The sequence below is a fragment of the Acinetobacter sp. YH12255 genome (assembly GCF_013417355.1).
GTDB classification, from domain to species: Bacteria; Pseudomonadota; Gammaproteobacteria; order Pseudomonadales; family Moraxellaceae; genus Acinetobacter; species Acinetobacter pseudolwoffii.
Window position 1 is genome coordinate 1 of sequence record NZ_VPEC01000003.1, and the last position, 57,671, is coordinate 57,671.

The 57,671-nt window shown below is 42.9% G+C and carries 46 protein-coding genes, 2 tRNA genes and 1 other RNA gene (1 of these 49 running past the window's edge); 21 read left to right on the top strand and 28 right to left on the bottom strand.

What is annotated here, in order from left to right:
* Positions 1-310 precede the first annotated feature (310 nt).
* Together FTV30_RS01870 and FTV30_RS01875 are read left to right on the top strand one after the other, a co-directional pair.
* Positions 311-1,390, top strand: coding sequence for a hypothetical protein (locus FTV30_RS01870; RefSeq protein ID WP_005096049.1), 1,080 nt, complete (start codon positions 311-313; stop codon positions 1,388-1,390).
* On the top strand, positions 1,390-1,722 hold the full coding sequence (locus FTV30_RS01875) for an RnfH family protein (RefSeq protein WP_005096050.1): 333 nt from the start codon (positions 1,390-1,392) through the stop codon (positions 1,720-1,722). The genes FTV30_RS01870 and FTV30_RS01875 overlap by 1 nt, the downstream gene beginning before the upstream one ends.
* 100 nt (positions 1,723-1,822) lie before the next feature.
* Here the strand turns inward: FTV30_RS01875 and FTV30_RS01880 are convergent, their stop codons facing one another.
* Complete coding sequence (locus FTV30_RS01880) at positions 1,823-2,221, bottom strand: outer membrane protein assembly factor BamE (RefSeq protein ID WP_004279275.1); 399 nt, start codon at positions 2,219-2,221, stop codon at positions 1,823-1,825.
* Positions 2,222-2,333: 112 nt separating this feature from the next.
* Between FTV30_RS01880 and fur the strand changes: the two genes are divergently transcribed.
* Positions 2,334-2,771, top strand: coding sequence for a ferric iron uptake transcriptional regulator (gene fur / locus FTV30_RS01885; RefSeq protein ID WP_005096051.1), 438 nt, complete (start codon positions 2,334-2,336; stop codon positions 2,769-2,771).
* A gap of 66 nt (positions 2,772-2,837) precedes the next feature.
* Here fur and FTV30_RS01890 read toward each other — a convergent pair whose 3' ends face one another.
* Both FTV30_RS01890 and FTV30_RS01895 read right to left on the bottom strand, forming a co-directional pair.
* Complete coding sequence (locus FTV30_RS01890; RefSeq protein ID WP_180000911.1) at positions 2,838-3,959, bottom strand: PilT/PilU family type 4a pilus ATPase; 1,122 nt, start codon at positions 3,957-3,959, stop codon at positions 2,838-2,840.
* A 30-nt stretch (positions 3,960-3,989) separates the two neighbouring features.
* Positions 3,990-5,027 (bottom strand): type IV pilus twitching motility protein PilT, encoded by a 1,038-nt coding sequence (locus FTV30_RS01895; RefSeq protein WP_004279279.1) that lies wholly within the window; start codon positions 5,025-5,027, stop codon positions 3,990-3,992.
* A gap of 205 nt (positions 5,028-5,232) precedes the next feature.
* On the opposite strand from FTV30_RS01895, the gene FTV30_RS01900 reads away from it, so the two are divergent.
* Positions 5,233-6,462 (top strand): transposase, encoded by a 1,230-nt coding sequence (locus tag FTV30_RS01900; RefSeq protein WP_180000912.1) that lies wholly within the window; start codon positions 5,233-5,235, stop codon positions 6,460-6,462.
* A 67-nt stretch (positions 6,463-6,529) separates the two neighbouring features.
* Positions 6,530-7,216, top strand: a complete 687-nt coding sequence (locus FTV30_RS01905) for a YggS family pyridoxal phosphate-dependent enzyme (protein ID WP_005172317.1) — start codon at positions 6,530-6,532, stop codon at positions 7,214-7,216.
* Positions 7,217-7,249: 33 nt separating this feature from the next.
* Here the strand turns inward: FTV30_RS01905 and FTV30_RS01910 are convergent, their stop codons facing one another.
* From FTV30_RS01910 to FTV30_RS01920, 3 genes are read right to left on the bottom strand one after another with little or no spacing between them, the layout of a single operon-like run.
* Positions 7,250-8,353 (bottom strand): acyltransferase, encoded by a 1,104-nt coding sequence (locus FTV30_RS01910; RefSeq protein WP_100354981.1) that lies wholly within the window; start codon positions 8,351-8,353, stop codon positions 7,250-7,252.
* A gap of 5 nt (positions 8,354-8,358) precedes the next feature.
* The gene (locus FTV30_RS01915) at positions 8,359-11,970 is read right to left on the bottom strand and encodes an SbcC/MukB-like Walker B domain-containing protein (RefSeq protein WP_180000913.1); all 3,612 of its coding nucleotides are present in this window, start codon (positions 11,968-11,970) and stop codon (positions 8,359-8,361) included.
* Between the two features lie 8 nt (positions 11,971-11,978).
* Positions 11,979-13,232 (bottom strand): exonuclease SbcCD subunit D C-terminal domain-containing protein, encoded by a 1,254-nt coding sequence (locus FTV30_RS01920; RefSeq protein ID WP_180000914.1) that lies wholly within the window; start codon positions 13,230-13,232, stop codon positions 11,979-11,981.
* 468 nt (positions 13,233-13,700) lie between these two features.
* Between FTV30_RS01920 and FTV30_RS01925 the strand changes: the two genes are divergently transcribed.
* Together FTV30_RS01925 and FTV30_RS01930 are read left to right on the top strand one after the other, a co-directional pair.
* Positions 13,701-14,162 carry an ABZJ_00895 family protein gene (locus tag FTV30_RS01925; RefSeq protein WP_180000915.1) on the top strand — a complete coding sequence of 154 codons (462 nt, stop codon included), beginning with the start codon at positions 13,701-13,703 and terminating at the stop codon, positions 14,160-14,162.
* Between the two features lie 152 nt (positions 14,163-14,314).
* Complete coding sequence (locus tag FTV30_RS01930; protein ID WP_180000916.1) at positions 14,315-15,220, top strand: TIGR01777 family oxidoreductase; 906 nt, start codon at positions 14,315-14,317, stop codon at positions 15,218-15,220.
* Between the two features lie 52 nt (positions 15,221-15,272).
* On the opposite strand, the gene thiO is transcribed toward FTV30_RS01930, so the two are convergent.
* A complete protein-coding gene (thiO, locus tag FTV30_RS01935) occupies positions 15,273-16,400 on the bottom strand; it encodes a glycine oxidase ThiO (protein ID WP_180000917.1) in 1,128 nt (375 codons plus the stop codon).
* A gap of 15 nt (positions 16,401-16,415) precedes the next feature.
* Positions 16,416-17,429, bottom strand: coding sequence for a porphobilinogen synthase (gene hemB / locus FTV30_RS01940; RefSeq protein ID WP_005172298.1), 1,014 nt, complete (start codon positions 17,427-17,429; stop codon positions 16,416-16,418).
* A gap of 105 nt (positions 17,430-17,534) precedes the next feature.
* Between hemB and FTV30_RS01945 the strand changes: the two genes are divergently transcribed.
* Positions 17,535-18,032, top strand: coding sequence for a thioesterase family protein (locus tag FTV30_RS01945; protein WP_180000918.1), 498 nt, complete (start codon positions 17,535-17,537; stop codon positions 18,030-18,032).
* 73 nt (positions 18,033-18,105) lie between these two features.
* On the opposite strand, the gene glpK is transcribed toward FTV30_RS01945, so the two are convergent.
* Entirely contained in the window at positions 18,106-19,590 is a 1,485-nt protein-coding gene (gene glpK / locus FTV30_RS01950; protein ID WP_180000919.1) for a glycerol kinase GlpK, read from the bottom strand.
* A gap of 130 nt (positions 19,591-19,720) precedes the next feature.
* On the opposite strand from glpK, the gene ssrA reads away from it, so the two are divergent.
* Both ssrA and FTV30_RS01960 read left to right on the top strand, forming a co-directional pair.
* Positions 19,721-20,079, top strand: a transfer-messenger RNA (tmRNA) gene (ssrA, locus tag FTV30_RS01955).
* 181 nt (positions 20,080-20,260) lie between these two features.
* Positions 20,261-21,613 (top strand): tyrosine-type recombinase/integrase, encoded by a 1,353-nt coding sequence (locus FTV30_RS01960; RefSeq protein ID WP_002047807.1) that lies wholly within the window; start codon positions 20,261-20,263, stop codon positions 21,611-21,613.
* Between the two features lie 192 nt (positions 21,614-21,805).
* Here the strand turns inward: FTV30_RS01960 and FTV30_RS01965 are convergent, their stop codons facing one another.
* The 9 genes from FTV30_RS01965 to FTV30_RS02005 form a co-directional block, all read right to left on the bottom strand.
* Positions 21,806-23,170 carry a DUF3987 domain-containing protein gene (locus tag FTV30_RS01965; RefSeq protein ID WP_180000920.1) on the bottom strand — a complete coding sequence of 455 codons (1,365 nt, stop codon included), beginning with the start codon at positions 23,168-23,170 and terminating at the stop codon, positions 21,806-21,808.
* 1 nt (position 23,171) lies between these two features.
* On the bottom strand, positions 23,172-23,366 hold the full coding sequence (locus tag FTV30_RS01970; RefSeq protein WP_002047799.1) for an AlpA family transcriptional regulator: 195 nt from the start codon (positions 23,364-23,366) through the stop codon (positions 23,172-23,174).
* A 127-nt stretch (positions 23,367-23,493) separates the two neighbouring features.
* Positions 23,494-24,417 (bottom strand): hypothetical protein, encoded by a 924-nt coding sequence (locus FTV30_RS01975; protein ID WP_180000921.1) that lies wholly within the window; start codon positions 24,415-24,417, stop codon positions 23,494-23,496.
* 67 nt (positions 24,418-24,484) lie between these two features.
* Positions 24,485-24,997 carry a hypothetical protein gene (locus tag FTV30_RS01980; RefSeq protein WP_180000922.1) on the bottom strand — a complete coding sequence of 171 codons (513 nt, stop codon included), beginning with the start codon at positions 24,995-24,997 and terminating at the stop codon, positions 24,485-24,487.
* Positions 24,998-25,077: 80 nt separating this feature from the next.
* The gene (locus tag FTV30_RS01985) at positions 25,078-27,957 is read right to left on the bottom strand and encodes a type I restriction endonuclease subunit R (RefSeq protein ID WP_180000923.1); all 2,880 of its coding nucleotides are present in this window, start codon (positions 27,955-27,957) and stop codon (positions 25,078-25,080) included.
* Positions 27,954-28,451, bottom strand: a complete 498-nt coding sequence (locus tag FTV30_RS01990; protein ID WP_180000924.1) for a hypothetical protein — start codon at positions 28,449-28,451, stop codon at positions 27,954-27,956. The genes FTV30_RS01985 and FTV30_RS01990 overlap by 4 nt, the downstream gene beginning before the upstream one ends.
* Positions 28,415-29,617, bottom strand: a complete 1,203-nt coding sequence (locus FTV30_RS01995; protein WP_180000925.1) for a restriction endonuclease subunit S — start codon at positions 29,615-29,617, stop codon at positions 28,415-28,417. Before FTV30_RS01995 ends, FTV30_RS01990 begins: the two co-directional genes overlap by 37 nt.
* A complete protein-coding gene (locus tag FTV30_RS02000; RefSeq protein ID WP_180000926.1) occupies positions 29,617-31,185 on the bottom strand; it encodes a type I restriction-modification system subunit M in 1,569 nt (522 codons plus the stop codon). Before FTV30_RS02000 ends, FTV30_RS01995 begins: the two co-directional genes overlap by 1 nt.
* A 252-nt stretch (positions 31,186-31,437) precedes the next feature.
* A complete protein-coding gene (locus tag FTV30_RS02005) occupies positions 31,438-32,442 on the bottom strand; it encodes a hypothetical protein (RefSeq protein WP_180000927.1) in 1,005 nt (334 codons plus the stop codon).
* 1,861 nt (positions 32,443-34,303) lie between these two features.
* Between FTV30_RS02005 and FTV30_RS02010 the strand changes: the two genes are divergently transcribed.
* The 3 genes from FTV30_RS02010 (at position 34,304) to ponA (ending at position 39,047) form a co-directional block, all read left to right on the top strand.
* Positions 34,304-35,026, top strand: a complete 723-nt coding sequence (locus FTV30_RS02010; RefSeq protein ID WP_026444370.1) for a toll/interleukin-1 receptor domain-containing protein — start codon at positions 34,304-34,306, stop codon at positions 35,024-35,026.
* Between the two features lie 358 nt (positions 35,027-35,384).
* Entirely contained in the window at positions 35,385-36,317 is a 933-nt protein-coding gene (locus FTV30_RS02015; protein ID WP_180000928.1) for an IS5 family transposase, read from the top strand.
* A 201-nt stretch (positions 36,318-36,518) separates the two neighbouring features.
* The gene (gene ponA, locus FTV30_RS02020) at positions 36,519-39,047 is read left to right on the top strand and encodes a penicillin-binding protein PBP1a (protein ID WP_100357756.1); all 2,529 of its coding nucleotides are present in this window, start codon (positions 36,519-36,521) and stop codon (positions 39,045-39,047) included.
* Positions 39,048-39,110: 63 nt separating this feature from the next.
* On the opposite strand, the gene FTV30_RS02025 is transcribed toward ponA, so the two are convergent.
* From FTV30_RS02025 to FTV30_RS02065, 9 genes are all read right to left on the bottom strand, one after another.
* Positions 39,111-39,914: a putative RNA methyltransferase gene (locus tag FTV30_RS02025; RefSeq protein WP_100357757.1), complete on the bottom strand. Its 804-nt coding sequence runs from the start codon at positions 39,912-39,914 to the stop codon at positions 39,111-39,113.
* Between the two features lie 54 nt (positions 39,915-39,968).
* Positions 39,969-41,087 carry a phospho-N-acetylmuramoyl-pentapeptide-transferase gene (mraY, locus tag FTV30_RS02030; protein ID WP_005094334.1) on the bottom strand — a complete coding sequence of 373 codons (1,119 nt, stop codon included), beginning with the start codon at positions 41,085-41,087 and terminating at the stop codon, positions 39,969-39,971.
* Entirely contained in the window at positions 41,088-42,491 is a 1,404-nt protein-coding gene (gene murF, locus FTV30_RS02035) for a UDP-N-acetylmuramoyl-tripeptide--D-alanyl-D-alanine ligase (RefSeq protein ID WP_180000929.1), read from the bottom strand.
* Positions 42,492-42,500: 9 nt separating this feature from the next.
* Positions 42,501-43,997, bottom strand: coding sequence for a UDP-N-acetylmuramoyl-L-alanyl-D-glutamate--2,6-diaminopimelate ligase (locus FTV30_RS02040; RefSeq protein ID WP_180000930.1), 1,497 nt, complete (start codon positions 43,995-43,997; stop codon positions 42,501-42,503).
* An 11-nt stretch (positions 43,998-44,008) separates the two neighbouring features.
* On the bottom strand, positions 44,009-45,832 hold the full coding sequence (gene ftsI / locus FTV30_RS02045) for a penicillin-binding protein PBP3 (RefSeq protein ID WP_074383637.1): 1,824 nt from the start codon (positions 45,830-45,832) through the stop codon (positions 44,009-44,011).
* A 15-nt stretch (positions 45,833-45,847) separates the two neighbouring features.
* Positions 45,848-46,180 carry a cell division protein FtsL gene (gene ftsL / locus FTV30_RS02050; RefSeq protein WP_005094344.1) on the bottom strand — a complete coding sequence of 111 codons (333 nt, stop codon included), beginning with the start codon at positions 46,178-46,180 and terminating at the stop codon, positions 45,848-45,850.
* Between the two features lie 10 nt (positions 46,181-46,190).
* A complete protein-coding gene (gene rsmH, locus FTV30_RS02055) occupies positions 46,191-47,102 on the bottom strand; it encodes a 16S rRNA (cytosine(1402)-N(4))-methyltransferase RsmH (RefSeq protein ID WP_005094346.1) in 912 nt (303 codons plus the stop codon).
* A 188-nt stretch (positions 47,103-47,290) separates the two neighbouring features.
* Positions 47,291-48,310, bottom strand: coding sequence for a sulfate ABC transporter substrate-binding protein (locus FTV30_RS02060; protein ID WP_180000931.1), 1,020 nt, complete (start codon positions 48,308-48,310; stop codon positions 47,291-47,293).
* A gap of 244 nt (positions 48,311-48,554) precedes the next feature.
* Positions 48,555-49,556 (bottom strand): sulfate ABC transporter substrate-binding protein, encoded by a 1,002-nt coding sequence (locus FTV30_RS02065; RefSeq protein WP_180000932.1) that lies wholly within the window; start codon positions 49,554-49,556, stop codon positions 48,555-48,557.
* A gap of 392 nt (positions 49,557-49,948) precedes the next feature.
* On the opposite strand from FTV30_RS02065, the gene FTV30_RS02070 reads away from it, so the two are divergent.
* The 5 genes from FTV30_RS02070 to FTV30_RS02090 all read left to right on the top strand — a co-directional run bounded on the left by FTV30_RS02070 (position 49,949) and on the right by FTV30_RS02090 (position 52,624).
* Positions 49,949-50,251, top strand: coding sequence for a hypothetical protein (locus tag FTV30_RS02070; RefSeq protein WP_180000933.1), 303 nt, complete (start codon positions 49,949-49,951; stop codon positions 50,249-50,251).
* A gap of 127 nt (positions 50,252-50,378) precedes the next feature.
* Entirely contained in the window at positions 50,379-51,887 is a 1,509-nt protein-coding gene (gene gltX / locus FTV30_RS02075; RefSeq protein ID WP_005168912.1) for a glutamate--tRNA ligase, read from the top strand.
* A 57-nt stretch (positions 51,888-51,944) separates the two neighbouring features.
* A tRNA-Ala gene (locus FTV30_RS02080) sits at positions 51,945-52,020 on the top strand.
* A 36-nt stretch (positions 52,021-52,056) separates the two neighbouring features.
* A tRNA-Glu gene (locus FTV30_RS02085) sits at positions 52,057-52,132 on the top strand.
* A 150-nt stretch (positions 52,133-52,282) separates the two neighbouring features.
* Positions 52,283-52,624, top strand: a complete 342-nt coding sequence (locus tag FTV30_RS02090) for a hypothetical protein (protein ID WP_074383638.1) — start codon at positions 52,283-52,285, stop codon at positions 52,622-52,624.
* Positions 52,625-52,693: 69 nt separating this feature from the next.
* Here FTV30_RS02090 and ettA read toward each other — a convergent pair whose 3' ends face one another.
* Positions 52,694-54,355, bottom strand: coding sequence for an energy-dependent translational throttle protein EttA (gene ettA, locus FTV30_RS02095; RefSeq protein WP_005168915.1), 1,662 nt, complete (start codon positions 54,353-54,355; stop codon positions 52,694-52,696).
* A 310-nt stretch (positions 54,356-54,665) separates the two neighbouring features.
* Between ettA and FTV30_RS02100 the strand changes: the two genes are divergently transcribed.
* The 3 genes from FTV30_RS02100 to hisIE form a co-directional block, all read left to right on the top strand.
* Positions 54,666-55,943 (top strand): O-acetylhomoserine aminocarboxypropyltransferase/cysteine synthase family protein, encoded by a 1,278-nt coding sequence (locus FTV30_RS02100; protein WP_074383639.1) that lies wholly within the window; start codon positions 54,666-54,668, stop codon positions 55,941-55,943.
* 291 nt (positions 55,944-56,234) lie between these two features.
* Entirely contained in the window at positions 56,235-57,122 is an 888-nt protein-coding gene (locus FTV30_RS02105; RefSeq protein ID WP_044108999.1) for an SDR family NAD(P)-dependent oxidoreductase, read from the top strand.
* 226 nt (positions 57,123-57,348) lie between these two features.
* Positions 57,349-57,671 carry the beginning of a bifunctional phosphoribosyl-AMP cyclohydrolase/phosphoribosyl-ATP diphosphatase HisIE gene (gene hisIE / locus FTV30_RS02110; protein WP_179999320.1) on the top strand. The gene runs 460 nt beyond the window's last position, so 323 of the gene's 783 nt are visible here — the first part of the coding sequence; the start codon lies at positions 57,349-57,351; its stop codon lies beyond the right edge, outside the window.

The following is a 57,671-nucleotide window of genomic DNA, read 5'->3' on the forward strand; positions in this document are numbered from 1 at the left end:
GAGATCCATGCACGCATGGCAGTCTTGAATAAATTCACAGAATTAGGTCGCCCTCATACCCAAGTTGTCTCTTAAATTTGAGTAGCTTAAGGGAACTCAGCCTTTCAAACCTTTATGCAACAAAGCCGAAAAAAGGTAAAAACTGGTTCGCTCGTTTCTTCTCATAATAAAAGACGTAACGAGATAACAAGAATTACAATTTAATAATAAATTTTGCGCAGCAAATCACTGTCATGGTGGTTTGCTTTTTGTTTTTGATTTTCACCGCTTCACAAGGCAAAATAGCGCTAGATTTTTATAGGAATGCATCATGCAGGACAATGCTATGTCAAAATGGTTATCACCGCTGATGGCTTTCTGTTTATCGTTTATTATCATCGCGACGCTCGCACCGATAACGGGTATACAGATTGATCGTCAGCTGGATTTCTGGATGCTCTGGTTAGCCACTATGCTGATTCTGGCGCTTCCCATCTGCTACTTGGAAATTGCTTTGGCCAAGCGCTCTAAAACAACGGCATTACAGGCACTGTCAACGCTGACCCGTGAAGCAGATGCCTCACAAAAATGGCGTATAGTCGGCTGGCTCAGTGTGATCTTTATTCCTTTTCTGGCCGGTGCCATGCTGAACAATGCCAGCAATGTTCTGGCGCTTGCTGCTCTTGATCTTGCACCGAATCTTTTGTTTATAGGTCTGGTAATTGCCGCTCTGGTCTTGTCACTGCTGCCGCGTCAAATTTTGTTAGTCATTACGGCGATTGGCGTACTGGCATCTCTGATCTTGGCAAATGTGATGGGAACTGCGCTACCTGCATGGCAAGTCACGCCAGTTGAATTCTCGGAATGGGGCAATGCCACCGTATTGGCACTGGTTGCAAGTGGCCTAGGCATGGGCTTGTACTGGCAGTCTAGCCTGAGTGCTGTACAACAGCAGGATGTCGCCAGCAAGACGGTCTTGCCGATCTGGATCGCACAATTGCTTGCTGTGATTGTATTTGCCTTCTTTGCTGTACAAGCACAAATCCCTGCATTTACGTTGGTGGCCGCGATTGTAGCGACTGCTGCATTCATCCTGCAGATGGCACGAGAGCAGTTACAGCAACGTCAGCTTCACCCTGCGATTCAATGGGCGATTATGGCTGTCGTCACCCTGATCTGGGCCATTCCAAATGTGACACCAATGTTCAACGTAGTCTTACTGCTTTGGGGCTTATTGATTTGTTTGATTTACGCGCTCTTTGCGGGCTGGATCATGAAGATCAGCCATTTACGTAAATCAATGAATTTTAGCTCTGAAGGGTTCTATAACCTGTGGCGTATTGCTGTCCGTGTGGTATTGCCTGTTTCGATTATCGTGGCGATGGTCGCTGTTCTAGGACAACTGTTCTGATGAATAATGCACTGATCTGGGTGGCCTATGCGACTCCGGAGCAACAGTTTCATCTGGCTGTACCATTTCAGCCCGGCATGACAGCATTGGATGCCATCCAGCAAAGTGGCATAGTAGAGCAGGTTACCCTACCTGAACCTTTGTCTTTGGGTATCTTCGGTGTACGCTTGCAAGATCATCAGCAGCCACTGGCAGCAGGTGATCGAGTCGAAATTTACCGAGCACTGACTATCAATCCTAAAGATATCCGACGTAAACGTGCCGAGAAAAATCCGGTGGGTCGTTATGCCAGAGGCAATCTTTTAAGAAAGCTGAAACCATCTTCCGAATAGAAAGCGGCTTGAATGAGCATTAGTTTCAATGATCTGCTCAATCAATCGACTTAATCAAAAAAGCCCCTGATGATTCAGGGGCTTTTTCATGAGAAAGCGACTATAGTGGAGGCGCATTTAAAATTGCTTCTTTTGAACCTGGTAAGCCGGGTTGAGATTCTGGAATGGTTTCCAGACCTTCAACACGTTCCACGATACCAGACTGGTTAAAGTAAATTTTCAAATGCTGGCCTTGGGCTGCCGGGATCTTGGCTTTTTTAGCGTAGGTTCCTGGGGTATAGTTATAGATGTAGTCCCAGCGTAAAGGATTCAGCGGATCGCTTACCGTTGGACTGCCCAGTAAGAAACGCACCTGTTGATGACTCATTCCCACTTGAATTTTAGCGGCTTGAGCTTGGGTTAAAGGGGTTCCTTGTGGAATATCTACTTTATAAACACCTAATGTCGAACAGCCGACGAGCAAGGAAGTGACGAATAACGTCAACATGATTTTTTGCATTTTGCTAAACTATCCCAAATTAATTATGATGCATTTGATCCAAGGATAGATCATACTGCATCTAAAGTTTGTTGCATATTCCAACTTTGATTTTGTTGAGAGACCTTTTTACATGACTATTTCAAACCAAGATTTACGAAAAGCTGGACTGAAAGTTACCCTTCCACGAATTAAAATATTAGAATTACTAGAAAATTCAAGACAACATCATTTAAGTGCGGAAGATATTTACAAGACTTTACTCGATCAGGGTGAAGATGTAGGTTTAGCAACTGTGTATCGTGTGTTAACACAGTTTGAAGCCGCGGGTATTATTGAGCGTCATAATTTTGAAAACAATCATTCCGTTTTCGAGATCATGCAGGAAGATCACCACGATCACCTGGTCTGTTTGAATTGCAGCAAAGTCGTTGAATTCATCAATGATACGATTGAAAAAGAGCAGCATGATGTTGCTGAAAAATTTGGTTTTGAATTAACCGGTCACTCTCTGAATCTGTATGGCTACTGCGATGCGCCGGCCTGTCAGGAAGTGTTTCGTAAAAAATAATTTGCACTCCGGTTGAAACAAAAAAACAGGCTTCTTGAAGCCTGTTTTTTTATGTGCTCAATCTGATCAGGACTGGCCATCAAAGGTGATATTGGAATGTGCACGTAATAAATGACTGCCGCCTTCTTCTGCCAGTTTGATTTGCAGACGTAAGTCATTGGGTGAATCCGCATGTTTCAGCGCATCTTTATAGCTGATCTGCTTGGCCTTATACAGGTCATACAGTGCCTGATCGAAGGTTTGCATGCCCAGTTCACGGGAACGCTTCATCAGGTCCTTGATCTCATGCACATCACCTTTACGGATCAGGTCAGCAATCAGGGGGGAGTTAATCAGAATCTCAATCGCGGCACGACGACCATTGCCATCGATGGTTGGGATCAGTTGCTGTGCCACAATGGCTTTCATGTTCAGCGACAAATCCATGAACAGCTGGTTATGCCGGTCTGCTTCAAAGAAATGAATGATCCGGTCAATGGCCTGGCTGGCGTTGTTGGCATGCAGGGTCGCAAAGACCAGATGGCCGGTTTCGGCAAAGGCAATCGCATAATCCATGGTTTCACGCGAACGAATCTCACCAATCAGAATCACGTCCGGCGCCTGACGTAAGGTGTTTTTCAGGGCAGTTTCAAAGGAATCGGTATCAATCCCGACTTCACGCTGGGTGATGATACAGCCTTTATGCTGGTGAACGAATTCGATCGGATCTTCAATAGTAATGATATGACCTTTGGAATTTTCATTGCGATAACCGACCAGCGAGGCCAGCGAGGTTGATTTACCGGTACCGGTTGCCCCGACAAAAATAATGATGCCGCGTTTGGTCATCGCCAGTTCTTTTAGAATCGGCGGTAATTTGAGTTCATCCATGGTCGGAATCACGGTTTCAATCCGACGCAACACCATACCCGGCTGATCACGCTGCTGAAAGGCACTGACACGGAAGCGGGCACTTTTGTCCGGTGTGCTGATGGCGAAGTTACATTCACGCGTGTCTGCAAATTCTTTACGCTGCTTGTCGCTCATGATGGAATGGAGCAGTTGTCCTACTGCCGCGCCGGGTAATTTTATCGAACCAATCGGTAAAATCTGCCCGTTAATCTTGATTGAAGGTTCGACATCGGCTGTAATGAACAGATCCGATGCTTTTTTCTCCACCATATAATCGAGTAAGCCGTTAAAATCCATGTATAAAAACCCCAATACAATTAATTTTTCTTATAAGAATGCTTCTGGCTGTTTGGCTGCAGTACGTGCCACTTGCGGGCTGATGAGACCTTTAGATACCAGCGTTTTCAGAGTCTGATCCAGTGTGGTCATGCCATAGTTGGCACCGGTCTGAATCGCAGAATACATTTGTGCGACTTTATTTTCACGAATCAGGTTACGGATTGCAGGAATACCAATCATGATTTCATGCGCTGCAACACGTCCGCCGCCATTTTTCTTTAATAGGGCCTGTGAAACCACAGCCTGCAATGATTCCGATAACATGGCACGAACCATATCTTTTTCTTCGGCAGGGAATACGTCAATCACACGGTCAATGGTTTTGGCCGCAGAGGTGGTATGCAGGGTGCCAAACACCAGGTGACCAGTTTCTGCCGCAGTTAAGGCCAGACGGATGGTTTCAAGGTCACGCATCTCACCGACCAGAATAATATCAGGGTCTTCACGCAGTGCCGAACGCAGGGCTTCATTAAAGCCATGCGTATCACGATGCACTTCACGCTGGTTGATCAGGCATTTCTTGGATTGATGCACAAATTCGATTGGATCTTCGACGGTCAGAATATGGTCATAACGGTTGTCGTTAATATAATCCAGCATCGCCGCCAAGGTGGTTGATTTACCCGACCCGGTTGGCCCTGTGACCAGTACCAGACCACGCGGATATTCACAGATGTCTTTAAAAATCTGTCCCATGCCCAGATCTTCAAGGGTCAGAACTTTGGATGGAATGGTACGGAATACTGCACCGGCACCACGGTTCTGGTTAAATGCGTTGACACGGAAACGGGCCACACCGGGTACTTCAAAAGAAAAGTCAGTTTCCAGATTTTCTTCAAAATCACGGCGCTGTTTATCGTTCATGATGTCATAAACAAGTTTATGTACTTCTTTATGTTCTAATGCTGGCAGGTTGATACGACGAACTTCCCCATCGACACGAATCATTGGCGGTAAGCCTGCAGACAAGTGTAAATCCGACGCACCATTTTTAGCAGAAAATGCCAACAATTCTGTGATATCCATAAGGTCCCCAAGTTCATTAAAATGTTAATTATTTTGATAGAATAATAAGGCTTTCCCACAGCTTAACCAACCCTTAGTTTATGGGCATAGGTATCTACACAAATCCCAAGTTTTGGGTTAAATTGAAGAGCATGCTCTTCAATTTAATATCTCCCATCTTGATACACGTCTCGTCAGACGATACAACGCCCTCGTAAAGCTTAATATGAATCCTCTTGCTTCACTTGCCCCTGCAATTAAGGAAATGGCCTCTGCCCAGAAGTCCAGTTTTGCAACCACCCAGGCAGTTTGGCGATTTCTCAATAATGAAAAAGTCTCTTTCAAGCAATTGAATGAGCCAATACAGCGACTTGCATTTGAACAGATTGATCAATCCTCTCACCCTTATGCGCTGATTATTCATGATTGGTCTCAACTGCAATATGTGAAACATAACAATAAAACTCAGCGTCTTCAAAGAACCCATCAATATGATTCAGGCTATGAACTGCAAAGCAGTCTACTGGTTGATGCGGCATCGGGGCTTCCCATTGCACCATTGGCTCAAACGCTATCTGACGCATCAGGCTGTTATTCCACATTCAGTGAACAATACAGCGAGCGAAAAACCCATTTGGATTCACTCGCAGAACAAATCAAAACGATCGAACAGTATCCGGTTGAGAAAACAAAAGTTCATATCATTGATCGTGAAGGTGACTCAATTGCCCATCTAAGAGCGATGAGCAAGAATCGCTTCAAATGGCTGATTCGGGCCAAAGAAGGTCATCGAGTTGAGTATCACGGTCAGACATACAAAGTTGGCGAGATTGCAGAAAAGATAGAAACGCATTCAATCAAAAATATTTCTTACAAAGGCAATCAGCATACTTTACATGTGGGTGAGACCCATATACGCATAACACGCGCAGCAAAACCAAAGCAGAAAGATAGCTCAGGGAAGCGGGTTGCTCCTGAGCAGGGAGATGCTGTCGATGCAAGGCTGGTTGTTTCTGTCGTTAAGGATTGTGACGGTAAAATTGTGGCGAGATGGTGTTTGCTGAGTAATGTTGCAATGGATATAGATACAGCAGAATTGAGTACATGGTATTACTGGCGCTGGACAATTGAGTGTTATTTTAAATTGCTTAAGCAGGCAGGACATGACGTTGAGGCATGGCTACAAACGACACCTCAAGCAATCCTGAGAAGGCTACTGATCAGTAGTATGGCTTGTGTGCTGACATGGCGAGTACAGCGTGGTACAGATGAGCAGAATATAAGAATTCGGGCATTTCTCACCCGAATTTCAGGTAGGCAACAGAAAAGGAGAAAATTAGAAAGTGCCCCTGCCATACTGGCAGGGCTTTCAATACTATTGAACACTCTTCAGTTGTTGTCAGAGTATTCGTCTGATGAGCTGAATGCGATTGCTCAGATCGCATTCAATTTATAAAAAATGTGTAGATACCTATGGTTTATGGGCAAGGGAAAAAAAGATGAATGAAATGAGAACCCCATCAATGAATATGTTGCAACAGTCACGAAATCAGGTTTTAGCGCAAATTGAAACAGCCTGTGCTCAGGCCGGTCGTGAGCCAGATTCGGTGCAACTGCTGGCTGTTTCCAAGACCCAGCCGAGTGCAGTACTGGCTGATATGTATCAGGCAGGACAACGTGCCTTTGGCGAAAACTATTTGCAGGAAGCGCTGGAGAAAATTACGGCTCTAAAAGACTTGGAGATTGAATGGCATTTTATTGGCCATGTACAGCGTAACAAGACCAAACATCTGGCAGAAAATTTTGCCTGGGTGCATGGGGTGGATCGTCTGATTATTGCCGAGCGTTTATCCAATCAGCGTAGAGAAGATCAGCTCGCGCTGAATATCTGTCTTCAGGTCAATATTGATGCTCAGGATACGAAAGATGGTTGCCAACCGGAAGAAGTTACTGATTTAGTTAGACAAATCAGCCAACTGCCAAATGTGCGCTTACGTGGCTTGATGGTGATTCCAGCGCCGGGGAATCCTCAAGCTTTCATCGAGGCTAAAGCTTTATTTGATAGGGTGAAAGCTCAGCATGCGCATCCTGAAGATTGGGATACTTTAAGTATGGGCATGTCGGCCGATATGCAGGCTGCAATTGCTGCCGGTTCCAGCATGGTGCGTGTCGGCACGGCATTATTTGGTGCACGTCCTCAAAAGGATTAACAGGCGTTGTCGGGTTATTTTGAAAAAGTATGATTAAGCGTTATTCGATAACGCTTTTTTTCTTTGTGGCTCCAGCCATTTTGCCATGAGCCAGGCAAAGACAATCAGGCTGCCCATACTGCCGAGCAAGGCTAAAACAGCGCCGCCCAGACCATAAGCCAAGGTTGCCGGAACACAGCCCAGAATAAACAGCAGCAAAGGGAAATGGGTTACATACAACGTATAGGAAAAATCAGCGGATTGTACCCAGACCGGATTGTAGTGACTGCGCTGCTGCTGGAGTTGTACCAGCCAGCAGCTAAATGCTAGGCCGATACAGAAATTAAAGAGAGTAAAATTTGCAGCGCGATATTGTCGGGCTTGATCGACGATATGAAACTGGTAAGCATCAATGCAGGCGATTAGAAATGCCAAGCCAAATAACCCCAGTTTAAGCACTTGTAACCGGTTTAGAAAATGTCGCTGGATATGACGAAATGAACAGGCAAAGGCCATCAGCCAGACCAGAAAATAAATAAAAAACTGAATATTCAGGATGGATAAAACGATTAAAACACTAAAAAAGCCGATTTTGGCTATTTCTGAATCTTTGAAAAAAGGCAGAAATCCGGCCAAGACATAGAACCAGACTTCATAACTCAGGCTCCAGAGCGGGGCATTGGCTGAAACTGTAGGCGTGATGAAGCCATTCAAAAACAGCAGAGCGCCAATAAAATCACCTGAATCGAGACCATAGTCAGTCCGGATCATCATGCCAAAACTGTTTTGAAAGGCATGGCTTTGAGTGGCAAAGAGTAGTGGTGCCAACAGATACAACAACAGGCTCAGAGCCATGGCAAACAGAAAGGGTGGCAAAATCCTGCGATAACGCTGTTGGGTATAACGGCGCAGATTGAACTGACCATGCTGATGAATATTGTGCTGGATCGAATAGCCAATCAGATAACCACTCAGAACAAAGAAAATCATGACCGCGGCCTGACCAAGCAGGCGCACCCATGAATACAGGCTAAGGTCAAAAGGGGCGATAAAGGCCTGAAAGCAATGCGTGAACAGTACAACAATGGCACTGATGCCCCGTAGGCTCTCGAGCTGTAAGCTGAAATAGGGCGAGAGCCTGTCTGGGGCAGGGTGCATCATTGTCAACCTATAATCTGAATGGTACTGGCGCCAGCACCGACTGGCTTGACCTGAATCTGTACTGGAATCCGTTCATGCATTTCCTGCACATGCGAGATTAAGACCACTTTACGACCCTGACTTTGTAAATGATCCAGTGCATTCATCACCATATGTAATGAGGCTGGATCTAAAGTACCAAAGCCTTCATCAATAAATAGCGATTCCAGTTTCATCGAACCGGAAGCCATATTGGCAATCGCCAGTGCCAAGGCCAGAGAAACCAGAAAGGTTTCTCCGCCAGATAAAGACAAGACCGGACGTACTTCGCTGTTCATGTCCAGATCAATAATCGCCAGACTCAGGCTGTCTGGAATACGGTGCAACTGATAGCGCGGTGCCAGCGGTTGCAGTTGTTGGTTGGCGTATTCCACCAAGATATCCAGATGATGTTCCTGAGCAATTTTCTGGAACTTGGTACCTTCCTTATGTCCGATTAAATCGTAGATACGGCCCCAGCGATATTCTTCGGCTTTGACCTGTTCAATCTGTTGCTGATATTTGGCATAGGTATTTTGATTATTGGCATTCATACGCAGTTTGGTATCAATCTCATTGAAGCTGTTTTGTTGCTCGGTTTTTTCCTGTGCCAAACTATTTAAATGTGCTTCCACTTCCTCAAAAGCAAGTTCAGGCTGTTGCTGGAGATGCTTCTGGTATTGATCTTCCAGCGTTTGCCAGGCAATTTTGGCATTTTCCAGTGCTTGATGTTGTGCCTGTAATTGCTGCCGGATTTGCTGATGTTCACTCAGACCAATGGTCAGACATTGTTGGATCAGTTCCGCATTAAAATGTCGATGCAGATTTTGCCATGTACGGATGGCCTGATCAGATTGTGCCTGCTGTTGAGTTAGCTGTTGCATTTGGGTCAGCAAAGCCTGTTGTTTAAGTAAAGCCTGATGCAAAGCTTGCTCATGCTGTTCATATACCTGGCGTTGTGCTTGAAGCTGGCTATTAAGCGCTTTTAACTGGGTATCCAGTTGCTGTCGCCATTCTGCTGCCAGCTTATAGGTCTGACCGGCATGTTGTTCGGTCAGCTGATTGAGTTGCTGACGTAAGTCTTTGCCTTGTTCAAGCAAATAATGGGTCTCGGCCTGTATTTGCGTATGCCGCTGCTCATGCATCTGTAGTTGCTGTTGAGCCTGATTCAGTTGCTGCTTGAAACCTTGTAGCTCCTGTTCCGCAGTTTTGACTTGATTGACAAGATGTAATCGCTGCTGCAAATGTTGTTGCAGCTGGGTACAGGCAGCAGGCGCATTCTTGTGCCAAGCGAGCTGCTGTGCTTCGGGCAGTACTGTAAGAATTGGCTCAATCAGTTGATCCAGTTGCAGCATTTTTTGCAGACTCAGTTGTAAGCTGTCGAGTTGCTGTTGCTGTTGTCGCCAGTTTTGCCAAGTCTGTTGCAGGATTTTGAACTGTTCGTTTGCCTGAGTGTGTTGCTGTTGCCATTGGCCAAGCTGTGTTTGCAGGGGATGGAGCAACTGAGCTGAATGATCAGGATTGGCTGGCTCAAGTCCTAACTCTTTTAAGTTTTGTTGTAATGTCTGGTGCTGTTCATTCAGTATCCGTTCAATGTGGATTAAACGCTGTTGTTTTTGCTCAAGGAGCATCTTGATTTTGGATTGTTGAATCTGGGTTGCTTTTAAATCATCTTTAAGCTGATTCAGTTGTTGTTGTGCCTGTTGCAGCTGTTGATCTTGCAGCTGGTTTAGCGCTGTGTCTAATAATGCTTGATGTTGGACAAACGGATGCTGTTGGCTGCCACAGACCATACAGGCTTCATCAGGTTTGAGCTGCGCGCGCAGTTCCTGCACGCTTTGGGTTTGCAGCAGGCGCTGTTGCTGCAGCATATTTTGTAGTTGTTCAAATTCCTGTTCGGTGTTGCTGACTATTTGCTGCAGTTGAATTTCCGTATGTTCAAGCTGGGTTAATTCTGTCTGTGCATGCGCTACGTCTTGTTTGAGTTGCTGTTGTTCGGCTTCCTGTTCCGCTAGACGTGCCACGTGCTGGATCAAGCCTTCCAGTTTAAGCAGTTGAGTCGTGCTCTGTTGCTGTACAGTCTGCTGCTGCTGAAGCTGTTGTTCCAATTGGGCTTGATTGCCAAATTGTTGCTGCAAACTTTCGATTTGTTGAGCCAGCTGCTGCCGGGAATGTTCCAGTTCAGTACGCGATTGAGAGAGTACTGCCGGCGCCTGTTGCTGCATCTGTTGATACAGCTTTTGATAGTCTTGCAGTCGTTGCAGTGTACTTTGTGGTTCCAGATCAAACACGGCAAGATCAGCCTGCTGTTCAAGTTGCGTCAGGCGTTGCTGTTGCTGCTCGGCAGCAGATGCGAGTTGCTGTTTCGATGATTCAATCTGTTGTTGCAAGGGTTGGATATACTGCTGTGCATAGTCCAATAAATCTGCTGATTTTTTCTTATAGTCATTGCCGACCAGATGCATCTCATGATCCAGTTTTAGACCTTGTTCCAGATGCGGCTGCATGGCATGCATATGTTGAACATGGGCTTGTTGCTGTTGCTGGATCTGAGCAAGTTGCGCAAATTCAGCATCACGTTGCTGTTGCACCTGTTGTAGCTGCTGTTCGAATGATTGTTGTTGTATCGCAAGCTGTTTTTGCTGCGTGAGCATTTGATTCTGCTGGATAAACTGTTCTCGAATGCCCTGAAACTCATCCAAATGAACCAGCAACTGCTTTTGTGCGGTCAGCTTCTGATCGGCATCCAGCTGTACATCGTAAATTTCTTTTTTGGCCTGAATTTCAGTATATAAAGCATGTTTCTGCCGATACCATTTCAGGTCATTTTCTAGTAATTTTTCACTCTGGTTAAAATGCTCAAGTATCTGGTTGAAGGCAGTATGTTGCTGTTGAAGCTGAGTAATATCGTCTTCGGATAATAATTCCAGATGACCGAGCCAGTTTTCCAGTTCATGGCGCTTTTGTCGAACCTGACTATGCTTTTCCGCTGCTTTTTTACTGACCTCACTGAAAATCTGCGAATTGGTCAGATATTCCAGCAAGTCTGCACGTTCATGATCTTTGGCTTTTAAAAATGCGCCAACTTCCGACTGCGCCAGCAGTACCGCGCGGGTAAACTGTTCAAAGCTCAGGCCCAGCAGTTTTTCAATTAAGGGGGTAACTTCAGATATTTTTTGCGTTAGCGTCGTATCATCATCGATGCACTTGATAAAACGATCTACTTTTAGATTGCCATCGACTTTCTGACGTGCCCGGCGAATCTCCCAGCGTGCTGTATAGCGTTTGCTATCCAGGGCAATAAACTCCAGCTCGGCAAAACCATGCACGCAGCCACGGCGCAGAATGTTCTTGGAATCCTTGATCGAAACATCCTGACCGCCGGCATCTTTTAGGCTGCCGGTTGCACCTTTCAGGCGTGGAATTTCGTTATATAGCGCCAGACACATGGCATCGAGCAGGGTCGATTTGCCGGCGCCGGTTTTTCCAGTAATCGCAATCAGGCCGGCATGTGTCAAAGGACTGGATTCAAAATCAATATGATGGGTGCCGGTGAGGGAGGCCAGATTATTGAGACTCAAACGTAAAATTTTCATGGCCGATCCTAAGCGTGTTGTTTTTGCGCAAGTTCATGCTGAGCTTCAACCAGCAAGCGCTGAAAATCCTGTTGTACAGAATCATCCGGCTCATAGCCCATTTTTTTCCAGATATTCAAAAACAGCGATTCCGGCGTCGGTGGTGCCAGATCAATTTTCGAATCTCCTTGCGTATGTTCGGCCTGTTGCTGATAAATCCGGCTGATGCGCAGCAAGCGGTAACGGTTGGTGGGTAAAGCCAGTTCAATTTGCTGGCGTAAATCGACTGGTGGCGGCGCATCGGTGGTGTATTCTATTTCCAGAAAATGTCGTGCCGACAGTTGTTCGATTTCTCCGGCAGGCAAGGCCTGAAGTTTAGCAATTAAATCTTCCAGCTTTTCCCGAATCCGGAACAGCTCGACGGTGCGTGGCACTTTTAGAACATCGTATTGAAAGCGCTGTTCCGGGCTTTGCTCAGGATCAATTCTGACCTCAACCACCTGATGTTGATAGTTGATTTCACTAAATGACAGCGGAATCGGTGAGCCACTATAACGGATATGCGGCTGACCAACTTTTTGTGGTTTATGCAGATGACCGAGTGCGACATAATCAATCACTTCATCAAACAGCGCCGTCGAGAGCGCTTCTTCATTACCGACAATAATTGGCCGTTCCGAGTCGGAAGTTTCGCCACCTTGCATATGTGCATGCGACATTAAAATCAGGGCTTGATGCGGCTGTTTACGGGCCTTGGCTTCGGCAATCAGTTGTTGATGCAGATAGCTAATCGCATTCTGGCTATTGCTGGTATGCTCATTCAGCCCGGTAATTTCGGCACTGCGTAAATAGGGCAGGGTCAGACACCAGGCGATGATATTTTTATCCTGATCATAAATCGGAATCAGCAAGCGATCCAGATTCAGGGTGTTTTCTGCGGTTCGGCCCACAATTCCCACAGCTTTGGCATTGAATTTAGACAGAAAAGGTTCAACCTGCTCAATCCGGTAACCGGAATCATGGTTGCCGGCAATCATCAAAGTCTGCATGTGCGGGGCCAGATTATGTGCATCGGCCAGAAACTGATACAGTTGCTTTTGCGCGCTGGATGCCGGATTGATCACATCAAAAATATCTCCGGCAATCAACAGGGCATGCGGCTGTTTTGCTTTAATTTGCTCCAGCAGCCAGGTCAGAAACTGGGCATGTTCAAATTCACGGTCATGGTTATGGAAAAATTGCCCCAGATGCCAATCGGAAGTGTGAAGAAAATGAACTGCCATGTAGATGAACCCTGAAATGTCTGCCTTGCTACTATAGGAAAAAGCTGAGGGAAAAATCTACTTAAAAAAGATATTTCAGCGAATTGTTGCTGATGTCAGGCTGAATTTATTTTAATCAGTAGGCAAAATGGCAGGATAGTCATGTCTAAATCACCCAGTCTTGAACAGTCATGCAATTCATCAGGCTGAAAAATCGGAATTTTAAAAAATAAAAACCGACGATTCGAGTGATGTGAAATCGTCGGTCAAATTTGTGTTACATGAAGATTTTGGCTGCTATTCAAAATTTCCCTGTACACTGGACTTATTGCTTTAGCTCTAAGGTCAGCAAAAATTCGTGGATGCCAGTCCAAATTTTTGTACCTTGTACCCTATATAACGTCACCTTCTGGCCGATGGTTGACAATAAAATGAAAAAAAACCTGTTTTTTTTTATACTAGCTTGATGAATGTCACTGAGTGATTCTTATGTTGCCTTTAACCCGTTATTTTATCTGGTTTTTTATTATCTGCTTTATTTTTACCTGCATTTGCGGGGTGCTGGCAGCACTGATGCCAACGGGGATGGGCGCCGTACTGACGATTGTTCCTTATCTGGTGGCCATGATCTGGATCTTATTTAAGTTTTTAAAACAGCAAAAACGTGCCCCAACGCAGTCGGAACGTAAAAAATTCACCTTGGGGTTTAGCCTGATCTATTGGGGCTATAACCTGCTATTTCTGTTACTTGGTATTCTGATTGCCACGCGCTCTAATCCAAATGCCTGGCAGGACTTTTTGCTATATCTACAGCAGCCACAATTTATAAGTATTGTGCTGATCATGTTCTTGCTGATCACGATTCCGTTGTATCTATTGACTTACTGGTTCTATGGCAAGCAGGCACAGCGTATGGCAGATCAAATGTTTGGCAATTCGCCGCAGGCCTGATAGGTAGGTGGCTTTATGACGATTGATCTTGATAGATTGATCGCATCAGGCTGGATACAAATTCACCACGACAAAGAGGGCATTGATTGAAAAATCCCAGAATAAGTTGCGTATAATTTAAATAGAAAAAATAACAGGGCTAAGAATGACTTATGGATAAACCTGTAGTGCTGGTGACCGGAGCGAGTGGTTTTATTGGCAGTCATCTGGTGCGTTTTTTATTGGAACGTGATTATCGGGTGATTGGGCTGACCCGCCGCAAGAATCAATCTGAACCGCATCCAGATTTTCACTGGATTAACCAGCTGGATGAATTAAAACAGCCTCAGATTGATTATGTGATTAATCTGGCTGGCGAAAGCATCGGTCAGGGACGCTGGACGGCAGCGCGTAAAAAGAAATTGTTGGATAGCCGTTTAGACACCACCAAACAGTTATTTGACTATTTAGAAAAATACCAGATCAAACCGAAACGGATTATTTCGACCTCGGCCGTTGGTTATTATGGTATTGACCCGAGCGAGCGTTGGGAGCAGGTCTGTACGGAACAAAGCCCGCCACAAGATATTTTTATGTCTGAGCTCTGTGCGAAGTGGGAACAACTGGCTTTGTCCTATAGCAGTCAGAACACCAAAATTGTTCGCTTTGCTGTGGTCTTTGGCAAAGGTGGTGGAATTCTGCCGCAGATGTTATTGCCGATTAAACTGAATCTGTTCGGGCGGATTGGTCATGGGCGTCAGCCAGTCACTTGGGTGCATTTAGAAGATGTATTGCGTGCGATTGAATTCTTGATGCTTGAAACGACGACCGGGCAGATTTTTAATGTGGTTGCCCCGGAAAAAGTCAGTCAGGCACAGTTTGCCCGGACTGCTGCACAGCTACTGAAGCGCAAACCTTTACTGCCACTGCCAGCATGCAGCTTGAAAATGATGCTGGGAGAACAATCGCAACTGGTCTTGAACGGTCAGTATGTACAGCCTCAAGCTTTACAGGATGCGGGCTTTCAGTTTGATTATCCAACCTTGAAAGAAGCGCTGCATAATATCCTAAAGCACTAAAGCACTAAAGCACTAAAGCACTAAAGCACTAAAGCACTAAAGCACTAAAGCACTAAAGCACTAAAGTGCTTGGTTCCGATAGACGGGCCGGAGCATAGGGCTGTGGATCTACAATGGTCGGCGTTTGTTCAAGCATCAATTGAGCGAGTAATTTGCCTGAGGCTGGGGCCATGCATAAGCCATTGCGGAAATGGCCAAAATTGGCCCAGGCATTTTGTAATTCGGGGATTTTGCCAATATAGGGAATACCATCGGGTGAGCTGGGTCTTAATCCGGCCCATTGCTTGACCAGCGGAAAATCCGCCAGTTCCGGCACCATCTCCAGACAAGCCTGTAGAATATCTTGCCGGATTTCAGCAGAAGGCGAGGTGTCAAAACCGACCTGACGTATACTGGAACCACATACAACATGTCCGTCGCGCCGTGGAATCAGATACATGACCTTGTTCATGCACATGCTCGGTAGCCAGTTTTCTGGGGTTTTAAACAGCAGCATTTGTCCTTGCACCGGTTGTACCGGAATTTCACAGCCAAGCTGTTCTGACCAGCCTGCAGACCATGCGCCTGTGGCGATTACAAACTGATCTGCCTGAAAGTGTTGACCACTTTCACTGGACACACTCGTTACCCAGCCTTGCTGAATATTAAGCTGAGTGATTTTACAGTGCTCTTGCCAGGTGACATGCGGATGCTGTTTTAAATAGCTGATGACCGACTGTAATAGTCGCGGATTGCGGATATTGGCCAGTTCCGGAAAGTAAATCGCCTGTTTGAACTTGCGCTGATCAATTCGGGGATTGATTTGTTGTAGCTGAGCCTGATCAAGCAATTCGGCCTGTTGCTGAGGGTCCTGATATTTTTCCGCATAGCGCAAGCCAAGCTCAAAATCATCTTCATCAAAAATCAGCATACCACTTTCATGAATCTGGAAATCGATACCGGTCACTGGCTGCAGTTTTTGATTCCAGTCCTGATAGAGCGGTTTGGCATGCCGGGCCAACGTATTGACTGCAGCGGGGTAGCGCCAGGGATACATCGGAGAAAGAATCCCGCCTCCGGCCCAGGACGCAGCCTTCCCGGCAACTTGCTGATCAAAAATCGTGACAGAACATCCCTGTTCAAGCAGTTCCAGCGCCGACATCAACCCAGTGATGCCAGCGCCGATAATGGCGATATGCATTGCGCCGAAATCCTTTTACTTCATGTCTTTCAGTTTAAGCGCAGCTTCTTCGGCAAAGTAAGTCCAGATGCCATCGGCACCGGCGCGGCGGCAGCTCATCAGTGATTCAATAATCACGCTGTCAGATAACCAGCCATTTTGAATGGCAGCGGCCAGCATCGCATATTCACCACTGACCTGATAGACAAAGGTTGGTACGCCAAAAGTGTCTTTGACTTCGCGGACGATATCAAGATAAGGCATGCCCGGTTTGACAATCACCATGTCTGCGCCTTCCTGAATATCCAGCGCAATTTCATGCAGTGCTTCGGCACGGTTACCGACATCCATCTGGTAATTGTATTTATTGCCGCCTTTTAAATTGCTGGCAGAACCGACTGCATCACGGAATGGGCCATAGAAGCTGGATGCATATTTGGCTGAATAAGCCATGATTGAGGTATAAATATGCCCATTTTGTTCAAAGGCCTGACGAATTGCACCGATCCGGCCATCCATCATGTCACTTGGGGCAAATACATCTGCGCCTGCTTCGGCATGGCTTAAGCCCTGTTTAATCAGACATTCGACCGTTTCATCATTTAAGACATAACCGGTCTCATCAATAATGCCATCCTGACCATGCGTGGTATAGGGGTCGAGTGCACCATCAGTAATCAGCACCATTTCTGGCAGTTCTTTTTTTAATAAACGCAAAGTGCGTTGGACCAGACCATCTTCGCGCCAAGCCGCTTCGGCGGTCAGGCTTTTATCTTCTTGTGGTGTGACTGGAAACAGTGCCAGTTTGTTGACGCCCAGTTCCAGCAGACGCTCTGATTTTTTTAACAGCAAGTCTGCTGACAGGCGCTGGATATTCGGCATACTGGGAATATCTTGGCTCTGGTTTTGTCCCGGCAGTACAAATACTGGATAAATCAGGTGATCTGCACTGAGATGCGTTTCACGTACCATAGAACGTAAATGCTCATTTTTACGAATACGACGCATGCGAGTTGCAGGAAACGCGGGACGATTGAACGTATAGGTCATAAAAATCTCAGCAATCAGTATTAAACTAGGCACCTATTGTAGCCCTAACTGAAATTTTTGGGCATAAATTAGCGGTTTTTTATTGCGGTGGATTTGAGCAGAGTGATGACTAAGACAGAGAAAAGCTGGACAGGTAATATACACTTGGGGGCAAAGGTGGATATTGATGTGGTCTTAAATCAGTTGGTACATGCTTTTAATAGCTCTCCTTTTTTTAAGCATAATGGTATGAGCATGCGGGTGGTGGAAGGCCAGATCGAAGCCTATGTCGAAATGCAGGATTTTATGGTTGGGAATGTCGCGTTTCAAATTTTGCATGGCGGTCTTGCGGCCACGGTACTCGATAGTGTCGGTGGAATTGTAGCGATGGGGGAGTTATATAAAAAAGCCGAACCTGAAACCATTGCCGACACCATTAAAAAAGTCTCGCGTTTGGCGACAGTGGATATGCGGGTGGATTATCTGGCACCCGGGCGCGGTAAATATTTTATCGCGCGGGCAGAAACCTTACGTTTGGGGCGTAAGGGCTGCACCATGCGTATGACCATGGTCAATGATGAAGATAAGCCAATTGCTACAGCGATTGCATCTTATGCTTATTGAGGGTAAGAGATAGAAAATAAAAAGCACTGTTTAACAGTGCTTTTTTAGCTTTCGACCTTCAGATCGATACAGGTTATAGATCTGATTTGGCCCGTTTTAAGGCCTTCTGCCATTTGGCTAAATGAGCTTCACGCTCATCATTTTGCATTTTCGGTTCAAAGGCATGTTCAAGTTGCCAAGACTGCGAAATTTCCTCCAGACTGGAAAATATTCCGGATTTTAATCCGGCCATGGCGGCTGCCCCCCAAGCGGTAGACTCCAGCATTTTCGGACGCAGCACCGGCACATTGAGAATATCTGCCTGAAACTGCATCAGCATGTCATTGCTACTGGCACCGCCATCGACCCGTAATTCTTTTAAAGGGTGGGCAATATCGGATTGCATTGCACTGAGGACATCCGATACCTGAAAAGTGATTGATTCTAAGGCTGCTCGGGCGATATGCGCTTGAGTCGTACCACGAGACATGCCACAGAGCAGGGCACGCGCTTCACTGTCCCAATGCGGTGCGCCAAGTCCGGTAAAGGCCGGAACCAAAACCACGCCGTCGGTATCCTCAACTTTACAGGCTAGTTTTTCGATATCATTGCTTTTTTGAATAATCCCGAGACCATCACGTAGCCATTGCACTACCGCACCTGCCATAAAGACGCTGCCTTCCAGTGCATAGGTAGTTTGACCCTGCGCTTGCCAGGCAAGGGTAGAAAGCAGTTTATTCTGACTGAGCTGGATGTCTTGACCGGTATTGAACAGCATAAAACAGCCGGTGCCATAGGTATTTTTTGCGCTCCCCACTTCAAAACAGGATTGACCAAACAGTGCAGATTGCTGATCACCTAGAATACCGGTAATGGGGATATTGGCACCGAGTAAACCTGAAGCGGTGTCAGCGATATAATTATCCGAGGAAATAATTTTTGGTAAGACCGAAGCAGGAATATGAAACAGCTCCAGTAGTTCTTCGTCCCAAGTTTGTTGATGCAGATTCATCAGCATGGTACGGGAAGCATTGCTGGCTTCAATCACATGTTCTGCGCCTTGAGTCAGGTTCCAGATCAGCCAGCTATCGATAGTACCAAAAGCGACATGACCCTGTTCAGCCAGTTCACGTACGTCTTCTACATGCTCCAGAAACCAGACCAATTTTCCTGCACTAAAATAAGGATCAATCCGTAGACCGGTTTTTTGCTGAATTTTGGTTATCCAGCCTTGTTCAATCAGCTGGTTACACCAGTCAGACGTTCGACGGTCTTGCCAGACGATGGCCGGCGCGAGCGGTTTACCATTTCTTCGATCCCAAACCACCGTAGTTTCGCGCTGATTGGTCAGACCAATGGCTTTAATATCTTTGGCGAGAATACGCGCCGTAGCAAGCGCTTGCTGTACCACCGCAATCTGCGTGCTCCAGATTTCCTGAGCATCCTGTTCGACCCAACCTGAATGTGGCGTCTGAATATGGGTTTCACGTTGAGCCGTTGCCTGAATTTGTCCATGTTCATTAAAAATAATAGCCCGACTCGATGTGGTTCCTTGATCTAGGGCCAGTAAATAGCTCATAATTTTTCTGTTATTCGGCTTGAAAAGTAAAATATTAGCGCAATAATGTAATTAAGCGCATCAAGTTGTGTAAATGTTTAGAAAATGCATCGTAATTTTTGACATCTATGCTATGATTGCCTTGTACTTTGGGGGTGTTTCTGGCTTCGACGCTGGTGATGAAACTCATAGATGCATGCCGAGAGCGCATTTTCTCTCGTAAATCAAATTTGCATTTTTTAGTCGCAAACGACGAATCATACGCTCTAGCTGCCTAAGGGCAGCTTGTCCGCCTCTCCGAATACTTGTGGTTAGAGAGTCCGACTGAAGCGCACGCACACAAGTCCGTATAAAGCCAAGCCTCGGGGCTTTGTACTAAACTAAGAGGATCGCGATTTGTATCCTGTTCGTCGGGTCACAAAGAGTTAAAACAATAGACGATATCTAAGCATGTAGTATTCTCGAGCGTAATGCTGGCGGACGCGGGTTCAACTCCCGCCACCTCCACCAAATTCTTAAATTCATATGAAGTTACATAACTAAATATGACTAAAAAAGCCTTAAACATCAGTGTTTAAGGCTTTTTTTATGCATATACATAAATAGCAACGAATATGTATAGTCTTGTATTGTTTGTATGGTGCCATGTATATTGTGAGTTGTAATAAAATCACCATACAAGGCTTTAACGATGAAAAGAGTCGATATAAAAAAATATCCTTTATCTGATACTACTCTTGCAAGTTTAGAGCCTGAAGAAAAAGAGTACCGTGTTAAAGATAGCAATAATCTATATTTCACTGTTCATAGTAAAGGAAACAAACGCTGGGAATTAAGATACAAAAGACCAAGTGATGGTAAGTGGACATGGTTGGGTTTAGGAGGATATCCGTCAGTCGGGGGAAAACTTGCAAGAAAAAATGCAGAAGAAATGAGAAAATTAATTTCAGAGGGGATAGATCCAAAAATTGATAGAGAAAATAAAAAGCAAGCCGATTTATTAAGCAACTCATTCACATTTGAGCAATTAGCTATAGAGTTTTGTTTAACTAAAACATGGACAGAGGCGACGAGAGTTAGAAATGAAGGCGCATTAAAAAACCATATTTATCCAGTCATGGGAAAACTGGATTATAGAAAAATAACAAAAAAGGCATGGTTAGAGTTATTTCAAGCGATTCAAAAAAAATTACACCCTAAAACAAAAAAACCTATTGTTGAAATGGGTAAAAGGCTATGTACATTATGCAGAGAGATTTATGATTTTGCAGAAGTTACAGGTCGTATAGATTACAATCCAGTCACTGGTATTACAAAATTTTTGGACAAACATGAAAAGCAAAATATGCCACATGTTTCAGAAAAAGAGCTGCCAGAATTATTGAAAAAAATACGAGCATATCCAAATAGAATGACGGCTATTGGATTAGAATTGAGTATTATGTTAGGTACCCGCCCATCAGAAATGAGGCAAGCTGTATGGGAGGAATTTGATTTTCAGGAAAATCTATGGTCTATTCCTGCACATAGAATGAAAAAAAGGAAAGAGCATATTATCCCTTTACCACTACAAGCCTTATCACTTCTTAACGAGCTAAAAAGAATCACTAGTGATTCTTTATTCTTGTTTCCTAGCAGAAGTACCAAGAAACAACCCATTTCCAATAATACATTTAATAAAGCCTTAAAGTCATTAGGTTACCAAGGACGCCAGACTCCGCATGGGTTTCGGCATATTTTAAGTACTACTTTGAGAGAAAAAGGCTTTAGAAAAGAATATGTTGAGACTGCCTTAGCTCATGCTGTTGGTGGAGTTGAAGGCGTTTATAATAAAGCTCTTTATTTAAAACAAAGATCTAAAATGATGCAAATTTGGGCAGATTATTTGGATGCATTAATAAATGATCAGCATTTTAATTTTGATACTGAGCAATTTGATGTCATCGATAATTTAAATACTTTGACTTCTGACAAAGTTAAGGTATCTCAATTAAAATTATTTATTCTTGATATGTTGAAAGATGAAAATGATTTAGCATCTTAGAGCGACATGATCTATTTGTCTAAAATCTTATTGGCGCTATACCTACTCTAGTTTTACATTCTGAATTTTAAGGTCTAAGATGATCTAAATTGTCTAAGCTCAAATTGAGCATTAGACAATTTAGACTTCATTAGATATTACAATCTACGTTCAAAGCCTTACCATGTATATATTTTAGTTGTTTTAGGCAATTTAGATGTTCTCAAGAGCTTTATTAGTCAATGAAATATATTCTCTTTTTCCGATTTCTTCTATATTGATATAGTCAGCTTCGATTAAGTATTTTAGGGCTGCATCTCTTAATTGAGCAGTTTTTACTTTCCTAACATTTTGATTAATGCTAGATTTTAAAATTACTTTATTTCCACGTTTATATTGCTCTTTAATCCAAGAAAATAGTATTTCACTATCTGTTTTTTCACCCTTATTATAATATATTAGCCATTGATTTAGAGAATACTTACATATATCAATAGCATTTCTCATGATTTTGGCATCAATTATATTTTTAGATTCAAAAAAAGAAAGAATAGCCGCAACTCTTAAAACATATTGTTTTGTTCGTTTTGCATTTGCTTGAATAGAATAATATAAACCATCTTTTTGAGATTCAAAATTAATATAATTTTCATATTCAATATGAATATCGTCAGCTTCGTCATTTTTCATAATAACTTGTCTTTCAGCTGTATCAATAGCTAAATTTATTGGGTCAAGCAGTTCTCGACATAAGCTCCAATACATATTTATATCATTATCATCATAAGACTTTAATTTACGACTATCTTTTGTGATTTGCTTAAAAGGCAATGATTCAGGTGCAGCAAATAAAAATCTTGCAAAAAAACCTTGTTTTTTGCACATTTCATTTTCAAGAGATGGTCGTGCAACAACGTCTTGTACCGCTATATCCAGACAAAAGCGTTTATTCATAACAAGAGTACTATCATCACCTCCTAAATTTGTAGTTACTGTTCCTCGATCAACTAAATCTGTTAATGTGCTTAAAGCATCTGATTTTGTATCACTTTGCAGAGAATAGCCGCCAAATAAATAACCGCCTTCGCCGGTGCTCCAAATAAAACTTGTAGAAGGGCTAATACTCATATGCTTTAATACACCTTGCGTGGTTGCTCTTACAAAAATAGATTGAGGACTAATCGGACGTTCACCTTTATTTTTTTGATGCGCTATTTTCCATGCTGTTATTTCTTCATTATAACTTTGCATATTCGTATTATCGACTTCGATTGCAATTTTTGCAGCATCATCTTTACATACATCTTTTCCTTCGCCTGATGGAAACACTGTCAATACAGCCAAACTTGCTGGCTGTCCACTTTCTTTTTTATCGCTTGGCGCATTAATAAATCTTTGTGCGATAAATGACATTTGAGCTAAATATGTTTGAGCCGCGACTGCAACAGGAACATGATGATAATAAGCAGATTTTTGAATCGCATTAGCAACTATTTTTGGAAACGCATAAATTGGATATTCTTCAATTTTTTCAATCAATTGATCTTTAGATAATTCAGATAAAAGAATATTACTCATTTTAATATTCCTCTCTTTCAGATTTTTTTAACTCAAGCCACTCCTGTAGCTCTTTAATATCAAAATATGCATGAGCTTGACGTTCTTTTGAAAATTTTATAGGTCGAGGAAATGATGGATCTTTCTGTTGTAACTTTGTCAGACCATCACGTGTAAGACTTAATAATTCGCAGACTTCTTTTTTTGTCTTTAGCATTTCAATTCTCATGTAAAAAGTAGATACATGCATTTTTATAAATAATCAAAAAAAGAGTAATGCTCTTAAACCCACAAAAAAAACAGGATTAGATGGTCTTGACATAGATTGTTATATGTGATTTTGACTAGGTGGGGGAGTCATTGTTGAGTCCGTACCTAACGATTTCCATCGCAATAATATTATGATCTTGATCACGTATATATTTTTTCTCATATTCTGTAATTGTAAAATGAGGATTTCCTTTATCTATTAAATCCATTATTTTACCTTTATCTTTTTGACGATCATATATAATTGAAACTATTTCACAAATAATAGCACTGGAAAGAATGTGATTTTTAAGAGATTTAAACATGTTATATAAATTTCTAATGAATTTATTAATTTTTAAATCTCTTTCTCTATCAACTAATTCTTTATTATTTATATTTGATTGTTTAATATTATCAATATAAGTATTAAAAATATAATCAAAATCCGATAAGTTTTTTAGGTCTAAATTGTTTAAAATTAAATTTTCACAAATTTTTCTTTGTTTTTCATTTTGAACAATCATTGCTCTTAATGATAAATATAAATTTGCTGTCATTAATTCAATTTCATCTTTAAACCATGATTTAAAATCAAAAAAATCCTCTGTTTCATTAGTGAATTTAATGTAATTATCATATATTTTCTGGGTTTTATTATTTTTATAATTTTCCTCATTTTCAATATTGTAAATATCATAGTCTGTGGATTTATCAAATGCTGTTATTATAATTATAAGACCAAAAATTCCTAATTTTTCACTTTGAAAATATCTTAATAATTTATTGTTATTTAATAAGTTTTTAAGTGTTATTAAATTATCATTATTTTCTAGTAGTTTTATAGAATAGTAAAAATCAAAAGCAGCAAATAATATTTCTTCATTTTTAAAATAATTATTAAAGAAAGCGTCATCTGCTTGTTTTAATAATTTAGATTCATACTCTTCAGAACTTATACATTTTTCAAAATCAACTTGATCTAAGTTAAATAATTTTGCAATTTCTTCACTATTCATAATAAACCTATCAATTAATAAATTTTGAGGAGTTATTTAAATTATAAAAGTTAAACAATTTTATAATTTAAATAATAAAAATGGTGATTACTGATATAAAGAAGGAGATGGAAGTACTCGCCATAAACCTCATTGTTTTTACATTAAAATTAACTGATTGTTTTTGTGAGTATTTTTTATATTTCAATATGAAATATAGACTTGATATAAAACAAGCGATTAGAAAACTCATCATTATAGCCATTCGGTAATAGTCAATGGATAGGTCTGTTCCTACTGTAAATTTCTGAAATTGGTAATAGTTGCTTCCTGTGAGAAATAAAAAACATAGTAACCCTAAACCTATTGAGCGATATTCTGTATTTTTATCCTGATCTTTGTATAAAACCTTAGTAATCATCATGCTTAAAGTAAGAAAAAGTGGAATCAAAATAACTATAAAACTGACAAGTAAATTTCTAAATAACCAAGATTTAATATCTGGATCATTTCTAAATTGATAGATATTCCAAAATGGGAAAAAGGCCACTGGAAAGAAATACACATAGGACAGCTTGAAAGAATCCATATTTTTAATCATGAGTGATCACGGTTCCTGCTATATAGTCTAATTTCACTGCTTACTCTCTGGAAATAAAGTCACATTTTGAAGTGTATTATTTAATTAAAACCAGTATAAAACCTTTCAATCAACTGCCGTGTCTTGACCAGCAAGTTAGTGAAGACATTATCCCGTTCAAAAAGTTTTACTTTATAGTTCGGTAAGTCTTTCAACTCTTCTTTACGTGGCAAACGATGCGTATATTCATAGTGATCGAGTACTTCTTTCATCGCTTCAGGCTTTAGATTTTCCTGTTCACAAAGCTGCTGGTAAGCCTGTTCTTTTTCGATATCCCAAAATTGTGCAAAGGCATCTTGTACGCTTTGACCATTGATCATCTTAGGCATGTTTTCTTCAATGAATTTTTGAATCAGGTCTTGCTTATCGTGCAAGCTAATATCACTACTGATTAAATCGTAAATTTGCGCTTGGTACTTCTGACGCTTGTCCTCTGAGTCTGTATCAACAACAAGCTGTAGCAGGTTGATGATATATCCAACATTGATACGGTCACTGTGCAGTAAATCCAGCTGAAAATCGACATCATCCAATACCGATACTTTTTCTTTCTTGGTGGTCTTTCTAACGGCACGGCATAGGTCAGCATACTTAGAGGCGAAATTCGCAAAGTGCTGCTTATCGAGTTGTGTTTGGTCTTGATCGTACTCAATAAAAGTTTGTAATTGCGCGTTGTAGCGCATCACTTCACGAAAGGCTTTAATAAATTCGAGTTGCTGCTCTTCTGTGACAAGGTCATCGACTGATTGGTAATTGGGCGTCAAGGCAAACAATTTGCTCACCGCCGCTTGGTAATCCTGTTCGATTTCCGCATAGCTGGGAACAAGTACAATCTTGGTCGTTTCTTTATTGGAAAATAGCGCCAGCGCTTCATCTGTAGCGCGTTTCAGATTGCGGAAACAGATGATATTGCCAAATGGTTTTTTATCGTTATAGACACGGTTGGTGCGTGAGAATGCTTGAATCAAGCCATGATATTTTAGGTTTTTATCGACATACAAGGTATTTAACGGCTTAGAGTCAAAGCCCGTGAGGAACATATTGACCACGATTAGAATATCAATCTGTCTGTTTTTTACGCGCTGTGCAATGTCGCGGTAGTACGCATAAAATTGATCACCTGAATTGTAGTTAGTTTTGAACTGTCGGTTGTAATTGGCAATGTAACGATCCAGCTTATCCCGACTGGATGAGTTGACCTGACTTGGAATATCTGCGGCTTCTTCATGAATCAAGCCAGTTAAGTCATCAGTCGGTACAGCCTCATTTGCCGCATAGGAAAAGATGGTGGCAATGGTCAACGGTTTAAATATCCGACCTTGTGCTTCATCTTCAATTTGCTTTTCAGCCTGCACCTTTTCAAAGAGGTCGTAATATTGGGTCAGTGTTTCGACCGAACTAACACAGAACATCGCGGTAAATTCACGATTACGGGTTTTGGTATCGTGAATATTGACAATGTAGCGGGCAATCATTTCTAGGCGTTGCGGGTTGTCATACAGTTCTTTTGTATCGATGCCTTCTACATCTTCCTCATAACTTTCATTCGTCGCCATGCCTTTGGCGGTGTATTTACCCCGATAATCAATCTGGAACTGCAAGACGTTACGGTCGCGGATGGCGTCAACAATCACGTATTTATGCAAACACTCATTAAACAGGTAATCTGTGGTGAGCTTTAAACCTGCTTTGCTTTGGCTGTTCTTTTCAAAAATAGGCGTACCGGTAAAACCAAACATTTGTGCATTGCTGAAGAATTTTTTGATGTTCTGATGGGTCTCACCAAATTGACTGCGATGACATTCATCAAAAATAAAGACCACTTTTTTATTTTTAAGATAATCAATCGATTCTAAATAACGTTCGGTACTGATGGCCCGATTGAGCTTTTGGATGGTGGTCACAATCAGTTTGTCATGACGTTGATCGAGCTGTTTTACCAAGGTCGATGTGTTATCGGTGCTGTCGACGCTGTCGGCTTTAAAAGCATTAAATTCGCGTGAGGTTTGCGTGTCGAGGTCGTTACGATCCACCACAAACAGGACTTTTTCCACATCAGGCATTTGCATGATGATTTGACTGGCTTTAAATGAAGTCAGGGTCTTGCCTGAACCTGTAGTGTGCCAGATATAGCCGTTCTGATCGGAGTTTTGCACATGCTCCACAATTTTCTGTACTGCATAAATCTGATAGGGACGCAGCACCATCAGGCTTTTGGTGGTTTCTAGCAGCACCATGTACTGAGTCAGCATTTGGGTCAGATGCTGCTGATTGAAAAAAGCTTCGGCAAAGTCGACAATTTCATTGATGTGTTTGTTATGGACATCCGCCCACGGAAAGGCAAACTCGATGCCTGTGGTGCCGTTGGAGTAATAGCGGGTATTGGCACCATTACTAATGACAAATAGCTGAATAAAACCAAATAATCCTTGCCCTGCCCAATAGGCTTCACGAATATAGCGTTGGGTTTGATTAAAGGCTTCGGCGATTTCCATGCCGCGTTTTTTCAGCTCGATCTGTACCAAAGGAAAACCATTGACCAGTAAGGTCACATCAAAACGGCTGGTTCTGCCATTATAGTCACGGTGGTCGATGGTGATTTGATTGGTGACCTGATAAATATTTTTGCTAGGATCATCAGACAGGAAAAAAAGGTGTTTACTGGTACCATCATCAAATTTAACAGGAAACTGGTCACGTAAATTTTTAGCCCGTTCAAATACAGTACCTGTATTGAGAAAACTAATGACCTGCTTCCATTCCGTTCCTGACAGTGGCGCAAGTCCATTGGCACGTTCAATCTGGGTCTTCAGGTTGGATAGTAGCTGGCTTTCGTCCTTGAGCGTGACTGAGGCATAACCTAATTGTTGCAGTTGGCTAATCAGTTCGTTTTCAAGTTGGTATTCGCTTTGGATAGTCACGTTAGATTACCTGTAATTTCTTCTATATTTACAATCCATTCTTGAGGAACTGTATAATCATAATTTGTTAGATCTAACAGAACTTCAAACTCATGAGGGTTAGTTGCTGCTTTGTTATGATCATCTATGACAACGACATTAGTTATTTCGTCTGGAATCGAAAGCTCAAAAATATAACCATCGGAATATCCTTCATAAGTTGCAAATTTTTTAGCTACTTCATAATTTGTAGTACATGAAATAAAGGCTGTATTTGATATCTGAGAATCGTAATTGTGTAAATATGCTGCATTATATTGATCAGTTGCACCGATACGAAAAATATCATTACCTGCATAATATTCCTCTGATCCAGCAAGTAATTCAATTTGGCTTCTTCTACCCTTTACTACAAGTTTTTTATCATCATTTTCAAATTTAGTTTTACTTACTCCCCTGTATATTTTCATGTTTTTCCCTACACAAACATCTGCTGCAACAAGCCTTTTTTCCAAGTTTTAGCCTGTTCAATTTGCTGTGTCACGACTTCAATTTTTTGCTCAATGGCAGATAGAAAATTAGCGATTTTGGTTTGTTCTTCTAAATTACTTGGGATAGTAATAGGAATTTCTGACATCACATTATTCATCAATTTGGGATTACCGACATAGGAAACGTATTTGTGAGTCACTTTATTTAATATTTCAGCAATACAAAGATTTGCGTATCCCTTCTTACTTAATAAAACACCGCAAACATTCGTGCAATAAAATTTACCTTTTCTAAAATTTACATCACCTGCATTAGCGCCATCAGTTGTCCATGTTAGTGCATCTTCAAATAAATATTTTTTATAGAATCCCATCAAACCTTTTTGCTTAGTTTGAGAACTAAAAACTGGGTATTTATAATCTGTATCTGCAACTGATACCGTATTAGAAACCGCTAAAACCTGCCCCCTAGTTACATCGAAAATTTCTTTAACCGAAATATTTTCCCAATCCCCAAACTCACTCCCATCATCCGCCTTAAAGCGAATCTGCTGACTAAACAGCTTTTGCATCATGCCTTGTTTATATTGGCTAAGCAGTTCGTGTTTTTGGTTCAGTTGGCTAATCTTTTCATCCACGTTCGATAGAAAAGAGGCTATTTTGGCTTGTTCTTTCTTGGAAGTTATATACGTTTCAAAATCTTGCAAATCTTTAACAGTAATATTTGATTGATTTGCATTTCCTCTTTGAATAAGTTCAATATGTGTTAAGTACTTTTTATCTAACAACTGAGCGTAAATAAAATAAGAATCTACTGTTTTATCGATTGGACGCAGTACTAATAAGTTTTGATTTAATAGACCCTCATTATTATTTTTTACATAAATTGGACGACCAACTGCAGAATCTACTAAATGTGGTTTAGAACCTACTGTTGTAATTATGATGTCATCTTTTTTAATAATCCAATTCTCATAAGCTGATGCATTATTAGCATCAATATAAATTGAATCATTATCTGTCTTAATTGACTCTCTTCCTAAGTCAGACACACGAATAACTCTGATTCCTGAATCTTTATAAGATTCAGATTTAAAAGCATAGCCTTTAAAATAAGTGGTCATCTTACCCAATGAACTCAAAGACCAATTTGCATCAAACTCTTTAAATCTTAACTTTGGAGCAGCCATTACTTCACCTCCGCAAACGGTGAAACAATGCCTAGCTCTTTGCAAAAATCTGCAATGATGGCATCAGTCTTTTGGCTGTCGTGTTCCAAAGCTTGAAGCTGTTTTGCAATCGCATCTAAATCAATTTCGGCTTCCGCTTCAAAAGTATCCACATAACGCGGAATATTCAGGTTGTAATCGTTGTCTTTCACTTCCTGCAAAGTCGCCACATGCGCATATTTTTCAATATTTTCACGCTTTTCAAATGCCGCAACAATCTTATCCAAATGCTCAGGCAATAACTTGTTTTGGTTCTTCTGCTTTTCAAAATCATTGCTGGCATCAATAAACAGAATATTGCCGCTCTGCTCACGGTTTTTCTTCAACACCAAAATACAGGTCGGAATAGACGTGCCATAGAAAATATTGGCGGGTAAACCAATAATCGCATCCACCACGTTCATCTGTTCAATCAAATACTGACGAATCACGCCCTCACTCGAACCACGGAACAAAACGCCATGCGGTAACACCACCGCCATCGTGCCGTTGTCATCCAGTTGATACAGCATGTGCTGTACAAAAGCCATATCGGCTTTAGAACTTGGCGCCAGTTTGCCATACGCAGCAAAGCGTTCATCTTGTAAAAATAACGGATCGGCAGACCATTTTGCAGAAAATGGCGGATTCGCCACCACCGCATCAAACTTTTTGTCTAAATGCTGCGGACGGGTTAAAGTATTTTCCTGCTTGATGTCGAACTTGGCAAAATGCACATCATGCAGAATCATGTTCATGCGTGCCAAGTTGTAGGTGGTACGGTTCATTTCCTGACCGTAAATCATATCGACATCTTTCACTTCACGTTTTACCCGTAGCAACAACGAACCTGAACCGCAGGTCGGGTCATAGACTGAACGTAAACGGTCTTTGCCTTGGGTGACAATCTTCGCCAGTAAAGTCGATACCGTTTGTGGGGTATAGAATTCCCCCGCTTTTTTGCCCGCGCCTGATGCAAACTCACCAATCAGATATTCGTAAGCATCCCCCAGTACATCGGCTTCGGTATTACTAATATCAAAATCAATGTCATCTAAATGACTGAGGACTTTCGCCACCAGTGCATTACGGTCATTAGCATTATTGCCAAGCTTGGTCGAGTTTAGATCTAAATCTTCAAACAGATTGGCAAAGTCATCGGCAGAGTCGGTGCCTAAAGTACTTTGTTCAATTGATTTTAAGGTCGCAGTTAAATCATCCAGAATGAATTCGCCCTGACGACCACGCTCGGCTAAGGTATGGAATAGCTGTTTGGGTGTGAGCGCATAACCCACTTCGGCAATGGTATTCTTTTTAATTTCTTCGATGTATGGCACATGCTCAGGATTATTTTCATCTAATTCTAAAAAGCTGAGGTCTTCGCCATCGAGCAATTCGTTGGCAAAGTTCACCGACTTTTCCGATAAATATTTAAAGAAAATAAAACCCAGAATGTAATCACGGAATTCATCGGCGCCCATGGTGCCACGCAAAGTATTGGCAATATTCCAAAGTTGTTTTTGTAATTGTTGCAGTTGTACTTGGGTCATTGTTATGCATGTCCGATGAAATGAATAAAACATGACTAGTGTACCGAAAATTAAAGTTTTTTCAGCAAAATTGGATATAGAAAGACAGGATTTGTCGTACTAAATGCATATCAATAATATTGATATATAAGGTTTTATTTGGATTTTAAAAAGATTAACAGGTTAAGTATCATAATTTAAATTAAGTCTTATATCAGAATTACAGATGCTTGGAAGAATATTTATAAGTAAAATAAATAACAAGACGGTTTGTTAAAGTTGGTCATATTCAGCATCAATATACGCATTAATTAATGTCCAATCTTCAGTTTTTGAAATTTCACGTGGAAGCTCTGTTTCAAAGGATTCATAAAAATATCTACGCATACAATACTCAGTATAAGAATCCGCATAGGTTTCATAACGCGCGATTATTGTTAAGTCCATCACAGGCATTTGTGCTTGATCCCATCGTTGTCTTTTCCGACTGAAAAAGAATAGTTTCCCGAAGGTATATAAACGTCCCGCCTGTTGTCGATTGCCTCTGAATACAGCATAAATTTTAAAATAATTCTGCCATGCAAGAAGATCATTGAGCGCTTTGGTCTGATCTTTCTGTGAAATCACTCGATTGAGAATTTGGGTTAATTCTCTTTTTAGTTTTTCTATTTCAGTTTTCTTAAATCGCCACGTCCATGAGAAATTCTTGTTACTTTTACGGTAAAACTTAGTCTGATGTTCAGCATACTTTTTATGGCTTAACCGTACTAATTCAGCCTCACATTTCCCAAAATCTAAGCATAGATAAGGTTTATTCAATATGAAATTAAATTGTTCATTGTCTTTATAGTATTGACGGATAAAAGTTAATTCTTGCCCGACTGTAATTTTGTCCCAGATGACAGGTTCAAGTTCAGCAATTTTATCTTTTGATGTATATGCTGATATGGTTGTTGAAGTCACTTTGCCTATGGTTTCTTTGCTGTGACGATGGCTATTAGGGGTTTTGATCAACAAGACAAATAACCATGCATCTTTATAAAGAATGTCTTGAACAATGAGATCAGCAACAGGTAATCCTTGTTTTAGTCGATATGTTCTTTGCCGACTGGTTAAATTTAATGAATATCGTTCGGTTAATTTATGAATAATCTTTTCAATATCAATTTTACCTAATTCAGTTTGCACTATAAATTTGCAGTAAAAATATGATCCTCTTGTGACCTTATCTTGAATTTTTTGTGCGGTGTATTTTGTGTGGGGGCTGTAATCAATCATTTTATGTCATCCAACTATGCACTTTTCATGTCAATCAACAATCCACTTAAGTCCAAATTTCTTCATCCATTTTTGAATTGTTCATCAACAATAATTTTCTCTACATTTCCCATTTTGCTGAGCGCGTCAGCAATCAGCATTAATCAAATTGCGCTAGCACTGTCACCTCACGTTGTAAGGTGACAATAAAGTAGTTCCTAGTGCGCATTACGAAACTTGATCAGCAAATCTTATACTTGTTTAAATAATATATCAATATTATTGATATATTAAATTAACTTTGATAATATGGCTGCATATCAATCGAATTGTGGATTGACCATCCATTCCAACTTTCTTTTTTTGAAGTGGTTTGAATGGCTGACCACCATTCAAAAACTTTGATACATATTGCCCTGAGTATAAGACTAACCATCTTCATACTGCCGATGTAGCGGACTGCTGGGGAAACCTCGCTCGGTACGTTGCAACGGGGGCTAGAGGATTGCAATATCCTTTTTCTATCCGTTCATTCACTTTCTAAGAGTTCCAAGCAAATAAAAAGTGGTTGGGCGACAAGGAAACGGGAGCCTATAAGCGATTTATCGTGAAATGGTCATTTGGTTAGTAATAGCCAAGTTAGGTGTGAAATTATGAAAATAGTGGAACATTGAAACCCTGTTCAAAGTGATACAGTCAGGAGCAGCATAGGATGTGCGATAGTCTCCGTTAATAGCTGAATGTGTGTGCTTGATCGAACAAGTTTTTTTACTTGGAAAAGTATGCTCATTTCCAATCACGATGGCTGCTGAGAGTGCCGTAAGGTACTAGGGCTTTGAGGCTAACGCTGGAAAAGCTGGCACCATTTTGCGCAAGCTGAATGGGTCGCTGGATAGCTTAAACGTGTAACGGCATTAATCGATAGATGCTGATTGGAGTGTAAGAGTTTTACCCTTTACAAAGTTGTGTATACATCATATCCCGATATTTTTTAAGGAACTACGGTCGGGGGAAACAGGAAGCATGTATACAGGCGAGAGGATAAACGGTCTGCACATTAAGACACTTTTGAAATAACTTGGGAAGCACTGAATAAAAAGGCTTAAATTGGTTAAAAGTCTGTTGTATTTTTTTCAGTGTGGGAGCGATGGTGAGTAGCGCATATAAAGCAAGTATTTACTTGCGGAAATTGTGATACAAATCTTAATAGTAAGATTTGTATTAAATGAGATAGCTAGCTTAAAGCGAATCCTAAAACATTTCGATTTTTTTCAGTCGGGATGCTCATTGCGAAAACTTGAGTCGGCACATGCGTGAGCATGTTGGACAATATGTAGAAAAGAAAGGTTAATGGAACACTGGTCGTGTTTCTCAGTCGGGGATTGGTCTCTCTGACTAGGCCGAGATTGGTACAGTGTAAGTATTCTGAAGTTTGGTCACTGATGAAAATATACTTATACGGGTTTGCCTGAGACTTAAATCAGGATAATGCTACACCAGCATGAAAAAATCGTGGCTTGTTCTTCCAGATTAGACAAGCATAAAACTATTGCCTAGCAGTAGAAATATGATATGGAATATGGCCTAAGTCGGCATGAAAAAATTGAACCGCCAGTACAGGCGTAATCATCTGCTCAACAAAGAGCGTTAACAAATGCATTAGGCTCGATCCCTTAGGGACGAGCCTTGTCTTTGAAAGAAGCTAATAATTTAAATTCGCTGTTCTTTGTGGTAATGATATTTTAATCGAAGAAGCTATATCAGCTTGTTAAGTTATTCATAAAATTATTTTTATTTTTTAGTTTGTTAGTAGTATGTTGTAAAATAGGCTAATCGCTTAATTAAAACCTAAATGTGAATAAATCATAAAAAAGGAAAATAAATGTCTAGATGTACAGCTCCTGTTCGAGGCCATAGTTCTGCTGCAGCTGCTGCGGCTTGCCCAGCATGTCGTAACAGATATGGTTCTCGTTCTCGTAGTTATTCTTACTCATCATCATATAGTTCTGGTAGTTCTTATAATGGGTCTAGTAGCACCTATAGTGATTCTAGTAGAGCTGGGGGCAGTGGGAGTTCAAAAAGTGTTTCAAAACCTCGCTGGGCTAAAACAGGCTCCTCTCTTGTATATACGACAAATGAAGTAACATCCCTAACACCTGTCAGAGAGGTAATCGAGAAAAAAGCTTCTGAGCAGCCTGACCTTCGTGATGTGTTTTTATGCCATGCATGGGATGATCGTAAGGAATCTGCTAAACAACTACACGATTTTCTAGAGGCTGCTGGTGTAAAAGTTTGGTTTAGTGAAAAAGACCTTGGTTTGGGTGTTCCAATGATGAGAGCAATTGATAAAGGTTTGGCTAATTCTAAAGTTGGACTCGTTTTGGTAACACCAGCTTTGTTGTCGCGCTTACCTAAAGAAGGTGTAGCAGATAAAGAGCTTTCAACTCTTCTAGCTGGTAACCGTTTGATTCCAATTGTACATAATACAACGTACGAGGCACTTAGAGATGTCAGTCCAATGTTAGCTTCAAGAAGTGGTCTTGATACATCTGAAGATACGTTGGAGATAGTTGCGGAAAAAATAGCTGAGTTAGTTGCGATTTAAATAAAATGCTTTTGTATGGTATTTTGTATGGTGTTTGGTTGAATAAAATTTATTTTAAATTATATCAACTGTTTATGTGTTTAGTTTAATTGACGCCACCCCACCAAAATTCAAAAGTAAATCCGAAGATCTTCCAAGATCTTCAGCTAAAGGCTTGAACCGTAAGGGTTCAAGCCTTTTTTGTTTTAAGATCATTACATATCATTGGCTTTGTGCAACAAAGCCGTGTAGAAGCTAAATCATCAGTCCTACAAGGAGTTTGATATTAGAGTTGGTTTAAATTGGTTCAATACTAGTATGACAAGGCTTTGTTGCACAAACCTATCTGTAAAGGCTTTTTCAGCGATATAATTTTCAAATGAAGAAGCCTACACACAAAATCTACCGCACAACCAATTGGCCCACATATAACCGAGCACTTATGAGTCGCGGAAATATTGCCATTTGGTTTGATCCTGCTACGCAATGGTATGCTCCATCAAAAGGCAAACAAGGGCGAAATCAAACCTACTCCGACGCAGCCATCCAATGCTGCTTAATGATTAAATCCTTATTCCGTCTGTCTTTACGTATGGTTACTGGCTTTGTGCAAAGTCTGATTAAACTTTGCGGATTAAATTGGATAGCTCCAGATTACACCACGCTTTGTAGAAGACAAAAGCATATTGATATTGTAATCAGCTACCAAAAAAGTAGCGATGGGCTGCATCTACTCATGGACTCTACAGGCATGAAGTTTCTAGGTGAGGGCGAATGGAAGCGCAAGAAACATGGACCTGAATATCGTCGCCAATGGCGTAAACTTCATATTGGTATAGATGCTAAAACCCTACAAATACGAGCAGTTCAGCTTACAACCAATAATGTCAGTGATTCACAGGTGCTTGGTGATTTACTTAATCAGATTCCACAAGATGAGCAGATTGACTCTGTTTATACCGATGGAGCTTATGACACCAAGCAATGCCGTCAGGTCATTGCAGATCGGCAAGGGCATGCGGTGATTCCACCTAGAAAAAATGCGAAACCATGGAAAGATACAAAGAGTAGCTCGCTAGAGCGAAATGAATTACTTCGAACAGTTAAGCGTTTAGGCAGGACACTATGGAAAAAATGGTTAGGCTATCATCGGCGAAGTTTGGTTGAAACTAAGATGCATTGCATCAAATTATTAGGAGATAAACTCAGTGCAAGGAGTTTTGATAGCCAAGTGAATGAGATCCATGCACGTGTAGCAGTCCTTAACAGATTTACGGAATTAGGTCGACCACTTACCCAAGTTACGCCTTAAATTTGGCTCAATTAGGGGCGCTTTGCATTTCAAATCTTTGTGCAACAAAGCCATTAGGTAATCCTCCTTTACAGTTGGAAAACTTAATTAAAAGTTGAGATTGGCGTATAGATACAATAACTCATCTAACAATATGTATATCTAAAGGATATACTGATCGGCAATTAGTTCGCCATTAGCTCTTATTAAAACTTACTTGTTATGAAAAAGCTATCTTGTTCAGGCCTTGTTCACCCATTTTTTTTGATCATTATCATTATCCTGATCTCAATTCCGATGGGTTTCTATGGCATGTATCTCTATATTGCCCCATCTTTGCCTGAAATGTCCACGCTTAAAAAGGCGCCTTTATTAAAGCCTTTACAAGTTTTTAGTTCAGATAATGAATTAATTGCTGAGTATGGTGGCAAGCTTTCTGTTCCCGTGAAATATGAACAAATTCCATCCGAGTTTATTCATGCTTTCCTCGCCGCTGAAGATTCCAGCTTTTTCGAGCATAGCGGAATCAGTTTTAAAAGCTTAGGCCGTGCAGTCAGTGAAAGTATCACGGGTTCGGATGTGCAGACCGGTGGTTCCACTATCACCATGCAAGTGGCGAAAAACTATTATCTCAGCCCTGAACGAACACTCAAGCGTAAACTGACTGAAATTTTTCTGGCCCGTAAGATTGAGCAAAGCCTGACTAAAGAAGAAATTCTGACACTCTATGTGAATAAAATCTTCTTGGGTAAGAATGCCTACGGGATCGCAGCAGCAGCCAAAATTTACTATAACAAGAGTTTAGAAGAGCTTTCGATTGCGCAGATGGCCATGATTTCGGGCTTACCTAAAGCGCCTTCTCGATATAATCCGGTGGCCAACCCCAAACGTGCTCTCGAACGTCGCAACTGGATTTTAGGACGTATGCTGCAACTGGGCTATCTGAACCAGAGTCAGTATCAACAAGCGATTGCTGAACCCATCAATCTGGATATGCCTGACCGCAGTACCCGCAATAAATTCCCGTATGTCGGTGAGATGGTGCGTTCTGAACTGGTACAAAACTTTGGCGAACAGGCGGTAGATTCTGGCTACAAGGTCTATACCACCATCCATAGTGAACGCCAGACCTATGCAGAACAGGCGGTACAAGAGGGTCTGGAAGCTTATGACCGTCGACATGGCTGGCGTGGTGCTGAAGCACATGATCAACCGCTGGAAAATTTCCGTGCCTATGCCAACACCTACCCTGCTCAAGTGACCAAGATTGGCAATTCCAGTTTTGAAGCGTTGATGCAGGATGGCACCACGGTAACTGTACCGTGGTCCGGTATGTCTTGGGCGCGCCCCTTTCGCAATGTCAACAGTGTAGGTGGTGCGCCTAGCAAAGCTTCCGAGATTGTCAAAGTCAAAGATATTATACGTTTACGACCGAATCAGAATAAAACCTCGTGGTCGCTGGTACAAATTCCAAATGTGCAAGGACAGTTGATTGCCATCAATCCAAATAATGGTGCAATTGAAGCCATTGTGGGCGGATACAACTTTTATCAGTCGAAATTTAACCGTGCAATCCAGGGCTGGCGTCAACCCGGCTCTACGATTAAGCCTTTTGTTTATGCACTGGCTTTAGAACGAGGCATGACACCGCATACCATGGTGAATGATGCGCCAATTACCATTGGCAAATGGACACCTCGTAATTCAGATGGCCGTTATCTGGGGATGATCCCGCTACGCCGCGCACTTTATCTTTCGCGCAATACCGTTTCAGTGCGTTTATTACAGGCTGTCGGGATTGAACGTACCCGTCAGCTGTTTATGGATTTTGGTTTACAGGACAATCAGATTCCGCGTAACTACACCATCGCACTCGGCACGCCTCAGGTTCTGCCGATTCAGATGGCGACAGGTTATGCGACTTTTGCCAACGGCGGTTACCGGATCCAGCCACATTTCATTACCCGTATTGAAGATGCCTATGGTCATACCATTTTTGAGGCTCAGCCTGAATATGCTTGTATTTCATGTATCAATACCGAAGAAGAACCTGCTCAACCTGCCGACACCATGACCGCAGATGACGAAGCGATTGCAATCAACAATACAAGTCTAGAACAGAAACAGGCTGCACCCAAAGTCTCTGCTGAAGACAGTAATTATCGTCAGGCACAGCGTATTTTAAAATCCAGCTCTGCCTATGACATGGCCAATATTCTGCGTGATGTGATTCAGCACGGTACCGGCCGTGCGGCATTAAGAATCGGGCGAAATGATATTGGGGGCAAAACCGGAACCACCAATGACGCCAAAGATGCCTGGTTCGCAGGGTTCAATGGCAAACTGGTTACCATCACCTGGGTCGGCTTTGACCAGCCTAAAACCTTGGGACGCCGTGAATATGGTGGTGTGGCAGCCTTACCAATCTGGACCGACTTTATGGGCAATGCCTTAAAAGGTCAGCCAGAAGCATGGGTGCGTTTAGACCGTAATGCCAAGGCACCAGTGAATCGAAGCAAGGTAGTTCAGGGTGATGAAGCGCAGAATGATCCGCCTTCACCACCAATGGCCACTGCGCTTTACCGCCCGGCACCTGTGGTCGTCCCGAAACGGACAGAAACAGATTTCGAAGATCTGCCGGGACAGGAAATTGCTGTGCCAGATGCTGCTGAAACAACTGCTCCGCCAGAACAGCCGCTTCAACCAAGCAAAGTGGACGCTTTAGAAAACCTGATTCAAGAAGTGCAATAACCACAACCGACAAACTAGTATAAAAAAGCCCTCAACAATGAGGGCTTTTTTATCGGTGAATTTTTATTTTTTCTGAAACAGATAGATCTGATATTGCGCCAGCAATTTAAACTGATCCTGCTGTTCAAGTGCCAGACGGCGTTCAGGTTTGGCCTTGTAAGCATACGGCGTCATAGCAATCAGGTTTTTTAAATCTGTCTGTGGCAAAGTCATCGGGGCATCAATCACCTGCTCACTGAGCAGATCAAACTCATCTTGCAGTTGCTCAACAAACTTTTGCGGTTCGTGGGGTTTCACTTCTTCAAAAAGTGCCTCACGCATCGCATATAAATGCTGTGGCGCAGGTGTCACCACCATTAAATAACCTTCAGCTTTTAAAACCCGTAAAATTTCCTGTTTTGGGATCGGACTGAACAGGCTGGTACACATATCAATCGACCCATCCAGCACCGGTAAAGTCGCCCCGGTTCCTACGACCCAGGTGATATTTTTATTGAGCTTGGCCGCGACCTGAACGGCATTTTTGGCAATATCCACCCCGACGCATTGCAGCACTTCAGTCTGCATGGCATCAGTATAGTAGCCTTCACCACAACCAATATCTAAAAGATTTTCAATACACAGCTCTCGCAGCTTCTCCACCACGGCCTGTTGCAAAGGCGCATAATGACCCGCACTCAAAAATGCACGACGTGCCTGGACGGACTCAGGCGTATCCCCAGGATTTTTACTGTGTTTATGTTGCACCACATGCAGGTTCACATAGCCTTGCTTGGCCACATCGTAGCTATGATAATTCTCACATCGCCATGTTCTTTCATTTAAGCTCAACTGCTGGCGACAGACTGGGCACATGAGTAAATTCATCATTCTCTCCAAAACAAAAAAGCCGGCCTGCGCCGACTTTTTTCAATGCATCTCTTAACGCAATTTTAAGGTCATTAGACCCAAAACCACCAGCATAATTGTAATAATCCAGAAACGAATGACGACTTGAGTTTCACGCCAGCCTTTCTTTTCATAATGATGATGCAGCGGTGCCATCAGGAACACGCGTTTATTGCGCATTCTTAATGAACCAATCTGCAAGAATACTGAAATCGCTTCGACCAAGAATACACCCGCCATAATCGCAAAGACGATTTCCTGACGTACCATCACGGCAATCGTCCCCAACATCGCACCCAGCGATAAAGCACCGACATCACCCATAAACACTTGCGCAGGATGGGCGTTGTACCACAGGAATGCCAGACCGGCACCAATCATCGCCGCACAGATCACCACCAGTTCAGAGGAATATTTCACATAGGGAATATGCAGGTAATTGGCAAAACGCACGTCTCCGGCCAGATAAGCAAATACACCCAGACCTGCTGCAACCAGTACAATTGGCATAATCGCCAGACCATCCAGACCATCGGTGAGGTTTACCGCATTGGATGCACCATTGATCACAAAATAAGTGAAAATAATGAAGCCAATCCCCAGTGGAATAGCCGACAGCGGAATCGTCAAATCTTTAAAGAATGGAATCAAAAGATCCAGCATATTCGCGGTATGTACCGGATTGGTCTGCTGCTGTGCAATCACATACAGGGCAATACCGACTCCCAATGCACCGACCGAAGTCCAGAAGAATTTTTTCTTCGCAGGCAGACCGGCATTGTCTTTATAACGGATTTTAATCCAGTCATCCGCCCAACCCACGGCACCGAAGATGACCATCACCGCCAGTACAATCCAGACATAAGGATTTGAAAGATCCGCCCAAAGCAGGGTCGAAATACCGATTGAAAGCAGGATTAGTACCCCACCCATGGTCGGTGTACCCATTTTCTTGGCATGGTTTTCAGGGGCATACGAGCTGACCGCCTGACCATATTTGAGTGCCTGAAGCTTGCGAATCATGATAGGACCCAGCACCAGACCAATGGTCAATGCCGTCAGGACACTGAGCAACGCACGTAAAGTTAAATAACGAACCACCTGAAACGTGCTGTCAAAGCCCGCCAAATGTTCAAAGAGCCATAACAGCATTTAGAGTTTCTCCATCAATGCAGCCATCAATGTTTCCATATGGGTATAACGCGACCCTTTAAACAGAAATGACATCGGCTGAGGTTGATGTGTTTCAATCAAATGAATTAAAAATGACAATGCCTGCTCCTGATTCAGGAAAGCCTGCATTTTCTTGCCATATTGGGTACTACGTGCACCTTCCTGTGCGGCAGGTGCAAATTCACCCACAGCCACCACAAAGTTAATGCCTTTGACCGAGACCAGATCTCGACCCAGCTTATAATGTTCCATCGCAGCCGATGAACCGAGTTCACCGATATCACCGGTCACCATGACCCGAATGCCCTGCTGCTGTGCCAAAACTTCAGCTGCTGCACGCATTGAACCAGGATTGGCATTGTAGGTATCATCAATCAGCAAATACTGTTTGTGTTGAATAAAATTCAAACGGCCTTTGGCACCCACAGCCTGCTCCAGACCGGCCACAATATCATCCAGACCAATCCCGATTGCCAAAGCAAAGGCAGCTGCTGCTGTGGCATTTTCAACATTATGTTCACCGGCAAAGGGCAGCTGAACTGTTTTCGAAGCTTGTGGTGTATGCAGGGTAAAGGTAGAAGATTGCGCATCAAGCACGACATCGCTGGCATACACCTCACCGCCGGCACCAAAACTTAAGCTTTGTTCAGTTTTGACCGCCTGACGAATGGTTTCAGTAAAATCATCTGCGGCAGGAATAATCGAGGTTTCTGTAATATGCGCATAAATTTCAGATTTGGCAGTACAAATGCCATCACGGCCACCGAATTCACCCAAATGCGCAGTGCCGATATTAATGATCCCGGCTACATGCGGCTGTACCATGTTTGAGGTGTAATCAATTTCGCCCTGATGACTGGCACCCAGCTCCATCACTGCATACTGATGTTCGGGACGTAATTCGAGCAACATCACCGGTACGCCGAGGTCATTATTCAGGTTGCCACGCGTGATCAATGTCGGCGCAAGACGAGACAAGATGCTCCCCAGCATTTCCTTGGTGGTGGTCTTGCCACTGCTGCCGGTCAAGGCAATGACTTTGAGCTGAGAATTCTGCTGACGACGGTATGCGCCTAACCGCCCCAGTGCCAAACGGGTATCGTCTACGACAAGCTGGCAGATATCGATATCGAGCGGTCGACTGACGATCGCAATCTGACAGCCGCTTGCTGCTACTTGTGCCACAAAATCATGGGCATCAAAGCGCTCACCTTGCAGCGCAAGGAAAGCATCCCCTTGTTCAGCATCACGCGAATCGGTCAGAATACGTTTGATGGCGTCTGCCGGTTTTTTATTATTGAGCCAATTGCCTTGAGTCGCTTGTTCAAGCTGTTCTGCTGTCCAAGGTGCAAGTGGCACGGTACTGGTTGTTGAGGTATGCATATCTGAATCCTAATACGCTGGATAAGCTGAATCTGTGCTGTGATGCTGGGCATCAATCGCAGCTTGCACTTCGACCACATCATCAAACCAGTGACGTACACCATCAATTTCCTGATAATTTTCGTGACCTTTGCCTGCAATCACTACGATGTCCCCTGCCTGCGCGTGTTTAACGGCAAACTTGATCGCTTCACGACGGTCATGAATTTCATGGTAGCTTTTGCCTAAAAAGTCGATGCCATTTTTCATATCGGCAAAAATTTGTGCCGGATCTTCGGTTCGCGGGTTATCGGAAGTCAAGACCGCAATATCCGAACCTTCTAATGCTGCTTGGGTCATGAGTGGACGCTTGCCGCGGTCACGATCGCCGCCACAGCCAAAGACGGCCCAGAGATTTTGTGAAACATGACGTTTTAAAGTGATGAGAACCTGAGTCAAGGCATCAGGTGTATGCGCATAATCCACTACAAATAGGCGCTCGCCATCACGCAGCACCTGCATCCGGCCTGGTGCACCTTTAAGCTGTGGCACAGTCGCAATCAAGCTGCTTAAATCAAATCCGGCCTGCTCTGCCATGATCAGACTGGCGACCAGATTTTCAATATTAAAATGTCCAAGCAGCGGACTGTTCACAACATATTCAGCAGAAGCCGTTTTCAGCTTAAAGGCCGCACCTGAAATGCTGTATTGAATATCCTGAACCTGATAATCCGCAGCTTGACGGGTTGAATAGGTCAAAATTTCTGGCTGTGAGGGATTGTTGCGCGCTGCATCAATCATGATATGAGCATGCGCATCATCCAGGTTGATGACAGCCACTTTTAAACTTTCAAATTTAAATAAAGCAGATTTGGCTTCTGCATAGGCTTGCAGCGTCCCGTGATAATCCAGATGATCGCGACTTAAATTACTATAGCCCGCAATCTCGATATCACAGCCATTCAAGCGACCTTGCTCCAGACCATGCGAACTGGCTTCAATCGAGGCAAATTTAGCACCGGCTTGAGCATAAACATGTAAAGCATTTTGCAATTGCAAAGCATCGAGCGTGGTATGTGACGAGGCTTCCAGATTTGGTAAAATCCCGTTACCTGTCGTCCCCATCACTGCACAAGCTTTGCTTTGCAACATGAACAATTCCGCAACCAAACGTGAAATCGTGGTTTTACCATTGGTACCAGTCACTGCAAGAATACCTGCAGCCTGAACAGGTTGGCTGGCTTGTAAGTATTGTTTTTGCCACTGTCCCATCAAATGTCGGACATTAGCAACCACCAGATTGGGTGAGATATCCAATTCGATTTCAGAAATCACCGCTAAGGCACCCTGCTCTAAAGCTTTTTGTGCAAATACTGCCGTTTTTTCTGGTTGTGACAGACTGGTCAGGGCAATAAAAATTTGCCCTGCCTTAACTTTACGGCTATCCAGTTCGAAACCCTGAAAGGCTTGGGTCATCCATTCAGCAGTATCCTGAACGGCGTAGAGATCTTTAAATGTAATAGACATTGATCACCTATTTACTGGACTTTGGGAGATTCTAAAGGTTTGTCCAGAGGGACATTTAGCAGACGCAAGGATTCCTGCATCACGCGTGCAAATACCGGTGCCGATACCGTACCGCCGTAATAGGTGCCTTGCGGATTTTCGACCACCACCACCATGGCAATACGCGGATCACTCACGGGCGCTACGCCAGCAAACAAAGCCCGGTATTCATTGGTAGAATAGCCTTTACGATCGGCACGCAGTTTATGCGCAGTACCGGTTTTCCCTGCCACACGATAACCCGGAATTGTCGCGCGCGTGGCGGTACCGCCAGGCAGAGTTGCTACTTCCAGCATAAGCAAGACCTGATCTGCAATATTGGCATCAATCATTTGCTCACCCTGCGGCTGTTCTTCCAGCTTGTACAGGCTCAGCGGCATTCTCACACCCTTATTGGCCAGCATGGCATAGGCATCCGCCATTTGCAGCACAGTAGCATTCAGGCCATAACCATAGGACATGGTTGCCACTTCTGACACATTCCATTTACTTGGTGGCAAGATCAGACCGGCACTTTCACCCGGGAATCTTACTGCTGAGCGTGAGCCAAAACCCAAGCGTTTATAGAAAGTGGGTAGAGTTTCATACGGCAAAGACAAGGCCAGTTTGGCGACACCCACGTTCGAAGATTTCTGGATAATACCGCCCAGTGTTAACTGACCATAGTTATGCGTATCACGAATGGTGTGATTGCCAATTCGCATACTGCCCGGTGTGGTGTTGACCACTGAATTGGCCGTATATTTACCACTTTCCAGGGCCATTGCCACAGTGAAGGGCTTCATGGTCGAACCCGGCTCGAAGGAATCCACTGCACCACGGTTACGCATGGCATCCTTGTTCAGCAGACCATTTTTATCATTCGGGTTATATGATGGCCAAGATGACAAGGCCAGAATTTCCCCGGTTTTCACATCGACCGCAATCGCAGTCGCAGAACGGGCATTATTGGCCACACCTGCCGCAGTCAGTTCACGGTACATAATATATTGCAGACGCGAGTCAATACTCAGGGTGATATTCTCGCCCGGCTCGACTTCTTTAATCACTTCCGGCTCTTTAACCCGGTTGCCTTTTTTATCCCGGATAATCTGCTGCTCACCATCTTCACCTGCCAGACGGGTATTGAGCTGCATTTCCAGACCTTCAATCCCGGTGCCTTCACTATTGGTCAGACCAATAATCTGTGAATTGGGCTGTGGCTGCGGATAATAACGTTTGTAGTTTTTCTCGGTATACACACCTTGAAAATTACGCTTCATGATCAGTTCAGCCTGTTGTGGCGGAACTTCTTTTTTCAGGATCAGATAACGAGAACGCGGGCGTTCTTGCATTTTTTTGCGTAGTTCTGCCCGATCCATACCGACTGCATCGGCCAGTTCATCCAGATTCAGGTTTTTATCCGGCAACTGGCGTTTCAACTTGCGGCTATCTGGCTCTTTTTCCAGTGCCAGTATGGTCTCGTCATAGAGTTTTTTATTGTCAAAATAGTCACGTGGATCAATCACGATTTTCATGATCGGCGTACTGATCGCCAGCGGCACCCCATTACGGTCATAAATCACGCCACGCATGGCCTTGATGGTATTGGTTCTTAAAATATTGGCATTGGCTTTATTTTGCAAAAAATCCTTATTGATAATCTGCACATAGAAGGCACGGCAAATCAGTGTAATAAAACACAGCAACACCACCGCCCACATGATATAGAAACGATTGATATACACATTTGAGGCGTTTTTGTCGGTAACTGATTGTTTTTTACGTACCGCTTGCTTCTTTCTTTTGTCTATCATGTCCGAGCGCTAGCCTTATTTTTTCTCATCTGAAGTTTGTGGTAAAGAAATGACGACACTTTGTGAAACCGGGGGAGAATACATGCGCAGCTGGGTAACAGCACGTGTGCCAATCTGCGCAGTTGCACCAAAAGTTTGCTGTTCAATTAACAAACGACCCCAATCTGCATTCAGGTCATCACGCTCACGCAGATAAGTGCTCAATTTTCTGGTGTCCTGACGATATTCAAACACCTGAAATACCACAAAGACTGCACTGATGAAGACCATCAGTATCAAAACGAGATAGATGCAGGCTTGTTTAAGCCACAACTTTTCTGTTTTTTTATCAACCACTTCAGTTTTCATGATGTGCCTATTAAGCTAAACGTTCTGCGACCCGGAGCCATGCACTACGTGAACGAGGATTGGCTTTGACTTCTTCGTCACTGGCTTTTACGCGGGATACCTTCTTTAAACGTCGTGTATCTTTTTGCTGCCCCGGCATTCCCCAGCCAAAATCTTCGTCTAATGTAGATTCTTTTTGAATAAATTGTTTGATCAAACGGTCTTCCAGAGAGTGAAAGCTAATTACGGCCAAACGTGCCTCAGGTTTTAAAACCTCAACTGCTTGAGGCAAGAAGATTTCAATATCTTCTAATTCTTTATTAATAGCAATACGAATCGCCTGGAAAGTACGCGTCGCAGCATGCTTATTTTTTTCCCATTTTGGATGCGCGACTTTCACAATTTCCGCAAGTTGAGCCGTGGTCTCAATCTGCCCTGCCGCCTTGATGGCTTTGGCAATCCGGCGACTATAACGCTCTTCACCGTATTTAAAAATGATATTGGCCAGTGCTTCTTCTTCAATTTCAAGCAGCCATTCTGCTGCAGTTGGACCTTGAGAATTGTCCATGCGCATGTCTAGCGGGCCATCTTTCATAAAACTGAAACCACGTTCGGCCTGATCCAGCTGCGGCGAAGACACGCCTAAATCTGCCATCACCCCATCCACGGTCTCAATCCCAAGCTCAGCCAGTGCGTCTTTCAGATCGGCAAAGCTGGCATGAATAATTTTAAAACGTGGATCCTCTTGTTCTAAGATTGCTGCCGTCTCTAGGGCCTGAGGATCTTTATCAAAGCCATACACACGTGCATGTTCATCTAATTTTGATAACAATAAACGGGTATGTCCGCCACGACCAAAAGTACCGTCTACATAAATTCCCGTATTGCGACCTGCCAACAAGGCATCAATCGTTTCGTGAAGTAATACAGAAATATGTGACATAAAAACTCAATCAATAGGGCGAAAAATTTAACTGCACATTATCACCCTGTTTCAGCAAAGCTCCAAACGACTTTTTGTAGATAAATATTACTTTCCATAGAGAAAACCGTTTTTATTTGAGTGTCGTCAATAAAAAAGCCTCCGCAAGGGAGGCCTGTTTATCTGTAATTCGTCTTCAAATCAGCAGATTAACGTTTTGAGTTATAGATCTGATCAAAAATCGCGCCATTCACAAAATGGGTTTTCTGTGCATTGGCCCAGCCACCAAACACTTCATCAATGGTAAAGGTTTTGATTTTCGGGAATTGTGCTGAATATTTGGCTAATACTTTCTCATTGCGCGGACGGTAGAAATGTTTGGCTGCCATTTCCTGACCCAATGGGGAGTACAGGTAGTTGATATAACCTGTTGCCAACCATTTATTGCCATTTTTATCCACGGTACGATCGACAATGGCCACCGATGGCTCGGTCAAAATCGTAATTGACGGATAAATAATATCAAACTTGTCTTTACCCAAAGTCTTTTGGGTAACCAGTGCTTCATTTTCCCAAGTCAGCAATACATCACCAATGCCACGCTCAGCAAACGTGGTCATCGAAGCACGTGCTGCTGAGTCCATCACTTTGACATTTTTATAGAGTTTACCGACAAAGTCCTGTGCTTTGGCTTTATTACCCCCCGGCTGTTTCTCGGCATAGCCCCAGGCAGACAGGTATACCCAACGTGGCAAACCACCGGTTTTCGGGTTGGGGGTAATAATTTCTACGCCTGGCTTGGTCAGATCACTCCAGTCCTTGATGCCCTTCGGATTGCCCTTGCGCACCATAAACACGATGGTTGAGGTATAAGGTGCAGAATTATGCGGAAACTCTTTTTGCCAGCCGGGTTGAATCTGACCAGATTTCATGATTTCTTCGATGTCATTGGCCAGCGCCAAAGTCACCACATCGCCTTTTAGGCCATCGACCACCGAACGTGCCTGCTTGCCCGAACCACCATGTGACTGTTTAAAGTTCACATCCAGACCGGTCCGGTTTTTCCAGTAAGCACCAAATGATTTATTGAATTCATCATAGAATTCACGGGTTGCATCATAAGACACGTTTAGAAATTGACGATCAGCCGCCTGTGAGACAGTCGCTGTCAAGCCTAGACCTGTAGCCAATAAGGCAACGCTAAATAAGGATTTTAATTGATTTTTCATGAGCGCACGGGAGTTTATCTTGTATAGATATAACTATATGAAATAAAATCATTTATCGCAATTCAACCTACAACATCACAACACGATATAATCAAAGGTTTTTTGCTCTTAATCATCTGTTTTTAAAAACAAAATATAGCCAGTCATTTCACTTATTTCGAATATATAGAATTTTATGCATTAAATATAAAAAAAACGGATAACGCTTTATCCGTTTTCTTCATTCAATTTAGATTCAAGCTTGTTATCGCTTTTCATTATAAATCTGGTCATAAATCGCCCCATTCACAAAATGGGTTTTTTGCGCTTTTTCCCAACCACCAAAGACTTTATCAATGGTAAAGGTTTGAATTTTCGGAAATTGGGCGGAATATTTGGCAGCCACTTTAGCATCGCGTGGACGGAAGAAATATTTCGCAGCCAACTCCTGCCCTTTCGGGGAATACAGATAATTCAAATAGCCTTTCGCCAGATTGGCATTGCCATTTTTATTCACATTTTTATCAACGATCGCCACCGATGGCTCGGCCAGAATTGAAATAGAGGGATAGATGATATCGTACTTGTCCTTACCTAGACCTTGCGTTGCCAGCAAGGCTTCATTTTCCCAAGATAATAGTACATCGCCAATACCGCGCTCGGCAAAAGTCGTCAGTGAACCACGGGCACCGGAATCCAACACTTTGACATTTTGATAAAGCTTTTTGACCAGATCTCGGGCTTTGGCATCATTGCCACCGGGCTGTTTCAGCGCATAGCCCCAAGCAGACAGATAGATCCAACGTGGCGCTCCACCAGTTTTCGGGTTAGGCGTAATAATCTCGACACCCGGTTTGGTCAGATCATTCCTGTCCTTGATTTGCTTGGGATTAGCCTTACGCACCAAAAAAACGATTGTCGATGTATACGGTGCTGAATTATTTGAAAACTCTTTTTGCCAGCCTTTCTCGATTAAACCGGCATTGACGATTTCCTCAATGTCATTGGCCAAAGCCAAAGTCACCACATCGGCCTGCAAACCATCGACGACCGAACGTGCCTGCTTGCCTGAACCGCCATGTGACTGTTTAAAATTGATTGTCTGTCCGGTTTCCTGCTTCCAGAACTGGCCAAACTCCTGATTATATTCTTGGTAAAATTCACGGGTCGGATCATAGGAGACATTCAGGAAATCTTTGGCCATTACATTTTGCATGGTGGTTGCAGTAAATATTGTCAAGATTGCGGTTGCTATTATTTTTTTCATGTTATGTGACTCATTATTGAGATAACCACACTGTATAAATAAAAAATAAATATAACAATCATGTATTTATAATAATATTGATGATCTATTTCTGATTTTGAGATATCTGCTAACAATTAAACCTGGATACATATTCTGCTAAAAAATTAATCTCCTGCTACAATATAAGACAGTTCTTCACGTTCTCTTCACAGTTGTCTGTTAAAAATAGGCCGCCAAAAGAGAGAATTACGATTTTTAGTAATTTTCCATAGATATTATATTAATTTTTTGTAAAAAATGTGACTTGGTTCTACTTCTTTATAATCAACTGTGATTAAATTGTAGACGGAGTATTAAAAAAACATTTTTAACAGAATAAAACCAACCAGAAGCAAGGAGGAAGTTTGGATATGAAATTTAAATTATTCACAGCTAGCATCCTAAGTCTGATCATGCTGTTTTCGATTCAACTGGGTCATGCCGTCGTTGTGAAGACAGATTTGCAGAAGGCCTCAGTCACTACTGTTGAAAGCAAGACATCGCCGATTGAAAAAGCAATTCAACAACAAAAAAGCGAAAAAACCCTGCATACAGACGATAATCTTAAAGTCTTAACTGCGCTGAAAGTCGCACCTTCACAAAATTTCTTTGCAGCACAAAATTATTGCTTTACCCGCTTCGTACAAAGCATATTTTCTAGCGATCATTCTTAATCAGTTTTAACCAACTCGAATAACAGCAGGATTTAAAGCCACATCACTGAATGTTGAATAAAGCATTAAGTGATGTGGCTTTTTCGCTATAATAGAACCAAATTTATATTCTAGATTATATCCGGCTATGACTGTTCGTACTCGTATTGCACCTTCTCCTACAGGTTTTCCTCATGTAGGTACTGCCTATATTGCCTTGTTTAACTTATGTTTTGCTAAACAGCATGGGGGTGAATTCATCCTTCGTATTGAAGATACCGACCAACTGCGCTCAACACCTGAATCTGAAAAAATGATCCTGGATTCATTGCGCTGGCTCGGTCTCAACTGGTCTGAAGGTCCAGATGTGGGTGGCCCACATGCACCGTACCGCCAGTCAGAACGCATGGATATTTATAAAAACTATGCGCTGGAACTGGTTGAAAAAGGTCATGCCTTCTACTGTTTCGCTACTGCCGAAGAACTGGATCAAATGCGTGCTGAACAGCAAGCACGTGGTGAATCTCCACGTTATGACGGTCGAGGCTTAAACCTTTCTCAAGAAGAGGTCGAGCGTCGTTTGGCTGCTGGCGAAGCACATGTGATTCGCATGAAAGTACCGACTGAAGGTATTTGTAAATTTAATGACATGCTGCGTGGTGAAGTCGAGATTCCATGGGCGCAGGTCGACATGCAGATTCTGCTGAAAACTGACGGCTTGCCAACTTATCATTTGGCCAACGTGGTGGATGACCATTTAATGCAAATCACGCATGTGATTCGTGGTGAAGAATGGATTCCGTCTGCACCGAAGCATCAGTTGCTGTACCAGTATTTCGGTTGGGAGATGCCGGTACTGTGTCACATGCCACTGCTACGCAACCCGGACAAATCAAAATTGTCTAAGCGTAAAAACCCAACTTCAATCAACTATTACAAAGATATCGGTGTACTGCCTGAAGCCTTGTTGAACTACTTGGGTCGTATGGGCTGGTCAATGCCAGATGAAAGTGAAAAATTCACATTGGCAGAAATGATTGAACATTTTGATATCAAACGCGTATCACTCGGTGGTCCAATCTTTGATGTTGAAAAACTCAACTGGCTCAATGGTCAATGGATCAAAGCCCTTTCTCCTGCTGAATTGCTCGATACGCTGCTGGCATGGAAAGCAGACCGTGCCAAATTAGAAGAAATTGCAGCTGCGATTCAACCACGTATCAACTTGCTGTCTGAAGCAGTGAACTGGTCTGCGCATTACTTCAACCACTTCCCGACACTGACTCAGGAGCAGTTTGTCAGCAAAAAACTGTCTGACGAACAGGTACGTCAGAGCTTGCAGTTTGCCATTTGGCGTTTAGAAAGCCTGTTCACCTGGAACAACGACACGGTCAGCCAAACCTTGATGGATTTGGCAGCACAAATGGAAATTAAACTGCGTGACTTCATGCCGGCCTTTTTTATTGCCATTGCCGGTTCAACTGCGTCTACCCCGGTGATGCAGACTATGGTCACCATTGGCCCTGATTTGACCTTCGCACGTTTACGTCATGCGCTGGAAATTGTCGGTGGCCCAAGCAAAAAAGAGCTGAAAGTCTGGGAAAAACTCAATGAAAGCTTAAAATTGCCGAAAAATGAAGCGGTTGATCAAGCTTAATTAATTTTTTTGTTGACGTGTGAGCGCGATATCCCTAATATAGCGCTCACACAGACTGGGGTCATAGCTCAGTTGGTAGAGCGCTACAATGGCATTGTAGAGGTCAGGAGTTCGATCCTCCTTGACTCCACCAAATCAAGTCTTGCTTTAGCTGTGTAACGCCTCAATTGTCCCTATCGTCTAGAGGCCTAGGACATCGCCCTTTCACGGCGGTAACCGGGGTTCGAATCCCCGTAGGGACGCCATATTCAAGATTACTTTTGAAGTGGTCTTTTAAAAAACCCAAGCATTATGACTTGGGTTTTTTATTGCCTGTATATTTTATGTTGGGCAATATTTCGGTTTCTTCGCATCTTCCGATAAAATAATCAGTAATTTAGAATTTTGGAGTTGTAATGCAATATCGTTGCCCTAAGTGTCAAAGCCCGAAAATCATGCCGGTGGCCCAGCCAGGTCAAGCAGCTCCACGTCCGGTGGTTCCTAAAAGCCTGATGTTTCTGGTGCCCGCCCTGTTCCTATTATTATTGCTGGTGATCATCAGTATCGCGATGTGGATCTTTGGTGATGGTGCAGGTACAACTTTACAGACTGCAACCGTCATCGTCTTTATTCTTTCTTTGATTGCAGGCTTTATATTCTATAAAGATTTGCCTGATTTTAAAATTTCCATGCAGGCCTTCATGCAGACCCAAAAGAAATGGAAATGTCGCGAATGTAATCATGAGTGGGAAATCTAAGTCATTACCCACCACCCTATAAGCACAAAAACCAGCCCGAAGGCTGGTTTTTTATTTTAAAATCAGGGATTAAACACCAATTTTACGGTATTTTTGACGCTTCGCAACCAGATCATCACCATCACGCTTACGGCGATATTCTTCAAACTCAGCATAGTTACCAGTGAAGAATTCAGGTGTTTCGCCTTCAAATGACAAAATGTGCGTTGCAATACGGTCCAGGAACCAACGGTCATGCGAGATCACCATCACAGTACCCGGGAACACCAGAATGGCATCCTCAAGCGCACGTAAGGTTTCGATATCCAGGTCGTTTGACGGTTCATCGAGCAAGATTACGTTTGCGCCCATTTGCAGGATTTTCGCCAGTTGTAAACGGTTACGCTCACCACCTGACAATTGACCGACACGTTTTTGCTGATCCTGGCCTTTAAAGTTAAAGCGACCGATATATGCACGAGATGCAATTTCGTATTCGCCAATCTTCAAGATGTCTAAACCACCAGAAACTTCTTCCCAAACGGTTTTGTTGTCATCAAGCGTGTCACGAATCTGACCCACATAAGCCACTTTCACCGACTCACCCAGTACCACAGAACCGGTATCCGGTTGTTGCTCACCGGTCATCATACGGAACAGTGTGGTTTTACCTGCACCGTTCTCACCGACGATACCCACGATCGCAGCAGGCGGTACAACGAATGATAAATCTTTATACAGGGTACGATCACCAAACGATTTGCTGATGCCTTCAACTTCTACAACCTTGTTGCCTAGACGTGGACCAGGTGGAATGTAGATTTCAGAGGTTTCGTTACGCTGTTGGAATTCACGCGAGTTAAGCTCTTCAAAACGCTCCATACGCGCTTTGTTTTTCTTTTGCTGGCCTTTGGCATTTGAGCGAACCCATTCAAGTTCTTTTTTCAATGCTTTGGCAAAAGATTCTTCTTGCTTGTTCTCTTGCTCTAGACGCGCATTTTTCTGTTCTAACCAAGAAGAGTAGTTGCCTTGGTATGGAATACCCATGCCACGGTCAAGCTCAAGAATCCACTCAGCCACGTTATCCAGGAAATAACGGTCGTGCGTAATCGCAACGATGGTGCCCGGGAAGTCTTTCAAGAAACGTTCTAACCAGGCAACAGATGATGCATCTAAATGGTTCGTCGGTTCATCAAGAAGCAACATGTCTGGCTTAGACAAGAGCAAACGGCACAGTGCCACACGGCGGCGTTCACCACCTGAAAGCAGTTTAACATCGGCATCCCAAGCTGGAAGGTTCAGTGCAGCAGCTGCCTGATCCATCTGATTGGCAAGGTTATGTGCATCCCATGCATGGATAATGGCTTCGAGCTTTTCCTGCTCTTTTGCAAGTGCATCAAAGTCAGCATCTTCTGCTGCATATTCTGCAAATACTTCGTCAAGACGTGCCAAAGCATCCAGCGGTTCACGCAGACCATCTTCAACGTTGCCACGCACGTCTTTAGTTTCATCTAAAGGCGGCTCTTGCTCGAGATAACCGATTTTAGTACCTGGTTGTGCACGTGCTTCACCAGAGAAATCTTTATCTACGCCCGCCATAATACGAAGCAAAGTCGATTTACCTGCACCGTTTAGACCAAGCACACCAATTTTTGCGCCCGGGAAAAATGATAAGGAGATATCTTTCAGGATTTCGCGTTTCGGCGGCACCATCTTAGACACTCGGTTCATCGTATAAATATATTGGGCCACGTAGGACTCCTCAACTGAAAAACCAAATGGGGTTAAAACAACCACCCCAGCTCAAAAAAGAGCGAAAAAATAATCGGCTATTATACGCAGAAAGCTGCGAAAACATAAGCCATTGCCATGAACTTCAATGCATTGTTACAAGTTTATTTATGGTGATTTTTCAAACAGCTGATTTAAGTCAAATAAGTGCGTCGAATCCCAATTTATATATGATTATTTCATCTATCTATTTCAGTAAAATTGCACTTTTACTTATATATGAAAATGTTACACTCAAGTCATAAACTTAAACACAAGAAGATCAGTCATAATGAGTTATAAAGCAGAAACCCTTGCGATTCATGCAGGTTATAGCCCTGAAGCCACCACCAAAGCAGTAGCAGTGCCAATTTACCAAACCACATCTTATGCCTTTGACAATACTCAACATGGGGCCGATTTGTTCGATTTAAAGGTACAGGGCAATATCTATACCCGGATCATGAACCCGACCACGGCGGTGTTAGAGCAACGTATTGCCGCACTTGAAGGCGGGATTGGCGCACTTGCTTTAGCGTCTGGTATGGCTGCAATTACCTATGCGATTCAGACCATTGCTGAAGCCGGTGACAATATTGCATCCGTATCTACGCTCTATGGCGGCACCTATAACCTGTTCGCACACACCCTGCCGAAGCAAGGTATTGACGTGCGTTTCTTTGATTATGAAAAACCGGAAAGCTTGCGTAGTTTAATTGATGACAAGACCAAACTGGTCTTTGTGGAATCCATTGGTAATCCACTGGGTAATATTATTGATCTGGAAGAGATTGCAAAAATCGCGCATGAGTACGGTGTGCCCGTGATTGTTGACAATACGGTGGCAACGCCAGTGCTACAAAAATCTTTTGATTTTGGTGCCGACATTATCGTGCATTCATTGACCAAATATATCGGCGGTCATGGCAATTCGATTGGTGGCATCATTGTCGATAGCGGTAAATTCCCGTGGGGTAAATATCCTGAACGCTTTCCCGCGCTGAATACCCCCGATCCAAGTTATCATGGCGTAAACTATGTCGAAGTTCTCGGTGAAGCAGCTTATATCGCTCGAGCGCGTGTGGTGCCACTACGCAATACTGGGGCCGCGATCAGCCCGCAAAATGTATTTCTGATCCTGCAAGGTTTGGAAACTTTAAGTCTGCGTATGGAGCGTCATACTGAAAATGCGCTTAAAATTGCGGAATATTTACAGCAGCATCCTAAAGTAAAATGGGTCAATTACGCTGGTCTGAAAGATCATCCACAACATGCCTTGGCACAAAAATATGTGAAAGGTAAACCGTCTGCAATTCTGACCTTTGGTGTAGAGCATGGTCTTGAAGGCGGCACACGTTTTATTGATGCGCTGCAACTGTTTACCCGTCTGGTTAATATCGGCGATGCCAAAAGTCTGGCCTGCCATCCGGCGACCACCACACATCGCCAACTCAATGCCGAGGAGTTAAAATCAGCAGGTGTCAGTGAAGATATGGTGCGACTCTCGATTGGGATTGAACATATTGATGACCTGATCGCGGATCTGGAACAGGCGCTAGCGACCGTTTAAAGGCGTGTTTCATCTGACTCAAAACTCCACCCTTTCTGGTGGAGTTTTTTTTATTTATATTCTAAAACAGCCACTTGCTTTGCTTTTTATTTTCATGGTAAAAGTTAAATGAAATAGCGAACACAAATAGAGTAATTACTCTAATTTTAATTTCAATAGTTTAATTTATAGATTTTCCTGAAGAATTGGTTATCATATCGGTACTCACCTTCGCTCTCATCTCCTGTTAGAGCGCCATACACCTTTAATAAAAATAATTTGAACGCTGACTTCAAATTAGGGATAACAAATGTGAAAACTAGACTACACAAACAACTGGAAAAATCTGTTGCAGGTAAAACCGTCCTGATCACCGGCGCATCCAGCGGTATTGGGTTAACGACGGCACATCAACTGGCCGATGCAGGTGCGCATGTTTTACTGGTGGCCCGTACTCAAGAAACCCTAGAACAAGTAAAAGCAGACATTGAAGCCAAAGGCGGCAAAGCCTCAATCTTTCCATGCGATTTAAACAATATGGAGGCGATTGATGAGGTCTCCAAACAGATCATTGCCTCAGTCGATCATATTGATATTCTGATCAATAATGCGGGTCGTTCGATTCGTCGCGCCGTGCATGAATCGGTCGACCGCTTCCATGATTTTGAACGAACCATGCAGCTGAACTATTTCGGCGCCGTGCGTCTGGTCATGAATATCCTGCCGCAAATGATGATTCGTCGCGCGGGTCATATCATTAACATCAGTTCGATTGGCGTACTGGCCAATGCCACCCGTTTTTCGGCCTATGTTGCTTCAAAAGCTGCGCTGGATGCCTTTAGTCGCTGTCTGTCTGCAGAAGTACATTCGCATAAAATCGCCATCACCTCGATCTATATGCCTTTGGTACGCACTCCGATGATTGCACCAACCAAAATTTATAAATACGTCCCGACACTTTCTCCGGAACAGGCAGCTGACCTGATTGCCTATGCCATCGTGAAACGTCCGAAGAAAGTTGCGACCGGTTTGGGTCGTCTGGCCTCGATTACTTATTCGATTGCTCCGGATATCAACAATGTTCTGATGTCGATTGGTTATAACCTGTTCCCAAGTTCAAGTGCCTCTGTGGGTCAACCACAAAAATTAAATTTGGTGCAAAAAGCATATGCACGGCTGTTCCCGGGCGAACACTGGTAATTTTTACTGGGATAATTTCCTGAAAATACGAGCCGCCGATCGGGCGGCTTTTTTGATGTCTCAGTTTTAAATCTCTAGGTGAAAGCAAGCTCATCTGGATCACACACGACATAGCCTGTCTTTATCGACACAGATTTTTGCCGCAAATGCTGCGAGATCACGTACACTATCTGCGGATATTTCCTATCCGTATTTTTATATTTTGATTGAAATGATGGAAACCCTTATGAACAACGCGCAATGGCTCGATGAAGTAAAATTTAACGAACAAGGATTAGTCCCTGCCATTGCCCAGCATCATCAAACTGGTCGTGTCTTGATGGTGGCTTGGATGAATCGTGAAGCGCTGGCACTGACGGCTGAGAAAAACCAAGCCGTGTATTTCTCCCGTTCACGTAGCAAGTTATGGCATAAGGGCGAAGAATCAGGACATTTTCAAACGGTACATGAAATCCGTCTGGACTGTGATGCCGATGTAATTGTGCTGCAAATTGAACAGCATGGCGGCATTGCCTGCCATACCGGTCGCGAATCCTGTTTCTATCGCAA

Coding starts and splice junctions, on each gene's coding strand:
- FTV30_RS01880 (WP_004279275.1), bottom strand. CDS start 2,221: ATGCAAAAAATCATGTTGACGTTATTCGTCACTTCCTTGCTCGTCGGC.
- FTV30_RS02015 (WP_180000928.1), top strand. CDS start 35,385: ATGAAGAAGCCTACACACAAAATCTACCGCACAACCAATTGGCCCACA.
- FTV30_RS02070 (WP_180000933.1), top strand. CDS start 49,949: ATGAAATTTAAATTATTCACAGCTAGCATCCTAAGTCTGATCATGCTG.
- FTV30_RS01875 (WP_005096050.1), top strand. CDS start 1,390: ATGAATAATGCACTGATCTGGGTGGCCTATGCGACTCCGGAGCAACAG.
- FTV30_RS01960 (WP_002047807.1), top strand. CDS start 20,261: ATGAAAAGAGTCGATATAAAAAAATATCCTTTATCTGATACTACTCTT.
- mraY (WP_005094334.1), bottom strand. CDS start 41,087: ATGCTGTTATGGCTCTTTGAACATTTGGCGGGCTTTGACAGCACGTTT.
- FTV30_RS02090 (WP_074383638.1), top strand. CDS start 52,283: ATGCAATATCGTTGCCCTAAGTGTCAAAGCCCGAAAATCATGCCGGTG.
- FTV30_RS02040 (WP_180000930.1), bottom strand. CDS start 43,997: ATGTCTATTACATTTAAAGATCTCTACGCCGTTCAGGATACTGCTGAA.
- FTV30_RS01965 (WP_180000920.1), bottom strand. CDS start 23,170: ATGAGTAATATTCTTTTATCTGAATTATCTAAAGATCAATTGATTGAA.
- FTV30_RS01945 (WP_180000918.1), top strand. CDS start 17,535: ATGACTAAGACAGAGAAAAGCTGGACAGGTAATATACACTTGGGGGCA.
- murF (WP_180000929.1), bottom strand. CDS start 42,491: ATGCATACCTCAACAACCAGTACCGTGCCACTTGCACCTTGGACAGCA.
- FTV30_RS02005 (WP_180000927.1), bottom strand. CDS start 32,442: ATGATTGATTACAGCCCCCACACAAAATACACCGCACAAAAAATTCAA.
- FTV30_RS02060 (WP_180000931.1), bottom strand. CDS start 48,310: ATGAAAAATCAATTAAAATCCTTATTTAGCGTTGCCTTATTGGCTACA.
- FTV30_RS01930 (WP_180000916.1), top strand. CDS start 14,315: ATGGATAAACCTGTAGTGCTGGTGACCGGAGCGAGTGGTTTTATTGGC.
- FTV30_RS01890 (WP_180000911.1), bottom strand. CDS start 3,959: ATGGATTTTAACGGCTTACTCGATTATATGGTGGAGAAAAAAGCATCG.
- glpK (WP_180000919.1), bottom strand. CDS start 19,590: ATGAGCTATTTACTGGCCCTAGATCAAGGAACCACATCGAGTCGGGCT.
- FTV30_RS01995 (WP_180000925.1), bottom strand. CDS start 29,617: ATGGCTGCTCCAAAGTTAAGATTTAAAGAGTTTGATGCAAATTGGTCT.
- fur (WP_005096051.1), top strand. CDS start 2,334: ATGACTATTTCAAACCAAGATTTACGAAAAGCTGGACTGAAAGTTACC.
- FTV30_RS01870 (WP_005096049.1), top strand. CDS start 311: ATGCAGGACAATGCTATGTCAAAATGGTTATCACCGCTGATGGCTTTC.
- gltX (WP_005168912.1), top strand. CDS start 50,379: ATGACTGTTCGTACTCGTATTGCACCTTCTCCTACAGGTTTTCCTCAT.
- thiO (WP_180000917.1), bottom strand. CDS start 16,400: ATGCATATCGCCATTATCGGCGCTGGCATCACTGGGTTGATGTCGGCG.
- ftsI (WP_074383637.1), bottom strand. CDS start 45,832: ATGATAGACAAAAGAAAGAAGCAAGCGGTACGTAAAAAACAATCAGTT.
- FTV30_RS02010 (WP_026444370.1), top strand. CDS start 34,304: ATGTCTAGATGTACAGCTCCTGTTCGAGGCCATAGTTCTGCTGCAGCT.
- ftsL (WP_005094344.1), bottom strand. CDS start 46,180: ATGAAAACTGAAGTGGTTGATAAAAAAACAGAAAAGTTGTGGCTTAAA.
- FTV30_RS02065 (WP_180000932.1), bottom strand. CDS start 49,556: ATGAAAAAAATAATAGCAACCGCAATCTTGACAATATTTACTGCAACC.
- FTV30_RS02025 (WP_100357757.1), bottom strand. CDS start 39,914: ATGAATTTACTCATGTGCCCAGTCTGTCGCCAGCAGTTGAGCTTAAAT.
- hemB (WP_005172298.1), bottom strand. CDS start 17,429: ATGACCTATACGTTCAATCGTCCCGCGTTTCCTGCAACTCGCATGCGT.
- FTV30_RS01915 (WP_180000913.1), bottom strand. CDS start 11,970: ATGAAAATTTTACGTTTGAGTCTCAATAATCTGGCCTCCCTCACCGGC.
- FTV30_RS01900 (WP_180000912.1), top strand. CDS start 5,233: ATGAATCCTCTTGCTTCACTTGCCCCTGCAATTAAGGAAATGGCCTCT.
- ponA (WP_100357756.1), top strand. CDS start 36,519: ATGAAAAAGCTATCTTGTTCAGGCCTTGTTCACCCATTTTTTTTGATC.
- FTV30_RS02000 (WP_180000926.1), bottom strand. CDS start 31,185: ATGACCCAAGTACAACTGCAACAATTACAAAAACAACTTTGGAATATT.
- FTV30_RS01925 (WP_180000915.1), top strand. CDS start 13,701: ATGTTGCCTTTAACCCGTTATTTTATCTGGTTTTTTATTATCTGCTTT.
- rsmH (WP_005094346.1), bottom strand. CDS start 47,102: ATGTCACATATTTCTGTATTACTTCACGAAACGATTGATGCCTTGTTG.
- FTV30_RS01920 (WP_180000914.1), bottom strand. CDS start 13,232: ATGGCAGTTCATTTTCTTCACACTTCCGATTGGCATCTGGGGCAATTT.
- FTV30_RS01980 (WP_180000922.1), bottom strand. CDS start 24,997: ATGATTAAAAATATGGATTCTTTCAAGCTGTCCTATGTGTATTTCTTT.
- FTV30_RS02100 (WP_074383639.1), top strand. CDS start 54,666: ATGAGTTATAAAGCAGAAACCCTTGCGATTCATGCAGGTTATAGCCCT.
- FTV30_RS01895 (WP_004279279.1), bottom strand. CDS start 5,027: ATGGATATCACAGAATTGTTGGCATTTTCTGCTAAAAATGGTGCGTCG.
- FTV30_RS01975 (WP_180000921.1), bottom strand. CDS start 24,417: ATGAATAGTGAAGAAATTGCAAAATTATTTAACTTAGATCAAGTTGAT.
- FTV30_RS01910 (WP_100354981.1), bottom strand. CDS start 8,353: ATGCACCCTGCCCCAGACAGGCTCTCGCCCTATTTCAGCTTACAGCTC.
- FTV30_RS01905 (WP_005172317.1), top strand. CDS start 6,530: ATGAATATGTTGCAACAGTCACGAAATCAGGTTTTAGCGCAAATTGAA.
- FTV30_RS01970 (WP_002047799.1), bottom strand. CDS start 23,366: ATGCTAAAGACAAAAAAAGAAGTCTGCGAATTATTAAGTCTTACACGT.